56 protein-coding genes and 1 riboswitch (2 of these 57 only partly in view) are annotated in these 55,739 nt (G+C 63.2%); of the genes, 22 read left to right on the top strand and 34 right to left on the bottom strand.

Going from position 1 to position 55,739, the window contains the following annotated elements; genetic code table 11:
• Positions 1-336, bottom strand: the 5' portion of a protein-coding gene (gene rfaE2, locus O3300_RS26755; RefSeq protein WP_251351044.1) for a D-glycero-beta-D-manno-heptose 1-phosphate adenylyltransferase. It extends 147 nt beyond the left edge of the window; 336 of the gene's 483 nt are visible here — the first part of the coding sequence; its start codon is at positions 334-336; its stop codon lies off the left edge, out of view.
• Between the two features lie 44 nt (positions 337-380).
• Positions 381-620, bottom strand: a complete 240-nt coding sequence (locus tag O3300_RS26750) for a DUF3717 domain-containing protein (RefSeq protein ID WP_077399697.1) — start codon at positions 618-620, stop codon at positions 381-383.
• Between the two features lie 134 nt (positions 621-754).
• Between O3300_RS26750 and O3300_RS26745 the strand changes: the two genes are divergently transcribed.
• From O3300_RS26745 to O3300_RS26710, 8 genes are all read left to right on the top strand, one after another.
• The gene (locus O3300_RS26745; RefSeq protein WP_099665470.1) at positions 755-1,693 is read left to right on the top strand and encodes a hydrogen peroxide-inducible genes activator; all 939 of its coding nucleotides are present in this window, start codon (positions 755-757) and stop codon (positions 1,691-1,693) included.
• Positions 1,694-1,770: 77 nt separating this feature from the next.
• A complete protein-coding gene (gene ubiA / locus O3300_RS26740) occupies positions 1,771-2,625 on the top strand; it encodes a 4-hydroxybenzoate octaprenyltransferase (RefSeq protein ID WP_034784859.1) in 855 nt (284 codons plus the stop codon).
• 108 nt (positions 2,626-2,733) lie between these two features.
• Complete coding sequence (locus O3300_RS26735) at positions 2,734-3,090, top strand: DUF883 family protein (RefSeq protein WP_099665471.1); 357 nt, start codon at positions 2,734-2,736, stop codon at positions 3,088-3,090.
• 56 nt (positions 3,091-3,146) lie between these two features.
• Positions 3,147-3,533 carry a phage holin family protein gene (locus O3300_RS26730; RefSeq protein WP_046683403.1) on the top strand — a complete coding sequence of 129 codons (387 nt, stop codon included), beginning with the start codon at positions 3,147-3,149 and terminating at the stop codon, positions 3,531-3,533.
• On the top strand, positions 3,530-3,877 hold the full coding sequence (locus tag O3300_RS26725; RefSeq protein WP_077399688.1) for a hypothetical protein: 348 nt from the start codon (positions 3,530-3,532) through the stop codon (positions 3,875-3,877). Before O3300_RS26730 ends, O3300_RS26725 begins: the two co-directional genes overlap by 4 nt.
• 89 nt (positions 3,878-3,966) lie before the next feature.
• The gene (locus tag O3300_RS26720) at positions 3,967-4,524 is read left to right on the top strand and encodes a DUF3455 domain-containing protein (protein ID WP_305054594.1); all 558 of its coding nucleotides are present in this window, start codon (positions 3,967-3,969) and stop codon (positions 4,522-4,524) included.
• A gap of 216 nt (positions 4,525-4,740) precedes the next feature.
• Positions 4,741-5,298: a sigma-70 family RNA polymerase sigma factor gene (locus O3300_RS26715; protein ID WP_305054593.1), complete on the top strand. Its 558-nt coding sequence runs from the start codon at positions 4,741-4,743 to the stop codon at positions 5,296-5,298.
• A complete protein-coding gene (locus O3300_RS26710) occupies positions 5,295-6,011 on the top strand; it encodes an anti-sigma factor domain-containing protein (RefSeq protein ID WP_305054592.1) in 717 nt (238 codons plus the stop codon). Before O3300_RS26715 ends, O3300_RS26710 begins: the two co-directional genes overlap by 4 nt.
• On the opposite strand, the gene proC is transcribed toward O3300_RS26710, so the two are convergent.
• Both proC and O3300_RS26700 read right to left on the bottom strand, forming a co-directional pair.
• Complete coding sequence (gene proC, locus O3300_RS26705) at positions 6,012-6,842, bottom strand: pyrroline-5-carboxylate reductase (RefSeq protein ID WP_099665474.1); 831 nt, start codon at positions 6,840-6,842, stop codon at positions 6,012-6,014.
• Between the two features lie 22 nt (positions 6,843-6,864).
• Positions 6,865-7,566, bottom strand: coding sequence for a YggS family pyridoxal phosphate-dependent enzyme (locus tag O3300_RS26700; protein ID WP_305054591.1), 702 nt, complete (start codon positions 7,564-7,566; stop codon positions 6,865-6,867).
• A gap of 70 nt (positions 7,567-7,636) precedes the next feature.
• On the opposite strand from O3300_RS26700, the gene O3300_RS26695 reads away from it, so the two are divergent.
• From O3300_RS26695 to O3300_RS26680, 4 genes are all read left to right on the top strand, one after another.
• Positions 7,637-8,680, top strand: coding sequence for a type IV pilus twitching motility protein PilT (locus tag O3300_RS26695; RefSeq protein ID WP_099665476.1), 1,044 nt, complete (start codon positions 7,637-7,639; stop codon positions 8,678-8,680).
• Between the two features lie 3 nt (positions 8,681-8,683).
• Positions 8,684-9,823: a PilT/PilU family type 4a pilus ATPase gene (locus O3300_RS26690; protein ID WP_285817188.1), complete on the top strand. Its 1,140-nt coding sequence runs from the start codon at positions 8,684-8,686 to the stop codon at positions 9,821-9,823.
• A gap of 1 nt (position 9,824) precedes the next feature.
• On the top strand, positions 9,825-10,310 hold the full coding sequence (locus tag O3300_RS26685) for a glutathione peroxidase (protein WP_305054590.1): 486 nt from the start codon (positions 9,825-9,827) through the stop codon (positions 10,308-10,310).
• A gap of 185 nt (positions 10,311-10,495) precedes the next feature.
• Positions 10,496-12,607, top strand: coding sequence for a bifunctional diguanylate cyclase/phosphodiesterase (locus tag O3300_RS26680; RefSeq protein ID WP_305054589.1), 2,112 nt, complete (start codon positions 10,496-10,498; stop codon positions 12,605-12,607).
• Here O3300_RS26680 and glcF read toward each other — a convergent pair.
• The 3 genes from glcF to O3300_RS26665 are packed head-to-tail and all read right to left on the bottom strand — an operon-like array spanning position 12,600 to position 16,420.
• Positions 12,600-13,838 carry a glycolate oxidase subunit GlcF gene (glcF, locus tag O3300_RS26675; RefSeq protein ID WP_305054588.1) on the bottom strand — a complete coding sequence of 413 codons (1,239 nt, stop codon included), beginning with the start codon at positions 13,836-13,838 and terminating at the stop codon, positions 12,600-12,602. The genes O3300_RS26680 and glcF overlap by 8 nt on opposite strands.
• A 4-nt stretch (positions 13,839-13,842) precedes the next feature.
• The gene (glcE, locus tag O3300_RS26670) at positions 13,843-14,913 is read right to left on the bottom strand and encodes a glycolate oxidase subunit GlcE (protein ID WP_305054587.1); all 1,071 of its coding nucleotides are present in this window, start codon (positions 14,911-14,913) and stop codon (positions 13,843-13,845) included.
• A gap of 16 nt (positions 14,914-14,929) precedes the next feature.
• Positions 14,930-16,420 (bottom strand): FAD-linked oxidase C-terminal domain-containing protein, encoded by a 1,491-nt coding sequence (locus O3300_RS26665; RefSeq protein ID WP_305054586.1) that lies wholly within the window; start codon positions 16,418-16,420, stop codon positions 14,930-14,932.
• A 150-nt stretch (positions 16,421-16,570) separates the two neighbouring features.
• Between O3300_RS26665 and O3300_RS26660 the strand changes: the two genes are divergently transcribed.
• Positions 16,571-17,125 (top strand): cob(I)yrinic acid a,c-diamide adenosyltransferase, encoded by a 555-nt coding sequence (locus O3300_RS26660; RefSeq protein ID WP_289919638.1) that lies wholly within the window; start codon positions 16,571-16,573, stop codon positions 17,123-17,125.
• A 64-nt stretch (positions 17,126-17,189) separates the two neighbouring features.
• Here O3300_RS26660 and O3300_RS26655 read toward each other — a convergent pair whose 3' ends face one another.
• The 9 genes from O3300_RS26655 to O3300_RS26615 form a co-directional block, all read right to left on the bottom strand.
• The gene (locus tag O3300_RS26655) at positions 17,190-17,378 is read right to left on the bottom strand and encodes a hypothetical protein (RefSeq protein ID WP_099665483.1); all 189 of its coding nucleotides are present in this window, start codon (positions 17,376-17,378) and stop codon (positions 17,190-17,192) included.
• Between the two features lie 96 nt (positions 17,379-17,474).
• Entirely contained in the window at positions 17,475-17,666 is a 192-nt protein-coding gene (locus tag O3300_RS26650; protein ID WP_099665484.1) for a hypothetical protein, read from the bottom strand.
• A 72-nt stretch (positions 17,667-17,738) separates the two neighbouring features.
• Positions 17,739-18,119, bottom strand: a complete 381-nt coding sequence (locus O3300_RS26645) for a glutaredoxin family protein (protein ID WP_251351030.1) — start codon at positions 18,117-18,119, stop codon at positions 17,739-17,741.
• A 66-nt stretch (positions 18,120-18,185) separates the two neighbouring features.
• Complete coding sequence (locus tag O3300_RS26640; RefSeq protein WP_099665485.1) at positions 18,186-18,383, bottom strand: hypothetical protein; 198 nt, start codon at positions 18,381-18,383, stop codon at positions 18,186-18,188.
• A gap of 276 nt (positions 18,384-18,659) precedes the next feature.
• The gene (locus O3300_RS26635; RefSeq protein WP_305054584.1) at positions 18,660-19,745 is read right to left on the bottom strand and encodes a cytochrome-c peroxidase; all 1,086 of its coding nucleotides are present in this window, start codon (positions 19,743-19,745) and stop codon (positions 18,660-18,662) included.
• 140 nt (positions 19,746-19,885) lie between these two features.
• Positions 19,886-22,027, bottom strand: a complete 2,142-nt coding sequence (locus O3300_RS26630; protein WP_257218743.1) for an FUSC family protein — start codon at positions 22,025-22,027, stop codon at positions 19,886-19,888.
• Positions 22,028-22,158: 131 nt separating this feature from the next.
• Positions 22,159-24,030, bottom strand: a complete 1,872-nt coding sequence (gene dxs, locus O3300_RS26625) for a 1-deoxy-D-xylulose-5-phosphate synthase (protein WP_289900412.1) — start codon at positions 24,028-24,030, stop codon at positions 22,159-22,161.
• Positions 24,031-24,930, bottom strand: coding sequence for a polyprenyl synthetase family protein (locus tag O3300_RS26620; protein ID WP_305054583.1), 900 nt, complete (start codon positions 24,928-24,930; stop codon positions 24,031-24,033).
• A gap of 8 nt (positions 24,931-24,938) precedes the next feature.
• A complete protein-coding gene (locus O3300_RS26615) occupies positions 24,939-25,190 on the bottom strand; it encodes an exodeoxyribonuclease VII small subunit (RefSeq protein WP_251351026.1) in 252 nt (83 codons plus the stop codon).
• A 405-nt stretch (positions 25,191-25,595) separates the two neighbouring features.
• Here O3300_RS26615 and O3300_RS26610 point away from each other — a divergent pair, with 405 nt between their 5' ends.
• Genes O3300_RS26610 through O3300_RS26600 form a run of 3 tightly spaced genes read left to right on the top strand, consistent with a single transcriptional unit; the run spans position 25,596 to position 28,541 of the window.
• A complete protein-coding gene (locus O3300_RS26610; RefSeq protein ID WP_251351025.1) occupies positions 25,596-26,696 on the top strand; it encodes an aromatic ring-hydroxylating dioxygenase subunit alpha in 1,101 nt (366 codons plus the stop codon).
• Positions 26,697-26,753: 57 nt separating this feature from the next.
• On the top strand, positions 26,754-27,677 hold the full coding sequence (locus tag O3300_RS26605) for a DMT family transporter (protein ID WP_305054581.1): 924 nt from the start codon (positions 26,754-26,756) through the stop codon (positions 27,675-27,677).
• Positions 27,678-27,689: 12 nt separating this feature from the next.
• Positions 27,690-28,541, top strand: coding sequence for a sulfurtransferase (locus tag O3300_RS26600; RefSeq protein WP_305054646.1), 852 nt, complete (start codon positions 27,690-27,692; stop codon positions 28,539-28,541).
• Between the two features lie 43 nt (positions 28,542-28,584).
• Here O3300_RS26600 and O3300_RS26595 read toward each other — a convergent pair whose 3' ends face one another.
• From O3300_RS26595 to polA, 4 genes are all read right to left on the bottom strand, one after another.
• On the bottom strand, positions 28,585-30,327 hold the full coding sequence (locus tag O3300_RS26595; RefSeq protein ID WP_305054579.1) for an ABC-F family ATP-binding cassette domain-containing protein: 1,743 nt from the start codon (positions 30,325-30,327) through the stop codon (positions 28,585-28,587).
• 276 nt (positions 30,328-30,603) lie between these two features.
• Positions 30,604-31,362, bottom strand: a complete 759-nt coding sequence (locus O3300_RS26590) for a ZIP family metal transporter (RefSeq protein ID WP_099665490.1) — start codon at positions 31,360-31,362, stop codon at positions 30,604-30,606.
• Positions 31,363-31,608: 246 nt separating this feature from the next.
• Positions 31,609-32,493 (bottom strand): dienelactone hydrolase family protein, encoded by an 885-nt coding sequence (locus O3300_RS26585; protein WP_099665491.1) that lies wholly within the window; start codon positions 32,491-32,493, stop codon positions 31,609-31,611.
• Between the two features lie 163 nt (positions 32,494-32,656).
• A complete protein-coding gene (polA, locus tag O3300_RS26580) occupies positions 32,657-35,416 on the bottom strand; it encodes a DNA polymerase I (RefSeq protein ID WP_305054578.1) in 2,760 nt (919 codons plus the stop codon).
• Positions 35,417-35,720: 304 nt separating this feature from the next.
• Here polA and O3300_RS26575 point away from each other — a divergent pair, with 304 nt between their 5' ends.
• From O3300_RS26575 to O3300_RS26565, 3 genes are all read left to right on the top strand, one after another.
• Positions 35,721-36,116 carry a hypothetical protein gene (locus O3300_RS26575; protein WP_070278239.1) on the top strand — a complete coding sequence of 132 codons (396 nt, stop codon included), beginning with the start codon at positions 35,721-35,723 and terminating at the stop codon, positions 36,114-36,116.
• 83 nt (positions 36,117-36,199) lie between these two features.
• Positions 36,200-37,156 (top strand): homoserine kinase, encoded by a 957-nt coding sequence (locus O3300_RS26570; protein ID WP_305054576.1) that lies wholly within the window; start codon positions 36,200-36,202, stop codon positions 37,154-37,156.
• A 2-nt stretch (positions 37,157-37,158) separates the two neighbouring features.
• Positions 37,159-37,950 (top strand): BPSS1780 family membrane protein, encoded by a 792-nt coding sequence (locus tag O3300_RS26565; RefSeq protein WP_034784808.1) that lies wholly within the window; start codon positions 37,159-37,161, stop codon positions 37,948-37,950.
• 64 nt (positions 37,951-38,014) lie between these two features.
• Here O3300_RS26565 and O3300_RS26560 read toward each other — a convergent pair whose 3' ends face one another.
• Entirely contained in the window at positions 38,015-40,324 is a 2,310-nt protein-coding gene (locus tag O3300_RS26560; protein WP_099665494.1) for a UvrD-helicase domain-containing protein, read from the bottom strand.
• Positions 40,325-40,438: 114 nt separating this feature from the next.
• Between O3300_RS26560 and O3300_RS26555 the strand changes: the two genes are divergently transcribed.
• Together O3300_RS26555 and O3300_RS26550 are read left to right on the top strand one after the other, a co-directional pair.
• The gene (locus tag O3300_RS26555) at positions 40,439-40,711 is read left to right on the top strand and encodes a hypothetical protein (protein ID WP_305054575.1); all 273 of its coding nucleotides are present in this window, start codon (positions 40,439-40,441) and stop codon (positions 40,709-40,711) included.
• Entirely contained in the window at positions 40,708-41,232 is a 525-nt protein-coding gene (locus O3300_RS26550) for a GNAT family N-acetyltransferase (RefSeq protein ID WP_305054574.1), read from the top strand. The genes O3300_RS26555 and O3300_RS26550 overlap by 4 nt, the downstream gene beginning before the upstream one ends.
• A gap of 13 nt (positions 41,233-41,245) precedes the next feature.
• On the opposite strand, the gene O3300_RS26545 is transcribed toward O3300_RS26550, so the two are convergent.
• The 12 genes from O3300_RS26545 to O3300_RS26490 form a co-directional block, all read right to left on the bottom strand.
• A complete protein-coding gene (locus O3300_RS26545) occupies positions 41,246-42,100 on the bottom strand; it encodes a hypothetical protein (RefSeq protein ID WP_305054573.1) in 855 nt (284 codons plus the stop codon).
• A gap of 190 nt (positions 42,101-42,290) precedes the next feature.
• On the bottom strand, positions 42,291-43,397 hold the full coding sequence (locus O3300_RS26540; RefSeq protein ID WP_034749160.1) for an S-(hydroxymethyl)glutathione dehydrogenase/class III alcohol dehydrogenase: 1,107 nt from the start codon (positions 43,395-43,397) through the stop codon (positions 42,291-42,293).
• A gap of 113 nt (positions 43,398-43,510) precedes the next feature.
• Positions 43,511-44,143, bottom strand: coding sequence for an ANTAR domain-containing response regulator (locus O3300_RS26535; protein ID WP_034749164.1), 633 nt, complete (start codon positions 44,141-44,143; stop codon positions 43,511-43,513).
• Positions 44,144-44,222: 79 nt separating this feature from the next.
• Positions 44,223-44,846 carry a thiamine phosphate synthase gene (gene thiE, locus O3300_RS26530; RefSeq protein WP_305054572.1) on the bottom strand — a complete coding sequence of 208 codons (624 nt, stop codon included), beginning with the start codon at positions 44,844-44,846 and terminating at the stop codon, positions 44,223-44,225.
• Positions 44,847-44,856: 10 nt separating this feature from the next.
• Positions 44,857-45,621 carry a hydroxymethylpyrimidine/phosphomethylpyrimidine kinase gene (locus tag O3300_RS26525; protein WP_305054571.1) on the bottom strand — a complete coding sequence of 255 codons (765 nt, stop codon included), beginning with the start codon at positions 45,619-45,621 and terminating at the stop codon, positions 44,857-44,859.
• Entirely contained in the window at positions 45,621-46,415 is a 795-nt protein-coding gene (locus O3300_RS26520) for a thiazole synthase (RefSeq protein ID WP_289906799.1), read from the bottom strand. Before O3300_RS26520 ends, O3300_RS26525 begins: the two co-directional genes overlap by 1 nt.
• Before the next feature lie 25 nt (positions 46,416-46,440).
• Positions 46,441-46,644, bottom strand: a complete 204-nt coding sequence (gene thiS / locus O3300_RS26515) for a sulfur carrier protein ThiS (RefSeq protein ID WP_369812327.1) — start codon at positions 46,642-46,644, stop codon at positions 46,441-46,443.
• A gap of 20 nt (positions 46,645-46,664) precedes the next feature.
• Positions 46,665-48,578: a phosphomethylpyrimidine synthase ThiC gene (gene thiC / locus O3300_RS26510; RefSeq protein ID WP_099665500.1), complete on the bottom strand. Its 1,914-nt coding sequence runs from the start codon at positions 48,576-48,578 to the stop codon at positions 46,665-46,667.
• Between the two features lie 79 nt (positions 48,579-48,657).
• A riboswitch (TPP riboswitch) is annotated at positions 48,658-48,773 on the bottom strand.
• Positions 48,774-48,881: 108 nt separating this feature from the next.
• Positions 48,882-49,136 carry a hypothetical protein gene (locus O3300_RS26505; protein ID WP_077399591.1) on the bottom strand — a complete coding sequence of 85 codons (255 nt, stop codon included), beginning with the start codon at positions 49,134-49,136 and terminating at the stop codon, positions 48,882-48,884.
• A gap of 38 nt (positions 49,137-49,174) precedes the next feature.
• The gene (locus O3300_RS26500; protein WP_099665502.1) at positions 49,175-49,981 is read right to left on the bottom strand and encodes a response regulator; all 807 of its coding nucleotides are present in this window, start codon (positions 49,979-49,981) and stop codon (positions 49,175-49,177) included.
• 28 nt (positions 49,982-50,009) lie between these two features.
• Positions 50,010-51,914 carry an ATP-binding protein gene (locus O3300_RS26495; protein WP_305054568.1) on the bottom strand — a complete coding sequence of 635 codons (1,905 nt, stop codon included), beginning with the start codon at positions 51,912-51,914 and terminating at the stop codon, positions 50,010-50,012.
• 49 nt (positions 51,915-51,963) lie between these two features.
• Positions 51,964-52,704, bottom strand: a complete 741-nt coding sequence (locus O3300_RS26490; protein ID WP_305054567.1) for a Crp/Fnr family transcriptional regulator — start codon at positions 52,702-52,704, stop codon at positions 51,964-51,966.
• A 237-nt stretch (positions 52,705-52,941) separates the two neighbouring features.
• On the opposite strand from O3300_RS26490, the gene O3300_RS26485 reads away from it, so the two are divergent.
• Complete coding sequence (locus O3300_RS26485; protein WP_289906794.1) at positions 52,942-55,026, top strand: bifunctional diguanylate cyclase/phosphodiesterase; 2,085 nt, start codon at positions 52,942-52,944, stop codon at positions 55,024-55,026.
• Here the strand turns inward: O3300_RS26485 and O3300_RS26480 are convergent.
• A protein-coding gene (locus tag O3300_RS26480) for a porin (protein ID WP_289900425.1) crosses the window boundary here: on the bottom strand, positions 55,023-55,739 show its 3' portion. Its footprint extends 333 nt past the window's final position; 717 of the gene's 1,050 nt are visible here — the last part of the coding sequence; the start codon falls outside the window, past its right edge; its stop codon occupies positions 55,023-55,025. The two genes, O3300_RS26485 and O3300_RS26480, sit on opposite strands and share 4 nt — an antisense overlap.

Here is a 55,739-nt window from a genome sequence, read left to right as displayed (position 1 = left end):
GATTTCCGGCTCGATATCCTGCACCACTTCCAGGGCGCTGTCTTCCGAGAACGGCACGACCAGGCTCACCGCTTCCAGCGCGGCCAGCACGGCCATGCGGTCTTCGCAGCTGTTCAGGGGACGGTCATCGCCCTTGCCCAGGCGTTTCACCGAGGCATCGGTATTCACGGCAACGATCAGCGAGGCGCCCAGCGCGCGCGCCTGCGCCAGGTAGGTCACGTGGCCGCGGTGCAAAATGTCGAACACGCCGTTCGTCACTACCACCGGTTTCGGCAGGGCCGCGGCGCGGGCGCGCAATTCGTCGCGGCCGCACAGTTTGTTTTCAAAATCAGGCATGGATATCTCTGGTTGGGTTAAATGGGGTCACGCCATGGTCGCACTCAGGCGTGGCTATCGCCTTGGATGCCGCCGGCATCCCGGCGCCAGGCATCGATCAGGGCCACGACGGCCGGTTCCAGGGTCTCTTCGGCGATGCGATCTTGCCGGTAATAAATCATCAGCGCATACACGCCGGCCAGGCGGCTGACGGGCGGCGACAGCGCATATTCGTTGCCGCGCGCCGGTTGCCTGGCACGCCAGTAATTGATCGCCGCTTCCAGCGCCTGCATCCGCAGTTCCATCGCCATCTCCCTTCGACGCCCGGTACCGCATTATAGGGGGCGATCCGCTACAATACGCCATCGGCGCCACAGTTTCACGTTTGCGCCACCTTTCATTCATTGCAAGTAAGTACTTCCTGTGTTTCAATCAACCTATGACACTGACTGAACTGAAATATATCGTTGCAGTCGCGCGAGCGAAGCACTTCGGCCACGCCGCCGAAGCCTGCTTCGTTGCCCAGCCCACCCTGTCAGTGGCCATCAAGAAACTCGAAGACGAATTGGGCGTGGTCCTGTTCGAACGGGGCGGCGCGGAAATCTCCGTCACGCCCCTGGGCGCGCAGATCATTGCGCAAGCCGAGCGCGTGCTGGAACAGACGGCCGCCATCAAGGAACTCGCCAAGCAAAACAAGGACCCGCTGGCCGGCCCCCTGCGCCTGGGCGTGATCTACACGATCGGCCCCTACCTGCTGCCGCCCTTGGTCAAGGCCATGATAGACCAGGTACCGCAGATGCCCTTGATCTTGCAGGAAAACTTCACGGTTCGCCTGCTCGAACTGCTGCGCCAGGGCGAACTGGACGTGGCCATCATGGCCCTGCCCCTGCCCGAACACGGCATGGCCATGCAGGAACTGTATGACGAACCGTTCGTCGTCGCCATGCCGCGCCAGCATCCATGGACGGCGCGCGAGAAAATCGCCGCGCAAGACTTGAAATCGGAAACCATGCTGCTGCTGGGCAATGGCCACTGTTTCCGCGACCAGGTGCTGGAAGTGTGCCCCGAAATGGCGCGTTTTTCCTCGCCCGGCAATGGCATGCAGCGCACGTTTGAGGGTTCCTCGCTGGAAACCATCCGCCACATGGTGGCCAGCGGCATCGGCCTGACGGTCTTGCCGCGCGCCTCAGTCGCCAATATGCACGCCACCGACGGCATGCTCGAATACCGGCCCTTCGCCGCACCCGTGCCCTCGCGCCGCGTGGTCATGCTGTGGCGCAAGAGTTTCACGCGCAAGGCCGCCATCGACGCCCTGTGCGCGGCCATCGCCAGCTGCAACTTGCCCGGCATTACGCCGCTGTGCGAGGATGAAGACTAGCGCCCCAGGCGCAAAATAGTACATTTACATACTATTTGCGATAATCGACCTTTCTCTTCAACAAGATCGAGTCTTCCATGAACAAGCTGGCGCTGTATTTCCGCCTGATACGGCTGGACAAGCCTATCGGTACCGTATTGCTGCTGTGGCCTACCCTGTGCGCGCTGTGGCTGGCGCAGCAGGGCGTGCCGGACTGGCGGCTGCTGCTCATCTTTACCCTCGGCACTTTCCTGATGCGCTCGGCAGGCTGCGCCATCAATGACTACGCCGACCAGGATATCGACAAATTCGTCAAGCGCACGGCCGAGCGTCCCATCACCAGCGGACGCATCAGCGGCAAGGAAGCGCTGGCCGTGGCAGGCGTGCTGACCGTGCTGGCCTTTTGCCTGATCCTGCCCTTGAATGCGCTGACCAAGCAGCTATCCGTGGCGGCCGTCATCATCGCCGGCACCTACCCCTATTTCAAGCGTTTCTTTGCGATTCCGCAAGCGTATCTCGGCATCGCCTTCGGCTTCGGCATTCCCATGGGTTTTGCCGCCATCACGGATGCCGTGCCCGCCGTCGCCTGGCTGCTGCTGCTGGGCAATGTCTTCTGGGCCGTGGCCTACGATACGGAATACGCGATGGTCGACCGCGACGACGATTTAAAAATCGGCATCAAGACCTCGGCCATCACCTTTGGCCGCTACGACGTGGCCATCGTCATGGCCTGCTATGCCGTTTTCCTGCTGCTGTGGCTGGCATGCGGCTGGTATCTGGGCTTGCGTTACTGGTTCGTCGCGGGCTTGCTGGTGGCGGCAGGCTGCGCCGTTTATCACTACACCTTGATCCGCGCACGCGAGCGTATGCCGTGTTTTGCGGCATTCCGGCATAATAACTGGCTAGGAGCGGCGGTATTTGCGGGCGTGGTACTGGACTTTGCTTTCCGTTAAGCAATGACCCTTGCGCCGCGGTAGCCCTTGAGGCGGCGCAAGACAAGCCTGGCCGCAGCTGCCTACACTGGTATTTCACTGTGCAGTTTCACTTCCATGAGGTAATACATGAGCTCGATACATACCGGAAAATCCAGCAGCGACAGCATCCTCGCCGACGCCGACAAGGCCCGCGACAAACTGGTCGGCGACTTGAAGACCGTCATCGATGAAGCGGAAGGCTGGCTCGATGGCGCCAAGGATCAGACGGGCGAGAATGTCAAAGCCGTCAAGGACAAGTTCATCGCCACCCTGGAAACGGCCAAGAAAGACTTGATCAAGCTGGAAGAAGACTTGCTCGAACGTACCAAGAAGGCGGCCAAGGCCACCGACGAATACGTGCAGGACAATCCCTGGAAAGCCGTGGGCGCGGGCGCCGTCGTCGGCGTGCTGTTCGGTCTGCTGCTTTCCTCGTCGCGCCGCTAGATTGTAACGACGCGGTACCGACGGCGCAGGCCGTCTCCTGACGCGAAAGGCAGCATATGGCTATCGTGCACCATGTCGCCCAAGTCGCAGCGACCCTCGCCGCCATCGTCCAGACCCGTCTGGCCCTGGCGGCCGTGGAAATGGAAGAAGAGTCGCTGCGCTTCCTGTCCTATCTGGCGCTGGCCATGCTGGCACTGTTGTGCCTGTTTGTCGGCCTCGTCTTGATCGTGTTCCTCGTCATCGTGCTGTTCTGGGATACGCACCGCATCGCCGCCATCGCCATCACGGCCGCCGTTTTCATCGTCGCCGCCATCGCCACCCTGCTGGGCGTGCGCGCCAGTTTCCGCAGCAAGCCGAAACTGCTTTCTTTTACACTTTCCGAACTGAACAAAGACCTGGACGAGCTACAATTGCTGGCGCGCCGGGGATCGGAGCGGCCATGACCACGCACCCCACCAAATTGTCCAGCGTCCACACGGCCGCCAGCCTGGCGCAGCGGCGCGACGCGCTGCTGGCCGAATGCGCGCTGCAGCGCCTGGCCCTGGGCGTGCAGACGCGCCAGTTGCTGGAACCGCTGACGGGCGGCAATCTGCGCCACACCCTGGCCACGCGCTTTAAAATTCCCCTGATGGTGGGCGGCGCCGTGCTGGGCCTGGCGCTGGTGCGTCCGCGCCGCATCCTGCCGCTGCTGCGGGCCAGCGGCGCGCTGCTCAAGCACGCCACCACGGCCATGCCCGTCCTGCTGGCGCTGGCGCAGCGTTTCAGCAAGAAAGAAACGCCGTCATAAAATATTTTGACCCGGCTGCATCCAAATGGCAGACCCATGCGTAGTAATGGTATCAACCAGCCGGTTGAGCCAACTACCAGGAGTTCGCCATGCTTGCCTTCACCGCCCCACGCCACGCCTTTCCCGCCCTCGCTGTGCTGGGCGCCGCCCTGCTGCTGAGCGCTTGCGCCCCCATGAGCGCGCGCTATTCGCAGGAACAATTACCGAACGCCGTCAAGGTGCCCGATGGCCACCAGGTGGCCATGCAGACCGTGGGCGTGGGCAAGATCGCCTACGAATGCAAGGCCAAGAAAGACATGACGGGCCATGAATGGGTTTTCGTGGGACCGGACGCGGCCTTGAACGACCGCAGCGGCATGCAAGTGGGCACGTATGTCGGTCCACCGGCCACCTGGGCCAACCTGGACGGCTCGAAAGTGACGGCGACGCAAGTGGCCGTGGCGCCGGCCGGCGCGGGCAATATCCCATACCAGCTGGTGAAGGCCAACCCGGCCACGGGCAGCGGCGCCATGCAGGGCGTCAGCTACATCCAGCGCGTGGCCACCAGCGGCGGCGTGGCGCCAAGCAGCCCCTGCGGCATGGAATCCATCGGCGCCAAGCAATGGGTGCCCTATCAAGCCGACTATATCTTCTGGAAAGCCGCATGAACACACCTATCAAAACCTACTGCGCGTCGTGATAGGCGGCCTGCGATGCTCACCGTACTAAAGTACGGTTGCGCTTCTTAGCCACCTCTCCCTTCCGCTCGCTACGGTTTTGTTAGGCGTTGTAAAACAGGAAAACAACGGTTGGCAAGCGGGTTTCTGGCCTATACTCGGCCTTGAAAACTTGCTAACCGTTTATTCCTGACGATTGCGCCGACCTTGCCAACGCTAGCCACTCCGTTCGATTACGATGCCGCCCTGCGCGCCTGCGCCAGGGGCGAGCAGCAGGCATTGCACGGCCTGTACCAGCAGGAAAGCCGCTACCTGCTGGGCGTGGCCCTGCGCATCGTGCGCCAGCGGGCCTTGGCCGAAGACGTGCTGCACGACGCCTTCCTGAATATCTGGCGCCGCGCCGGCAGTTTCGACGCCACGCGCGGCAGCGGCAAGGGCTGGATCTATGTGGTGGTGCGGCACCAGGCGCTGGACGTGGCCCGCGCCCGCGCCCATGAAGTACCGGCCGACGAGGATACCGTGGAAACCCTGCTGCACGAACGCCACAGCCACGATGCGGACGAAGCCTATGCCGACCAGGCGAACCTGGGCAAGCTGCACGATTGCCTCGGCCACCTGGACGAATCCAAGCGCAACAGCATCCTGTACGCCTACGTCGATGGCTGTTCCCACAGCGAAATCGCGCAGCGCCTGCAAGCGCCGCTGGGAACCGTCAAGGCATGGGTCAAGCGGGGCCTGGCCGCCTTGCGGGAGTGCATGGGATGATCAAAGGCGACGAGGAATTGCACAGGCTGGCCAGCGAATACGTGCTGGGCACATTGGAACTGGCCGAACGGGCGGAAGTGGAACAGCGCTTGCCGCGCGACGCCGTCTTGCGCGATGCCGTCGAAGCCTGGGAACGGCGCCTGCTGCCCTTGACGACCCTGGCGCCGCCCGAAACGCCCTCCGCGCAACTGTGGCCGCGCATCAGCGCCAGCCTGTTCACGCCTTCGGCCGTGCGGCAGGCGGGCGGCTGGCAGGCGTGGTGGAACAGCCTCGCGTTCTGGAGAATACTGGCGGGCGGCGGCTTGGCGGCCACGGCCGCGCTGGCCGTGCTGGTCAGCGTGCAACTGCAGGCACCCAGCGGACCCGGCTACCTGGTGGTGCTGGTGGCGCCGCAAGATAAATCGCCGGGCTGGATCGTGCAGGCGGGCGGACGCGGCGGCAAGAATCGCGACCTGAGCCTGATCCCGCTGGGGCCGACCAGCGTGCCGCAGCAAAAGGCCCTGCAATTCTGGACCAAGGGCAAGGACTGGGGTGCGCCCGTCTCGCTGGGCCTGGTCAAGCCGGGACAAAGCCTCAAGTTGACATTGGACAAACTGCCGCCGCTGCAGCCGGAGCAACTGTTTGAAATCACCCTGGAACCGGCAACGGGCTCGCCCACGGGCCGGCCGACGGGACCGGTTTTATACATCGGCCGCGCCGTCAAGGTGATCTAATTACTTCGACAGCTCATCACCCATCTCGCGCCCCCGCTGCGCAGCCGCCTTGATGCCCTTGACGATGGCCGCCTTCACGCCGCTCTCTTCCATGCTGGTCAATGCTGCATAGGTCGTGCCGCCCTTCGACGTGACCCGCTCGCGCAGCAAGGACACGGGTTCGCTGGAGTTCGCCGCCAGCTGCGCCGCGCCCGTAAACGTGGCAATCGCCAGCTGCGTGCCCTGCTCCGGCGTCAAGCCCAGCTCGGCGGCTGCCTGCTGCATCGCTTCGATAAAGTAAAACACATAGGCGGGACCGCTGCCGGACACGGCCGTCACAGGGTCGATCTTCGCTTCATCATCGAGCCAGACGGTCTGACCGACGGCGCGCAGGATGGCGTCCGCCGTCTTCTTTTGCTCATCGCTGACGCCGCTGCTGGCCACCATGCCCGTGATGCCCATGCCGATCAGGGCCGGCGTGTTCGGCATGCAGCGCACGATGGCGCGGTAATCGCCCAGCCAGCGCGACAGGTCGGCCGCGCGGATGCCGGCCGCGATCGACAGGATCAATGGCGCCTTGTTTCCGTCGAGGAAGGGCAGCAACTGCGCCGCCACGTCGCGCATGCTTTGCGGCTTCACGGCCAGCACGATCACGTCCACGCCGCGCAGCGCGTCGCCGGCGGCGGAAGCCGTCGTCACGCCGAATTGCGCCTGCAATTTTTCCAGCGCCGGCGCATGCGGGTCGATCACGTGGATGTTGCCGCCCAGGGTCAATTTACCCGCCAGGCCGGCGATCAGGGCCGCCGCCATGTTGCCGCCGCCCACAAAGGCGATATTCAATTCTGTCGTCATGGTGATTCTTTCTATCAATCAGTTAAGAGTAATTGCGGGAACCGAAGATGGCGCTGCCCACGCGCACGATGGTGGCGCCTTCCAGCACGGCGGCGCGCAAGTCGGCCGACATGCCCATCGACAAGGTATCGAGCGCCAGGCCGTCCGCCTTCAATTGGTCGTACAGCATGCGCAATTGCGCAAAGGCAGCGCGCTGCAGGTCGACATCCGTTTCCGGCTCGGGAATGGCCATCAGGCCGCGCAGGCGCAAACGGGGCAGTTGCGCCACGGCATGCGCCAGCGCCGGCAAGTCAGCCGGCGTCACGCCGCTCTTGCTGGCTTCGCCGCTGATATTGACTTGCAGGCAGATATTCAGGTACGGCAAGCCGGCCGGGCGCTGCTCGGACAGGCGGGCGGCGATCTTTTCCCGTTCCACCGTATGCACCCAGTCAAAATGTTCGGCGATGGGGCGCGTCTTGTTGCTCTGGATGGGGCCGATGAAATGCCAGACGGGTGCGCCTTGCGGCAGCGCAAGCTTGATGGCGTTAATCTTGTCGAGCGCTTCCTGCAGGTAATTTTCGCCAAACGCCGCCTGGCCCGCGCGCATGGCTGCCAGCACGGCGTCCGCGCCGAAGGTTTTCGACACGGCCAGCAGGGTCACGTCACCGGGGGCGCGCCGCGCGTCTGCGGCGGCCTGCGCAATACTGTCGCGCACGGCTTGCAAGTTCTGTTCGATTGTGGACATAATCATTTTCTAGTGTATAGGGGCGGCGGCACGGTGCGCCAGCCCATCAATGCAGGCACAGGGATTATAAATGGACATCTCCGAACTACTCGCTTTCTCCGTCAGCAACAAGGCTTCCGACCTGCACCTGTCTTCCGGCCTGCCGCCGATGATACGGGTCAATGGCGACGTGCGCCGCCTGAACGTGGCGCCGCTCGAGCACAAGGAAGTGCACAGCATGATCTACGACATCATGAACGACAGCCAGCGCAAGGCGTATGAAGAAGCGCTGGAATGCGATTTTTCGTTCGAGATCCCCGGCCTGGCCCGCTTCCGCGTCAATGCCTACAACCAGGAACGGGGTGCCTCGGCCGTGCTGCGCACGATTCCGTCAAAGGTGCTGACGCTGGAAGAGCTGAACGCCCCCCGCATCTTCGGCGAGCTGGCCATGCGTCCGCGGGGACTCGTGCTGGTGACGGGCCCGACGGGTTCCGGCAAGTCGACCACCCTGGCGGCCATGGTGAACCACGTCAACGAGCGCCTGAACCACCATATATTGACCATCGAAGACCCGATCGAATTCGTGCATGAACCGAAGAAATGCCTGATCAACCAGCGCGAAGTCGGTTCGCACACGCATTCGTTCAGCAATGCGCTGCGCTCGGCCCTGCGCGAAGACCCGGACGTGATTTTGGTGGGCGAATTGCGCGACCTGGAAACCATCCGCCTGGCGCTGACGGCGGCCGAGACGGGCCACCTGGTGTTCGGCACCCTGCACACCTCGTCGGCGGCGAAGTCGATCGACCGCATCATCGACGTCTTCCCTGCCGAGGAAAAGGAAATGGTGCGCGCCATGCTGTCCGAATCCTTGCAAGCCGTCATTTCGCAAAACTTGCTGAAAACCAAGGACGGCGCGGGCCGCGTGGCCGCGCATGAAATCATGCTGGCCACGCCGGCCGTGCGCAACCTGATCCGCGAAGCGAAAGTGGCGCAAATGTACTCGGCCATCCAGACGGGCAGCAACGTGGGCATGCAAACCCTGGACCAGTGCCTCACCGACCTGGTGCGGCGCGGCACGATCTCGGCGGAAACGGCCCGCTCGGCCGCCAAGTCCCCTGAAAACTTCCCCGGATAAGCCATGCAGACGACGCACGAACACTATGGCGCCATGCATGCGCTGCTGGCGCAGATGCGCGCCCGGGGCGGCTCCGACCTGTTCATCACGGCCGGCTTTCCCGCCGCCATCAAGCTCGACGGCAAGCTGACGCCGCTGGCTGGCGGCGCGCTTGACGCGGCACAGGCGGCCGGCTACGTGCGCGCCGTCATGAACGCGCGCCAGGCGGCCGAGTTCGAGTCCAGCCGCGAAGCCAATTTCGCCATCAGCCCGGAGGGGCTCGGACGCTTCCGCGTATCCGCCTTCGTGCAGATGGGCCAGGCAGGCATGGTCTTGCGATTGATCAATACCGCCATCCCCAGCCTCGCTGGGCTGGGTTTGCCCGCCATCCTGCAAGACATCGTGATGAGCAAGCGGGGCCTCGTCATCATGGTGGGCGCCACGGGCTGCGGCAAGTCGACCACCCTGGCGGCCATGGTGGGCCACCGCAACGCCCACAGCCACGGCCACATCATCACCATCGAAGACCCCGTGGAATTCATCCATCCGCACGGCAACTGTATCGTCACCCAGCGCGAAGTGGGCGTCGATACGGACGACTGGGCCACGGCCCTGAAAAACACCCTGCGCCAGGCGCCCGACGTGATACAGATCGGCGAAATCCGCGACCGCGACACCATGGACCACGCCATCGCGTTTGCCGAGACGGGCCATCTGTGCCTGGCGACCTTGCACGCGAACAACGCCAACCAGGCGCTGGACCGCATCATCAATTTCTTCCCCGAAGAGCGGCGCCAGCAGTTGCTGATGGACCTGTCGCTGAATTTGAAGGGCATGATTTCGCAGCGGCTGATCCCCAACAAGGATGGCGGCGGGCGCCAGGCGGCGCTGGAAATCCTGCTCAATTCGCCGCTGATGAGCGACCTGATCTTCAAGGGCCAGGTGCACGAGATCAAGGAATTGATGAAAAAATCGCGCGAGCATGGCATGCAGACTTTCGACCAGGCCCTGTTCGACCTGCACGAGACGGGCGCCATCAGCTATGAAGACGCGCTGCGCAATGCGGACTCCGTCAACGACCTGCGCCTGACGATCAAGCTCAAGGGCGCAACGGCGCCGGAACCGGCCCCGCAGGCGGGCGCCACCAAACTGGGACTCCTCTGACATGACCAGCATCCACGATTTCCAGGCCGAGGCACTGGACGGCACGCCGATCGACCTGGCGCGCTACAAGGGCAAGGTATTGCTGATCGTCAATACGGCCAGCGCCTGCGGCTTCACGCCGCAATACCAGGGGCTCGAAGCCCTGTACCGGGAATTCCACGACCAGGGCCTGGTCGTGCTGGGTTTTCCCTGCAATCAATTCCGCCAGCAGGAACCGGGCTCGAACGCGGAAATTGGCGCCTTTTGCGAAAAAAACTTCGGCGTCACCTTTCCCCTGTTTGCCAAGGTCGACGTGAATGGCCCGCATACCCATCCCGTCTTTGCGCAATTAAAACAGGCGGCGCCCGGCATATTGGGCACGCAATCGATCAAATGGAATTTCACCAAGTTTCTGGTGCGCAAGAATGGCAGCGTATTTCGCCGCTATGCGACGGCCAGCAAGCCGGCCAGCCTGGCGGCCGACATACGGCAATTGCTACAAGAGTAGAAGCGCAATACTTTGACTTAAGACAACAATCATGTGAAATCAATAAAACTGTATTTATTTCATGCTTGATATCAATATTGTGTTTCAAATAGCAAATATCGGTGATAATGTTTACATAATTATTCGCAGATATCGATCATAAAACGATGCCAGTCTTTGGGAAAATATTATCTTCATGGATGCGGATGGGCAGTTATTCCCGCCTCTTCATCCCTATTACCTTCCTGATACTCGCCGTTTCCGCCTTTCGCTATCACGCCCTGCTCGGGACGGAAACGGCGCTGGCCAATGCCCGCTACCAGAGCGAAGCCCGGCAACTCGACCTGTTCCTGGCCAATAGCGTGCTGCCGCTGGCCGTGCATACGGACCGGCATGCGATGCACGACAGCGTGCGGCAAGTGCTGCGCAGCGCCCTGCCGCTGAACCGCAGCCTCGCCGCCATGCGCTGGGATACGGCTGGCGCGCATATCGAAGTGCTGGCCGACAACAAGCTGACCGACACGCCGGCCGACGGCGTGCCGGCGTGGTTTGCACGCCTGGCGGGCATGGCGGCCATCCGCAGCCGCCTGACGGTGGCGCTGCCGGATGGCGGCGACGGCATCCTCGACGTGCATTACACGCCCGGCCTGCCCCTGGCGCAGGTATGGCAACGGGTGCGCGGGCAGGCCGTCCTCAGCACCATCAACATCGTCCTCGTCTTCCTCCTGCTGGGCTTGATCCTGGCGTCGCACCGCAAGCTGCTGGCGCGGCTCGTGCAGGCGACGGACCGCTTCCGCGATGGCAACTTCGCCGTGCGCCTGGCGGCCGGCGCCACGCCCGAAGCGCAAGCCGTGTCGCAGTCGTTCAACGGCATGGCCGGCGATATCGAAGAATTGCTGACCTCGCTGAAGACCAGCCAGCGCCAGCTGGGCGAGCAGTTGAACGAAACCGTGCACATGCAGCAGGCGCTGCAAAAGCTGTCATGGCAAAACTACAATGACGTGCTGACGGGCTTGCCCAACCGCGCCGCGCTGGCCGCCCGCTTCGAACAGGAGCTGTTCCTGGCGCGCGAACGCCAGCGCCTGCTGGCCGTCTGCCTGTTCGACCTCGACCACTTCCAGGCCATCAACGACCGCTACGGCGCCGAAGCGGGCGATGAAATCCTCAAGCAGGTGGCCGGCCGCCTGCATGGCTTTACGGGCCAGATCCACTACGCGGCGCGCCTGGGCGGCGATGAATTCGTCCTGCTGCTGTGCGGCCAGGCCAGCATCGCCAGCATCGAACAGAACATCACGCAATTGCTGCAGGAACTGAGCCGCCCCTACCAGGGCGACCAGCAGGCGCTGCACGTGACGGCCAGCGTCGGCATCGCCGTCTACGCGGGCAAGGACTTGAATACGGAAAGCCTGCTGCGCCACGCCGACCACGCCGTCTACCAGGCGAAACTGACGGGGCGCAACCAGTACCACTTCTTCGACACCAACCTCGATGAAGAAGTGCGCACCCACCACAACCAGCGCACGGAAGTGCGCCAGGCCCTGATCAATGGCGAACTGCGGCTGTACTACCAGCCCAAGGTGAACATGCGCGCCGGCACGGTGGTAGGCATGGAAGCGCTGCTGCGCTGGCAGCACCCGCGCCGCGGCGTGCTGGCGCCCGCGCAATTCCTGCCGCTGGTGGAACAGACGGATCTGATCATCGACATCGGTGAATGGGTGCTGCGCCAGGCCCTGTGGCAGATGCAGCGCTGGGTCGCTTGCGGCAAGCACTGGGTCGTCAGCGTGAATATCGCGGCGCGCCACTTCCAGCAACCGGACTTCGTTTCGCGCCTGGAAACCATCCTCGGCGAATTTCCCGGCGTGCGCGCCAGCATGCTGGAACTGGAAATCCTCGAATCGTCGGCCCTGCACGACATCGAAGACGTGCGCCGCATCATCCGCGCCTGCCAGGCGCTGGGCATCACCTTCGCGCTCGACGATTTCGGCACCGGCTACTCGTCGATGTCATACCTGAAACGCCTGCCGGCGAATATCGTCAAGATCGACCAGAGCTTCGTGCGCAACATGCTCAACGACCGCGACGACCTGCACCTGGTGCGCGCCGTCATCGGCCTGGCCCGCTCCTTCAACTTGACGGTGATCGCCGAAGGCGTGGAAAGCGTCGAGCATGGCGCGCGATTGATCCAGCTGGGCTGCGACCTGGCGCAAGGCTACGGCATCGCCCGCCCCATGCCGGCCGACGCCGTGCTGGAATGGGCCAACAATTTCATCCCGGCGCCGCAATGGCGCATCGCCCAATACAACGAAGTGCCTATTTGACCAGGGTCAAGGCGGAGTCGATCAATTCGATCCAGTGCCGCACGGGCGTCTCCGTGCCCGACTGCAGGTGGCTCAGGCAGCCGATATTCGCCGACACGATCATCTCCGGCTCGCACGCTTCCAGGTTCGCCACCTTGTTGTCGCGCAACTGTTGCGACAGTGCCGGCTGCAGGATCGAATACGTGCCCGCCGAACCGCAGCACAGATGGCTGTCGGCGCACAGGCGCACGTCGACGCCGACGGCGCGCAGCACCTGCTCCACCTTGCCGCGCACCTGCTGGCCGTGCTGCAGGGTGCACGGCGGGTGGTACGCCACTCGCTTGCCGATGCGCCCTTGCAGCAGCGCCACCAGTTCCGCCTCGAACGCGGGCATGATCTCGGACAAGTCGCGCGTCAATTCTGCGATGCGCCGCGCCTTGTCCGCATAGCGGGCGTCGTGCGCCAGCAGATGGCCATATTCCTTCACCGTGGCGCCGCAGCCGGAGGCCGTCATGACGATGGCTTCCGCGCTGTCCACGCAATCGACGTAGGGCCACCAGGCGTCGATATTGCGGCGCATGTCGTCCAGCGCCGCTTCCTGGTCGTTCAAGTGATGGCGCAGCGCGCCGCAGCAGCCCGCCTTAGTCGCGACGATCAATTGCACGCCCAGGGCATCGAGCACGCGCGCCGTGGCTGCGTTGATGTTCGGCGACATGGCCGGCTGCACGCAGCCGTCGAGCAGCAGCATGGTGCGCGCATGCCGGCGCGCGGGCCATGCGCCGGCCTTTTCTCCCGGACGCAGCTTGTCCTGCAAGCCTTTCGACAGCAAGGGCCGCAGCGCCTGCCCCGCCTTGTACACGGGCGTAAACAGCCAGCGGCGCGGCAAGGCTTCCTTCAGGGCGAAGCGCAGCGCCCGTTCGCGCAAGGGGCGCTGCACGCGCTGTTCGACGACGTTGCGGCCGATGTCGACCAGGCGCCCGTACTGCACCCCGGACGGACAGGTCGAGTCGCAGTTGCGGCAGGTCAGACAGCGGTCCAGGTGCGTCTGCGTCTTGGCCGTGACGGGCGCGCCTTCGAGCACTTGCTTGATCAGGTAGATGCGTCCACGGGGGCCATCGAGTTCATCGCCCAGCAACTGGTAGGTGGGACAGGTGGCCGTGCAAAAGCCGCAATGCACGCAGGCGCGCAGGATGGCTTCGGCTTCGTCGCCTGCCGGCGTATTCTTGATGAAATCGGCGAGATTGGTTTGCATGCGCTCAAGTCATTCTGTGCGGGTTGAAGATGCCGGCCGGGTCGAAAGCGTGCCGCAGGCGCTGGTGGATTTTTTCAATGGCCGGCGCCAGCGGGTGGAACACGCCCACGGCCTTGTCGCCGCCGCGGAACAGGGTGGCGTGGCCCCCAAGCGCGGCCACGGCTTGGCGGATGTGCTGGCTGCCTGCCGCATCGGCGTCGCCGTCGAGCTTGAGCCAGCGCTGCGCCCCGCCCCATTCGATCAGCTGGCGCCCCATTAAAATCACGGCGCTGGCGTGCGGCGGCAGCGACAGGCGCCACAGGCTGCCCGCACCCGCGAAGAAAGCGTGCGTCTGTTCGCGCACGGACAGCCAGAAGGCGGCCGCGTCTTCGGCTGCCAGCAGCTCGCCTTTCAAGGATGTCAGGGCCGCCGACACGGCCGCCTCGGCGCCGGACAGGCGCACGCTCAAGACGCCGTCATGCCAGCAACTGGCGGAAATGGGCAGCGGCTTGCCCGCCCATTCATTGAGCATGCGCAAGGCGGCGATTTCAGCGCATTCCAGGCGCAAGGTCGCTTCGCGCAGCGGCAAGGGCAGCACTTTCAGCGACACTTCCAGGATCAGGCCCAGGGTACCCAGCGAGCCCGCCAGCAGGCGCGAGACATCGTAGCCGGCCACGTTCTTCATCACCTGCCCGCCGAAGGCCAGGCGCTGGCCATGGCCATCCATCAGCACGGAGCCCAGCACAAAGTCGCGCAAGGCTCCCGCGCTGGCGCGGCGCGGGCCAGACAGGGCGCTGGCGACGACGCCGCCCACCGTGGCGCCCGGCCCGAAATGGGGCGGCTCGAAGGCCAGCATCTGGTTGCGCGCGGCCAGCGCCGCCTCGATCTCGGCAAGCGGCGTGCCGCAGCGGGCCGTGATCACCAGCTCCGTCGGCTCATAGTCGATGATGCCCGCATACGCGCGCGTATCGAGCACCTCGCCTGCCAGCTGCTGGCCATACCAGTCTTTCGTGCCGCCGCCGCGCAGGCGCAAGGGGCGGCCTGCCGCGCTGGCCGCCAGGATCTGCTGCCTGAATTGTTCCGCTATCGCTTGCAAATGAGTCTCCGGAAAATTAAAAACGGGGCAGGTTGGCGAACGGCAGGCGTCCCGCCGTCACATGCATCTTGCCGAATTCGGCGCAGCGGTTCAAGGTGGGAATCGCCTTGTCCGGGTTCAGCAAGGCGTGGGGATCGAAGGCGCGCTTGACGGCAAAGAAGGCATCGAGTTCGGCGCGCGTAAATTGCACGCACATGGAATTGATCTTTTCCATGCCCACGCCATGTTCGCCCGTGATGGTGCCGCCCACGGCCACGCACAGGGCCAGGATGTCCGCGCCAAACGCTTCGGCGCGCTCGAATTCGCCGGGCATGTTGGCGTCGAACAGGATCAGCGGATGCAGATTGCCGTCGCCCGCGTGGAACACGTTGGCGCAGCGCAAGCCATGCGTCGTTTCCATGCCGGCGATGCCCGTCAGGACTTCGGCCAGGCGCTTGCGCGGGATGGTGCCGTCCATGCAGTAGTAGTCGGGCGAGATGCGCCCCGCCGCGGGAAAGGCATTCTTGCGGCCGGACCAGAATTTCATGCGCTCCGCTTCCGACTGCGACACGGCGATGGCGCTGGCGCCCGCCCCTTCCAGCACGGCCGTCATGCGGGCGATTTCCTCTTCCACTTCCTCGTGCGTGCCATCCGCTTCGCACAGCAAGATGGCGGCCGCGTCGATGTCGTAGCCGGCCTTGACGAACGGTTCGACCATGCGCGACGACGTCCGGTCCATCATTTCCAGGCCGGCCGGGATGATGCCGGCCGCGATCACGTTGGCCACGGCATTGCCGCCCGTGACGACGTCGTCAAAGGATGCCATGATGACCCTCGCCGTGGCCGGCTTCGGGATCAGCTTGACCGTCACTTCCGTGACGATGCCCAGCATGCCTTCGGAGCCGATGAAGACGGCCAGCAAGTCGAGGCCGGGCGAGTCCAGGCATTCGCCGCCCAGTTCCAGCACGTCACCGTCAATGGTAACAACCCGCACGCGCAGCACATTGTGCACGGTCAAGCCGTATTTGAGACAATGCACGCCGCCCGAGTTTTCCGCCACGTTGCCGCCGATGCTGCAGGCGATTTGCGAGGAAGGGTCGGGCGCGTAGTACAGCGCGTAGGGCGCCGCCGCTTCGGAAATGGCCAGGTTGCGCACGCCCGGCTGCACCACGGCCGTGCGCGCATACGCGTCTAGGCGCACGATGCGGTTCAAACGCGCCGTCGACAGCACCACGCCGTCGGCGATGGGCAAGGCGCCGCCCGACAGGCCCGTGCCCGCGCCGCGCGGCACGATCGGCACCTTCAACGCGCGGCAGACGCCGAGGATGGCGATGACCTGTTCTTCCGTATCCGGCAACGTCACCACCATCGGCAGCTGGCGGTAGGCGGCCAGGCCATCGCATTCGTACGGGCGCGTATCTTCGGCGTCGGACAGCACGCAGCGGGCCGGCAGCACGGTCAGCAGGGCCGCGACGACGGCTTGCTGGCGCGCGGCGGTCAATCCGGATTCAGGGGCGGCATTGAGCATAGGATGTGAGCAAAAGTGCATGGGCGTGCAACGATTGTAAGCACAAAAGCGGCGCACAGCGCATTTTTTGTCCTATTTGCGGGCAAATCCGGGGCCAGGCGGTGCGCGGTGTCGTATGCTGCCCCCATTCTTCTTTACAGGATCGACATCATGGGCAACCGACTTTCGAAAATCGCCACGCGCACGGGCGACAATGGCAGCACCGGCCTGGGCGACGGCAGCCGCACCAGCAAGGACAGTGTCCGCATCCATGCCATGGGCGACGTGGACGAACTCAATTCGAATCTGGGATTGCTGCTGTGCGAAGCCATGCCCGACGCCTTGCGCGGCGAACTGGTGGCCATCCAGCACGATCTGTTCGACCTGGGCGGAGAAATCTGCATCCCCGGCTACCAGCTGATCAAGGAAGAGCACGTGCTGCGCCTCGACGACCTGCTGGCGAAATACAATGCGGACTTGCCGGCCTTGAGCGAATTCATCCTGCCGGCCGGTTCGCGCGCCGCCTCGCTGGCGCATGTGTGCCGCACCGTGTGCCGCCGCGCCGAGCGCAGCATCGTCGCGCTGGCCAATGCGGAACCGCTGCACGAACATCCGCGCCAGTACGTGAACCGCCTGTCGGACCTGCTGTTCGTACTGTCGCGCGTGCTGAACCGCTTTGCCGGCGGCAGCGACGTGCTGTGGCGGCATGACCGCACGCGGGGATGAAATAAAAAACGGCGATGCCTGTCAAACCGCATCGCCATGCTTTATCCGGCTGACCGGGTGTTACTCAGCCGCAGGCCTGAAGACACGCTTTATTGGCGCGGACGCATGAGGGAACACTGAACTCCATGACGCAGGCATCGAGCGCCATATAGCACTCGGATTGGCATTCCGATATATCGGCGGTACTGCTGGCCATGGCATACGAGGCGCTGACGCCCGTGGCGAACAGAAAGAAACCCAGCTTTTTGAACATAAGCACTCCTTTGCGGCAATAAGGGACGGCAGGATGGATAAAGTGATGCAGCCGGCCTGGCCAGCGTACTGGCCTGCCGGCAAACTTTATTGAATGCTACTCTTGCGCGCAGCTGTTGTAGCACATCTGATGAATCTTGGTGCAGGCGCCTGGCGACCTTGGATGGTCGGTCATGCACTGGTCCAGCCCTTCATCGCATTGCGAATAGCATTCCGGCTCGCCGCCGGCGATCGCATACGAGGCGCTGAGGCCCATGGCAAACAAAAAGAAACCCAGTTTTTTGAACATAAGCACTCCTGTTGAATTGACAGACGATGACGTACATCCATGGCGCGCCGTCTCTTACGCGCCATCCGGCAATCAGATTTTCTTCAGCGCCGCTTCCAGCGCGCCCGTATTGAAACCCTGGATCTTGCGGTTGCCGATCAACACCACGGGCACGCCGCCGCCGCCGAGTTCTTCATGGGCTTTTTTCGCTTCCGGCGATTTTTCGATATCGAGATCGACAAAGTCGATCTTGTTTTCCTTGAAGTACGCGCGCGTCTTGGCGCAATAGCCGCACCAGTCCGTGCCGTACAACACCACCTTCGCCTGGGCATTCGGGAAATACGCGGCGTAATTGCCTTCCGTGTAAGTCGATTTGAATAAACCAGGCAATAAAGACAGGCCATAACCGCTGCCCAGGCCGGCGGCCAGAATCACGCAATACATGGCAATGGTTTTAATTTTCTTTTGCATCATGAAGCCACCTTGACGTCGTTACTTCCAAGCCGGAGCAATGCTTGCGCCCCGGCACACCTGGTTTTCTTAATTCAAGGCGCAATCGGCCTTGCATGCATTTAACAAATCCTTGCACGTGTTGCTGGAATGGCCAGAGTCGAGGCAATCGGTAAAGCTGCCATAGCACTCGCGCTGGCAGTCGCTCAAACCATTGCCGGCTGCTCCCACCGAATAGGACGCGCTGACACCGACGGCGAACAGGAAAAGTGCGATCTTCTTAAACATTTTCTACCTTTCGATTGACGTGGAAAAACAATGCCACTTGCGCTTAACTGCTTATTACCTTATAGAATTTATATCGTACAAAATCGAATATAGACCGCACTTATTTTAGAGTCAACGTTTCCTTCCGATAAATTTCCAATTTGGAAAATATATCGGGAAAGCCCCATGAATGTGGAATTTGGAGAGATTGGGAGGCGCCAAACGTCTATACAATATCGGCGCCGCAAGCAAGTAAAGGCCGGCTGCGGGCGCAGCCGGCCGAGCGGCCATAGCAGGCTATAGCACTTCGAGAAAACTCTTCAACGCGATGATTTCATCGGACGTCAGCTGCAAGCGCTGCAGCAGGGGCGACGTGACGGGAAACTTCGGATCGGCCGCCTGCTGTGCGTTCTGCGGCACGGGGCGCGACATGCCCGCGTTATACATGTTCAACATGCCCACCATCTGCGCGAACGCGCCATTGTGCATCCACGGCCCCGATTGCGCCACGCCGCGCAAGCCCGGCGTGCGGAACTTGCCCACGTCCTCATTCTTGCCCGTCACCAGATAGCGCCCCAGGTCTTCATACTTGCGGCTGCCGTAATTGCTCAGCCCGAGGTTGTGGAATTGCTGGTCCGTCAGCAAGGCGCCGCTGTGGCAAGTCATGCAGCGCGCCTTGGTGCGGAACAGGTGCAGGCCCAGCAGCTCGCGGTCGTTCAAGGCCGTGCGTTCGCCCTCCAGGAAGGTATCGAAACGCGTGACGGGCGGCAGCAGGGTGCGCTGGTAGTCGGCCAGCGCCGTCAGGATGCGCGGCAAGGTCACGCCGGCGCCCCGGCCGAAGGCCGCGTCGAACTGCGCCGGGTAGTCGCCCTGTGCGGCCAGCTTGGCGGGCAATTGCGCAGCCACGGCCGCCATTTCATCCGGATGCTGCAAGGGGCCCAGCGCCTGCTCTTCCAGGGTGCTGGCGCGGCCATCCCAGAACAGCATCCTGACCTGCGCCACGCCCAGCAAGCCCGGCGTATTGCGCTGTCCCAGCCGCCCCTCGTGTCCCACGGAAACGCGCTTGCTGTCGGCGAAGCTGTGCGCGGGACTGTGGCAGCTGATGCAGGCCACCGCGTTCGAGCGCGACAAACGGGGATCGTTGAACAGACGCTGCCCCAGCGCCGCGACGGCCGGTGCCACGGGCGGCACAGGTATGGCCGATACGGGCGCCATTTCCGCGGCGGCCACGCCGACGGGCAGGTGCGGACGGGGCCAGTCGGCAATGGGACGGACATACGCCTGGCGCAGACAGGCTGCATTCCAGCCCGCCGGCGTGGCGCAAACGGTGGTAGTGGCTTCGCGCGCCGCCGCATCCCCTCCTGCAGGCAATCCCACTGTCATGGCCAGCAGCGCTGCGGCCCCCCATCCGGTCTTTCCTGCTGTAAATCTATACACGTCGCTCATTCCTCTTTTGTACGCTGGCTTCAAGCAATGATAACCAGCAACATGGCAGCAGCACAGCGAAAGGGGACAGGGCTTGTCTATTCGGCGATCTGCGTCAATTTTCCCGGCGTTTCCTCCGCCTGCGCCTGCACATGTTCGCGCAGCAAGCCGCGCAGCAACTGCACCTGCGCCACGGCATCGGCCTGCAGGGGCGTCAGGCTGTCGGCAACGCAGGGACCAGGCGCGCTGGCGTCGGCGGCGCCGCGCAGCAAGGCATCGATTTCCCCGCTGACCCCGGCGATCCACTGCTGCAGTGCGGGCGGCGCCGGCTCGGCCTGGGGACTCAGGCTGATGCGCGCCGTGCTGCCCGCCACGCGGCGCAACAGCGGCAAGGTGCGCAGCGCCGCCAGGCCCACGCCGCTGCTGCGGTCCAGGCGGCGCTCGATGCGCAAGCGCTGCAAAACCTGTTCCGCGTTATTGCTGGCCAGCCCCGCCTCGCGGCGCAGGCGCGCGATGGCGCTGTCCCATTTGCCGCCCGCCGCCAGCACGGCCAGCAAGTATTTCAGGTTGGCCGACACGGCCTTCGCCAGGCGCTGGTCCAGGTCGTCCGCCTCGCGGTCGGGCCACAGGAAAAACGTGGCCAGCAAGGCCAGCACGCAGCCCAGCACATTGTTGCCCAGACGGCTCATCGCATACACCATCTCGCTAGCCGGCGCCGCATAGTCGGCCACCAGCACGAAGGCGGGCGTCATGAACAGCACATGCAGGCTGTAGCTGACGCGGCGCAAGGCCATGGTGGCGACGATCAGGGGAAACACCACCAGCGAGATGCCCAGCGGCGTGTAAATGACCAGGCCGATCAGCACGGCCAGCACGGCGCCCAGCACGCTGCCCGCCACCCGCTCGATGCCGCGCGGCCAGGTGGTCGACACGGACGGCTGCAGTATCAGCAAGGTCGCCATGGTGGCCCAGTAGCCGAACGGAATATGCAAGGCCTCGACCAGCAGGAAGCCGGCCGTCGTCGCCAGCGACACGCGCGCCGCATGGCGCCAGCTCAGCGACTGCGGCGTGGCGTTGACTTTCGCCGTCTGCCACGCCTGCCCCAGCGCCAGGAAGGCCGCTTCGCGCCACGGCAGCTGCGCCGCGCGCGGCAAGCCCAGCTCCATGAAGTCCACGTTCAGGCGCAGCGGCAGCAAGGCGCCCAGCGCCGCTTCCAGGCGCCGTCCGCAGCCAGCCAGGCGGCGCTGCAATTCCAGCGGCGGCGTTTCCGGCTGGCGCTGCACGGCTTGCCCCAGGCGGCGCAGCAGCACGGCCATCACTTCCAGGCTGCGCCGCGCGCGCGGGTCCTGGCGCAGGCGCTGCTGCTCGCGCTCGCACGTATGCGTGACGGCGATCAGATAGGCGAAGATGCGCTCGGCGTCGCTGAGCGCCAGCAGCAGGTTGTCGTACAGGGCGCTGCGGCCCGCGCGCGCGGGCGGTACGGCGGCCAGCGCCACGCGCGCCGCTTCCAGCGCGGCGCGCGCCTGCGAACGGTAGCTGGCGCCATGCGCGGCAACGTCCGCCTGCGCCGCATCATGTGCGAGGAAGCGCGCATTGTCGCGCGCGATGCCGGCCAGGCGCGAATACGCGGCGCGGATGGCGCGCCGGCTCGGGCCGAACGGGTGGATGCGCCAGACGGTAAAACTGAGCACGGTGGCGAACAGGCAGCCGAACATGTACAGGCCCAGGAAAGGCGCCGTCTGCGTCATCGATGCCAGCGGATGCGTGACCATCACCACGCACGCCGTGGCGGCCAGGATGGCCACCTGCGCCGTGGCCGCGCCCCAGATGCGCGCCAGCGCGCCGGCCCAGGAAAACAGCAGCACGGCGATGGCGGCCGTCGCCACGCCATGGCCGGCCGCCAGCGCCGTCAGGCCGCCGGCCACGGTCGACAGCAAGCCGAAGCCCACCATCGAGACGAAGCGCATGCGCCGCGTGCCGGCCGCGTCGGCCAGGCAGGTCCAGAAGGCGCCGATGGCGGCCCAAGAAAAATCGGGATGGTCGAACAGCAGGCCCAGCAGCAACATGGCGCTCGAGGCGCACGCGGCCCGCAAGCCTTCGGACAGATTCGTTTCATCGATGGCCAGGCTGACCATCCACAGGGGACGGCGCTGCGCCAGGGTGTCGGTATAGGCGTGCACGCCCGTCAGCCAGCGGCCGGCCAGTGCGCGCGAACGGCGGTGAAGTTTCCTGAGATACAAGTTGGACTTTGAAAGGGTATCAAAGCGTCATCGTAGCATTCCCGGGCGAAAAATGTTGCAGTGCAACGTAAAATCCCCGAGGGCGAAAAAAAAGCGACACCGCGGTGTCGCTTTTCCGTATGCAAGCCAGCTTAGCTGACAGCTGCCAGGCGCGGCGGCTGCGTGCCGCCAAAGCGCTGTTCGATCGAGGCGGCGATGCCGCTGGCGTCCAGGCCGACGCTTTTCAGCAGCTGCACGGGGTCGCCATGGTCGATGAAGGTGTCGGGCAAGCCCAGCATCAGGATAGGCTTGACGATGCCCTCCGCCGCCAGCGCTTCGGCCACGGCCGAACCGGCGCCGCCCATGATGCAGCCCTCTTCCACCGTCACCAGGTAATCGTGCTCGGCAGCCAGCTGTTTCACCAGCGCCACGTCGAGCGGCTTGACGAAGCGCATGTTGGCCACCGTCGCGTCGAGCTTCTCGCCCGCCGCCACGCTAGTCGCCACCATCGAACCGAAGGCCAGGATGGCGATGCGCTGGCCCTGGCGCTTGATCTCGCCCTTGCCGATCTCGATGCTGGTCAGTTCCGGCACGATGGCCACGCCCGCGCCGGCGCCGCGCGGATAGCGGATGGCGGCCGGGCCAGGGTAGTGGTAGCCCGTGGTCAGCATTTGCCGGCATTCGTTTTCATCCGACGCGGCCATGATGACCATGTTCGGGATGCAGCGCAGGAACGCCATGTCGTAGTTGCCCGCGTGCGTGGCGCCGTCGGCGCCCACCAGGCCGGCGCGGTCCAGCGCGAACGTCACGTCCAGGTTTTGCAGGGCCACGTCGTGGATCAGCTGGTCGTAGGCGCGCTGCAGGAAGGTGGAATAGATGGCGACGACGGGTTTCAAGCCTTCGCAAGCCAGGCCCGCGCCGAACGTCACGGAATGCTGCTCGGCAATGCCGACGTCGAAGTAGCGGGTCGGGAATTTCTGTTCGAACTTGACCATGCCCGAGCCTTCGCGCATGGCCGGCGTGATGCCCACCAGGCGCTTGTCGTGCGCGGCCATGTCGCACAGCCAGTTGCCGAACACTTCCGTGTACGTCATCTTGGCGGGCGCCGTGGCCGGCTTGATGCCTTCGGCCGGGTTGAACTTGCCCGTGCCGTGGTACAAAATCGGTTCCGCTTCGGCCAGCTTGTAGCCCTGCCCCTTCTTGGTCACCACGTGCAGGAATTGCGGACCCTTCAATTGCTTGATATTTTGCAAGGTCGGGATCAGCGAATCGAGGTCATGGCCGTCGATGGGGCCGATGTAATTGAAACCGAATTCTTCGAACATGGTGGCGGGTACGACCATGCCCTTGGCGTGTTCTTCAAAGCGCTTCGCCAGTTCCAGCACGGGGCCGGGCAAGACGGACTTGCCGACATTTTTCGCGGCCGCATAGAACTGGCCCGACATCAATCGCGCCAGGTGGCGGTTCAGCGCGCCCACGGGCGGCGAGATCGACATGTCGTTGTCGTTCAAAATCACCAGCAGGTTGACGTCTTCCTGCACGCCCGCATTGTTCATCGCCTCGAAAGCCATGCCGGCCGTCATCGAACCGTCGCCGATCACGGCGATCGCGTGCAGCGGGTCGCCCTTGATCTTGGCCGCTTGCGCCATGCCCAGCGCGGCGGAAATCGACGTCGACGAGTGCGCCGTGCCGAAGGTGTCGTATTCGCTCTCGTCGCGCTTCGGGAAGCCGGAAATGCCGTCTTTCTGGCGCAGTGTGTGCATGCGCTCGCGGCGGCCCGTGAGGATCTTGTGCGAATAGGTCTGGTGGCCCACGTCCCAGACGATGCGGTCGTGCGGCGTGTTGAAGACGTAATGCAGCGCGACGGTCAGCTCGACCGTGCCCAGGTTGGACGACAGGTGGCCGCCCGTCTTGGAAACGGAATCGAGCAGGAAGCTGCGCAATTCCTGGGCCAGCGGCACCAGTTGCGAGCGGGCCAGCTTGCGCACTTGCGCTGGTTCATTGATGGTTTCTAACAGTTTCATTTATGCCTTCCGCTGCACGACCAGGTCCGCCAGCTCGCGCAAACGGCGTGCCTTGTCCCCGAATGGCGCCAGCGCCGCATGGGCGTCGCACCGCAATTGTTCTGCCAGGGCTTTCGATGGTTCCAGCCCCAGTATCGATACATAGGTGGGCTTGTTGGCGGCCGCATCCTTGCCTGCCGTCTTGCCCAGGGTGGCCGAATCGGCCGTCGCGTCGAGCACGTCGTCGACCACCTGGAACGCCAGGCCCACGGCGCGCGCATACGCGTTCAGCGCCGTCATCTCGTCCGCCGTCAAGTCCTTGCCGGCCAGCGCGCCGAGAATCACGGCCGCGCGCAGCAAGGCGCCCGTTTTGAGTTGATGCATCTGTTCCAGCTGCGGCAAGGTCAAGGCCAGGCCGACACTGTCGAGGTCGATCGCCTGGCCGCCGCACATGCCGGCAGAACCGGAAGCGTGCGCCAGCAGCTTGATCATGGCCATTTGCCGCGCGGGAGGAATCGCCGCGCCGTCGGCCAGCAGCATGAACGCCTGCGATTGCAGCGCGTCACCCACCAGCAGGGCCGTCGCCTCGTCGTAGGCGATGTGCACGGTGGGCTTGCCACGGCGCAAGGCATCGTCATCCATGCAGGGCATGTCGTCATGCACGAGCGAATACACGTGAATCATTTCCAGCGCGCAAGCAGCGCGCGCGAGGGTATCTTGATCGGCATCAAACAGTTCGCCAGCCGCCATCACCAGCAGCGGGCGCACGCGCTTGCCGCCGCCCAGCAGCGCATAGCGCATGGCAGAGTGCAGCTTGTGCGGCACGGCGTCCGCCGCCGGCAGAAACTGGTCGAGCCGGCCTTCCACGCCGGACTGGGTGCTTTGCATCCAGTCGCCGAAGGTCACGCTGTCTTGTTGCATGCTAGCCATCATTGGGCGGCCTCGCCGGCATCCGTGAACGGTTTCAACATGTCGCCTTCGAGTACTTTCACCTGCGCTTCGACACTGTCGAGCTGGGTCGCGCAATACTTGACCAGTTCCGAGCCGCGCTGATACGCCGCGACCGATGCTTCCAGCGGCAACTGGCCCGCTTCCATTTGCGTTACCAGCTGCGCCAGTTCCGCCATTGCCTCTTCAAACGAGGCCGGCACTGCGGCAGCGGCAGTTAATTTCTTCGACATAGACTCAGATCTCTTCGTGGCACGAGGGGCTTGTAGGGAGACGCCGGGGATTCCCGGCCAGCATAGAAGCGTTATTTTAGAACAAACCACACTATTAAGTGAAAACTAAAGCGCAATCGACGCGCTCAAAGTCAATAGCGTTGCCAGCTTGTCAGTAGATTTTAGCCGAATCGCCCCTCTGCGCCGGAAATTGCGCGCCAAATGACAATGTTTCTCATTAAAAGCCTATTTGCCGGGGGGTTTTGATAATGCCGAGGCCGATCCGCGCTATAATCGCCGGTTCTGTCCGAAATACCGTTTCAACAAATTTGAATTCAGGTCTTTGCGGATTCTTTCTCTCTGTAGCGGTTGCCCAGGGAATGGCCTGGGGCACTGCTGACCGTTGTACATTTATGGGGGGTTGGGATGTCCGATCTGGCTACTCACGCCAAGCTGGCGCGCTCAAACGCGCAACTTCCGGTCCACGTCTATTTTGACGAAACGCTGTTGCAGCGTGAAATGCAGCAATTGTTCCAAGCCGGCCCGCGCTATGTCGGGCATGAGCTGATGGTGCCGGAAACCGGCGATTTTGCGACCCTGGCGTCTGAGAACGAAGGGCGCATGCTCGTGCGCAACGCCAATGGCATCGAAGTGCTGTCCAACGTGTGCCGCCACCGGCAGGCGCTGATGTTCAATGGCCGCGGCAATGCGAACCATATCGTCTGCCCGCTGCACCGCTGGACCTACGACCTCAAGGGTGAACTGATCGGCGCGCCGCATTTCCCCGAGACGCCGTGCCTGAACCTGTCGAAAACGCCGCTGCAAAGCTGGAATGGCTTGCTGTTCGAGCAAAATGGCTACAACGTGATGGAAAAATTGAAAGATTTGTCCGTCTCGAAAGACCTCGACTTTTCCGGCTACATGTTCGACCACGTGGAAATCCACGAGTGCGACTACAACTGGAAGACTTTCATCGAAGTCTATCTGGAAGACTATCACGTCGAACCGTTCCACCCGGGCCTGGGCAGCTTCGTCAGCTGCGACGACCTGCGCTGGGAATTCGGTAAGGATTACAGCGTGCAGACGGTGGGCGTGCACCGCGGCTTGCAGCAAGCCGGCTCGCCTGCCTACAAGAAATGGCAAGAGCAGGTGCTGCAATTCCGTGGCGGCGAAGTGCCGCCGTACGGCGCCATCTGGCTGACCCTGTATCCGAACATCATGGTCGAATGGTATCCGCACGTGCTGGTCGTCTCGACCCTGTGGCCCGACGGCCCGCAAAAGACGCGCAACGTGGTGGAGTTCTATTACCCAGAAGAAATTGTGTTGTTCGAGCGCGACTTCGTCGAAGCGGAACGGGCTGCCTACATGGAAACCTGCGTCGAGGACGATGAAATCGCCCAACGCATGGATGCGGGCCGCAAGGCCCTGATGGCGCGCGGCGTGAGCGAAGTGGGTCCTTACCAGTCGCCGATGGAAGATGGCATGCAGCATTTCCACGAGTGGTACCGCAACAATATCGAACTGTAATCCCTCAAGGGCCGCCTCGTGCGGCCTTTTTTTATCCCCGCGTTTTTCAGGAATCAGATGCAATCTCTTTGGATGCTGTTTGCAAGTTTCATGTTTGCCATCATGGGCGTGTGCGTCAAATTGGCGTCGGACATGTATTCGACGTCTGAAATCGTCATGTACCGCGGCATCATCGGCATGACCGTCATGAGCTGCACGATTTTGTACCAGGGCGGCAGCTTTAAAACCACGATGCCGGGCCAGCATCTGTGGCGCGGCGTGGTGGGCGTGATCGCCCTGTGGCTGTGGTTTTATGCCATCGCCATCCTGCCGCTGGCCACGGCCATGACGCTCAATTACATGGCACCCATCTGGATCGCCGTGATTTTGCTGGCCGGCGGCTGGTGGAAGGCGACGCAGCAAGTCGAGTGGCCGCTGGTGGCGGCGATCGCCATGAGCTTTGTCGGCGTGACCCTGCTGCTGCAACCCGTGTTCGAAACGGATCAGGCGGCTGGCGCCATCACGGCCTTGATTTCCGGCATGTTGTCAGCCCTCGCCTACCTGCAAGTGCGCAAGCTGGGCTTGCTGGGCGAACCCGAATACCGGGTCGTATTCTATTTCTCGGTCGTCAATTTCCTCGCCGGCGTGATCGGCCACGTGGCCAGCGCCGGCGGCGGCCCCGTCGTCTGGCACGCGCACACGAGCGGCTACGGCATCGGCTTGCTGGCCGCCATCGGCCTGTGCGCCACCATGGCGCAGATGGCCATGACGCGCGCCTATCGCCTGGGCAAGACCCTCGTGGTTGCGAATCTGCAATACACGGGCATCGTCTTTTCCAGCTTCTGGGGCGTGGTGATCTTTGGCGACCTGTTCGACTGGCATGGCTGGGCCGGCATCGGCATCATTCTCGCTTCCGGCATCGCGGCAACCTATTACAATACCCGCAACACGGTCCGTGGCGCGGCGATCGCGCGCACGGATCCCATCGCCAGCGAAGTGTAAGGAGTCATGACCTTGTATACGACCTTGATCAACAGCAATGATTTGTCCAGCCACGTGAATGACAGCAACTGGGTCATCCTCGATTGCCGCCACGACTTGCTCAACCCGACGGCCGGCAGCGACGCGTTTGCCGCCGGCCACATCCAGAACGCCCAGTTCGCCGATATCGACACGGCCCTGTCCGGCCCCAAGACGGCGCACGGCGCGGCCTTCACGGGCCGGCATCCCTTGCCCGACCGCAACGCCCTGCTGGCCACCCTGCGCGGCTGGGGCATCGATGACGACACGCAAGTGGTCGCCTATGACGGGCAAGGCGGCATGTTCGCCGCCCGTTTGTGGTGGCTGCTGCGCTGGGTCGGCCATCCAGCCGTGGCCGTCCTCGACGGCGGCCTGGCCGCCTGGCAAGCACAAGGCTTGCCTCTGGTCACGCCCGTGGCACCGCGCCCTGCCGGCAACATCGCGGAAAAAGCCAGCCTGACGCGCACGGTCACCGTGCAAGACGTCATCGCCAACCTGGAAACCCGGGCCTTGACGGTGATCGACGCGCGCGCCCCCGACCGCTACCGGGGCGAAAACGAAACCATCGACCCCGTCGGCGGCCATATTCCCGGCGCAAAAAACCGTTTCTTCAAGGATAATTTACAAGCGGATGGCCGTTTCAAAGGCGCCGAGGAATTACGGCGCGATTTCAGCGCATTGTTTGATGCACCGCAAGCGGCCATCCTGCAATGCGGCTCCGGCGTGACGGCTTGCCACAACTTGCTGGCCCTGGAAGTGGCCGGCTTGCCTGGCGCGGCCCTGTACCCGGGCTCGTGGAGCGAATGGTGCGCGGATCCGGCGCGGCCCGTGGCGACGGGTAACTAAAAAAAAGCGGACCTCGGTCCGCTTTTTTATGCGCTGTGGGTAACTACGACGTTATCCCCAGCGCTTGATTCAAGCGTTCCAGTTCCGCCTGCCACGCCTGCTGGCTGGCCGGCTTCTGGTGGCGCGGTTTTCTCGCCAGGTCTTGCGCCAGCAATTGCTCCAGTTCACACAAGCGTTCCAGCTGCACGTCGACGTCGGTTTGCGCTGGCGCAAGCGCCGCCGTTTCCACGCGCGGCGCGGACGCCGGCGCTTGCCCATCCTCAAGACTCAGCCGTGCATACGCGCTGGATGCATCGGGCCACTCTTCCAGCCCGCCGTCGGCCACCACCCAGTAGCGGTTGCACGCCGTCTCGATCAAGTCGCGGTCGTGCGACACCAGCAGACAGCCGCCCGCAAAGCCGCGCAGCGCTTGCCCCAGCTCCGCCTTGCCCTGCATGTCCAGGTGGTTGCTGGGCTCGTCCAGCAGCAATAAATGATAGCTGGCCAAGGAGAGGCCCAGGAACAGCAGCCGCGCCCGCTCGCCGCCACTCAGGGTGGCCACCGTCTGGCCATGGCGCGCATACGGGAAACCGGCCGCTATCAGCGCCTGCTTACGCGCCACCTGGCTGCGCGCAGCCTCGTTTTGCACGGCGAACGGGTACAGGGCGTCGGACAGGTCGGCCGTATCGGCCAGCTGCTTGAGCGACTGGTCGTAATAGCCGATGTTGGCCGCCTTGTGGTAGCGCAAGTCCGCACGTTCCTCCTGCGCCTGGATCGCTTGCCAGCACAGGCGCAGCAGCGACGACTTGCCGCTGCCGTTGGCACCCAGCAAGGCGATGCGGTCGCCCGGTTTCAGCCACAGCTGGCCGACCTGGAACAGCACGGGAGACGTAGGCACGGCGCGCACGTCCAGGCCATCGAGCGCCAGCAGCTGGTCGGCCGCCAGCGCCTTGCCGCGCAGACTCAAGCGCCACGGCGCGCCATCGCTGACGAACGATTGCTCATCCTTCAACTTGTCGATGCGCCGCTGCATGGTCTTGGCCTTGCGCGCCAGGTCTTCATTGTCATAGGTGCGGCCCCACAGGGCCAGGCGGGCGCTGCTGGCAGACAGGCGGTCGATTTCCTTCTGTTCGGCCGCATGCCGGGCGGCGGCGGCCACGTCCGCCTCGGCCAGCGCCGCCAGCGCGGGGCCGCACGGCAAGTCGAAATCGTAGAGACGGCTATCGCGCAAGATCCAGCTGCGCGTGGCCACGTTGTCGAGCAATCGCTGGTCGTGCGAGACGAGGATGAAGGCGCCGCGCCAGGCCAGCAGGAATTGCTCCAGCCACAACAAGGATGGCAAGTCCAGGTGATTGCTCGGCTCGTCGAGCAGCAGCACGTTCGGCTCCTGCAGCAGGGCACGCCCCAGCAGCAATCGCGTGTGCTGGCCGCCGGACAGGGAATGCACGGGCACTTGCGCCGTATCAACATCAAAGCCCAGTTCGGCCAGCAGGCTGTCGACCCGCCAATGCAGTTCCGGCTGCTCCAGCACGGGTGCCAGCAAGGCGTCGTACAGGCTCAGGCTGGCAAGTTCCGGCGGCAAGTGCTGCTCCACGTGCTGCAAGCGGCAGGCACGGGAATAATGGATGGTGCCGGACGTGGCTGCACGCGTGCCGCTGAGCAAGCCCAGCAAGGTGGATTTGCCGCAGCCATTGTGGCCGATCAGGCCGATGCGGTCGCCCTGGCGCAAGGTAAAGGCGAGTTCATTGAAGAGGAAACCGTCGTGGGTATCCAGTTGTAAAGCTTGTGTCGAGATCAGGGTAGTCATGGCTCTTGTCTTTGTTCGGGATGCAAGCATCCGCGTTAACAGGAGCGCTAACGACAACGGAGTACCAGGAAAGGACTCGTATAGGAGGGTGACTTTGCTCTGGCCAGGTTATCGCAGCGCGATAGAACGTGGGCAAGAGCTGGCAAATGCGCTTAAAGAGCGTGCGCGCCATACGGCGAGCAACAAGTTTTCTTCCATGATATTTTCCTCCTTTCTGTGCAAGTTAGTCAGAAAGGCAATATAGCATAGGTAGCACTGCGCCGGCAGTGGCGGACATCAACCGCCGTGGCGCTTATGCGTCAGGAACAGCACGATGCACACGCCCAGCGCGATCAGCAGCACTTGCGGGATGGTTTCGCGCAAGGTGGCGCGGCGCTGCATCTGCGGCATCAGGTCGCTCAAGGCGATGTAGATGAAGCCGGACGAGGCAAACACGAGCACGTAAGGAATCAGGTTGCTGGCGCGGTCCAGGGTGAAATAGCCGAGCAAGCCGCCCGCCACCGCCATCAGGCTGCACAGCAGATTGAAGATGTAGGCGCGCAGGCGCGAGAAACCCGCGTTGAGCAGCACGATGAAGTCGCCGATTTCCTGCGGAATTTCATGCGCGATGATGGCCAGGCCCGTCACCAGGCCCAGCTTCGGGTCGGCCAGGAAGGCGGCGGCGATCAAGATGCCGTCCGTAAAGTTGTGCATGCCGTCGCCCACTAGAATCATCCAGCCGGACTTGCCCGCTTCGTGCTTGTCGTGGCCGTGCGCATGGTGGTGGCCGTCGCCTTCGTGGTGGTGCGAATGGCGCAAAATCGCGAATTTTTCCAGCATGAAAAAGGCCAGCAAGCCCGCCAGCAGGGTGGCGAACAGGCTGCGCGGATCCGCCTGCGATTCGAACGCTTCGGGCAAGGCGTGCAGCAGGGACGTCGACAACATGATGCCGACGGACAAGCTGACCATGCGCTCGACCACTTTGGAAAGGAATGCAAACGAAAAGATCGCCGCCGCGGTAATGCTGAACACGCCCGCGATCGTGGTCGCGAGCAAAATGGATATAAGGACGGGATCGATGATTTTCTTACCTCAAAATGGCGCCGGGTCACTGGCGCCCGCGATGCTGGCGTCTGGCCTGATGAATGCGTTGTTATCTATTGTTTAATTTTTTGCGCGTCTGGCGGCAGCGTCGCGCGATGAAGATGCAATTGTACTGCATTGGCGCGCACCGGGCATTTTACAGCCCGGTGCGGCTTGCGCGTCAATTTCTGGGAAATGCGGTATTTTTCTGTTGCGGCATTACGCCACGCCATGCTTTTTGAACCAGGCCAGGCAACGCGCATAACCGTCTTTCGCATCGGCCGCCACATAGCTGGGGCGGTAATCGGCGTTGAAGGCGTGGCCCGCATCGGGATACACGACAAACTCGGATTGGTTGCCGCCCTTGGCCAGCGCATCCTTCATCTTGCCGATCGATTCCTGGCTGATGCCCGTATCCTTGCCGCCATACAAGCCCAGCACGGGGACTTTCAGGCTGGCGGCGATATCGATGGGGTTGCTCGGCTGCAAGGCAGTCGGTTCGCCGACGAGGCGGCCATACCAGGCCACGCCCGCCTTGACGGCCGGATTGTGCGCCGCGTACAGCCACGTGATGCGCCCGCCCCAGCAAAAACCCGTGATGCCCAAACGGCTCGTGTCGCCGCCATTCTGTTTCGCCCATGCCACCACCGCATCGAGGTCCGCCATCACTTGCGCGTCCGGCGTCTTGGCGATGATGCCTTTCATTAAATCGGCAATGCTGGCCACCTTGGTGGCATCGCCCTGGCGCACGAACAGGTCGGGCGCCAGCGCCAGATAGCCCTGCTTGGCGAAGCGGCGCGCCATGTCGGCGATATGTTCATGCACGCCAAAGATTTCCGAAATGACCAATACCACGGGCAAACCCGTCTTGCCTTCCGGCTGGGCCGCATACACGGGCACGGCCTGGCCATCGACCATCACCGACATGCTGCCCGTGACGAGTCCGGCGGAATCCGTCTTGACGACGTTTTGCGCCGCCACGGGCAGCACGGCCACGGCAAAACCCGTGCCCAGCGCCACCTTCAGGAAACCACGCCGGCCATCCGGCCCGGACAAGCTGCTCTGGCCCAGCAAACTTTCACAATCGGTGATCATGTCGCTCATGCGTTTCTCCTGAAAATGTTGCATTAAGTGAAGTCAAATCTCTGGACCCAGACAAAATCGTAGCGAGCGGCCCCAAGTTCTGGCCGAGAAGCGCAACTGTGCCAAGGCACAGTGAGCATCGCAGGCCGGAAATCGCGCCGCGCAGTAGATTTGGTCTGGTGTCCTAGTGCGCTTCGTCCCAATTGCGTCCTACGCCCACCTCGGCCGTCAGCGGTACTTTCAGCGCAGCCACGCCGGCCATCAGTTCCGGCAGCTTGCGCTTGACCAATTCCAGCTCGGCGTCCGGCACTTCCAGCACCAGTTCATCGTGCACCTGCATGATCATCTTCGTCTGCAAGCCGTCCGCTTCCAGCCAGCCTTGCACGGCGATCATGGCCAGCTTGATCAGGTCGGCGGCCGTGCCTTGCATGGGCGCGTTGATCGCCGCCCGTTCCGCGCCCTGACGGCGGGGGCCGTTCGGCGAATTGATTTCCGGCAACCACAAACGGCGGCCGAACACGGTTTCCACGTAGCCGCGCGCCTTCGCTTGCTGGCGCGTGTCTTCCATGTACTGTTTCACGCCGGAAAAACGGGCAAAGTAGCGGTCGATATAGCTTTGCGCGGCCGTGCGGTCCACACCCAGGTTACCGGCCAGGCCGAATGCGCTCATGCCGTAGATCAAACCAAAGTTGATGACCTTGGCGTAGCGGCGCTGTTCGCTCTGCACTTCCGCGGCCGGCACGCCAAAGATTTCGGCGGCCGTGGCGCGGTGAATGTCGATGCCGTCGGCAAACGCGCGCAGCATGGCTTCATCGCCCGAGATGTGCGCCATGATGCGCAATTCGATCTGCGAATAGTCGGCCGAAACGATATGGCTGCCCGGCGGCGCAATGAAGGCTTCGCGGATGCGGCGGCCTTCCGCGCTGCGGATGGGAATATTCTGCAAGTTCGGGTCGTTCGACGCCAACCGTCCCGTGACGGCCACGGCTTGCGCATAGTTCGTGTGCACGCGGCCCGTGGTGACGTTGATCATCTTCGGCAATTTATCCGTGTAGGTCGACTTCAGCTTGGCCATGCCCCGGTATTCGAGCAGCACTTTGGGCAGCGGATAATCCTCGGCCAGCTTTTGCAGCACTTCCTCATCCGTCGACGGCGCGCCCGTTGGCGTCTTCTTGACCACCGGCAGTTTCAGCTTATCAAAGAAGATTTCGCCGATCTGCTTGGGCGAGCCTAGATTAAACGGCTGCTCGGCCAGTTCATACGCCTTCTTTTCCAGTTCGAGAATCTTGACGGCCAGCTCGGCCGACTGGATGTTGAGCAATTCGTCATCGATCAGCACGCCGTTGCGCTCGATCTTTTGCAAGACCACGGCCGTCGGCATCTCGATCTTTTCATAGATGAAGGTCAGCTTCTCATCATTCGCCACATTGCCCCACATGGCATTGTGCAAACGCAAGGTGACGTCCGCATCCTCGGCCGCGTATTTCGCCGCCTGCTCCACTTCCACCTGGTTGAACGTGATCTGCTTGGCGCCCTTGCCGCACACGTCCTCGAACGGGATGGTCGTGTAATTCAGGTGGCGCAGGGCCAGGCTGTCCATGTCGTGCTTCTTGTGCGATTCGAACACATACGATTCCAGCAAGGTATCGTGGGCGATGCCGCGCAACGTCACGCCGTGGTTGGCGAAGATGTGGCTGTCATACTTGAGGTTCTGGCCCAGCTTGGGCTTGTTCGCATCTTCCAGCCATGGGCGCAGCTTCGCCAGCACGTGTTCGCGCGTCAACTGTTCCGGCGCGCCCGCGTAATCGTGGGCCAGCGGGATATAGCAGGCGGCGTGCTCTGCCACGGAGAGGGAAATGCCGACCATTTGCGCCGTCATCGGTTCCAGCGAGGTGGTTTCCGTATCGACGGCCGTCAAGGCCGCCGCATCGATCAGCGCGATCCATTTGTCCAGCTGCTCGTCCGTCAGCACGGTTTCATACACGGCTTCCACTGCTGGCGCGGCATCGGCAAACATGTCGCCCGTCGTGTTGGCGGCAGCGCCGCCAGTTGCCGGTGCGCCAACGGGGGACATCGGCGGCGGCGTGGCGCCCAGTTCGCGCAGCAGGGCCTTGAAGCCGTAGCGCTGGAAGAAGGCCAGCAGCGCTTCCTTGTCTTCGTGTTTCGCCACCAGCGAGTCGGCGATGGTCGTCATATGTTCGGACAAGTCGCAATCGGTCTTGACGGTGATCAAGGCGCGCGCCTGCGGCAGCCATGGCAGGGCCGTGCGCAGGTTTTCGCCCACGGCGCCGCCCACCTTGGCCGCGTTTTCCATCACGCCTTCCAGGCTGTCGTACAAGGTCAGCCATTTAACGGCCGTCTTCGGGCCGCATTTCGATACGCCCGGCACGTTGTCGACCGTATCGCCGATCAGCGACAGATAATCGATGATGCGGTTCGGCGGCACGCCGAACTTGACCAGCACGGCCGCTTCATCGAGCTTTTCATTGCTCATGGTATTGATCAGGGTCACCTGGCTGTTGACCAGCTGCGCCAGGTCCTTGTCGCCCGTCGACACCACCACGTCCATGCCGGCGGCGGCCGCCTGCACGGCCAGGGTGCCGATCACGTCATCCGCTTCCACGCCGTCGACCATCAATATCGGCCAGCCCATGGCGCGCACGGCTTCGTGGATCGGTTCGATCTGCAGGCGCAGGTCGTCCGGCATCGAGGCGCGCGTGGCCTTGTATTCCGGATACATGTCATCGCGGAAAGTTTTGCCTTTGGCATCGAAAACGCAGGCGATATAGGCGGCCGGGTAATCGGCGCGCAGGCGGCGCAGCATGTTGACCATGCCGTGCATGGCGCCCGTGGGATAACCGTCCGGGCTGCGCAGATCGGGCAGCGCATGGAAGGCACGATAGAGGTAACTGGAACCGTCGACTAACAGCAGGGTGTTTTGCATAATGCCAATAAAATAAGGTGAGCCGCGCCAGCCGGGAGGAAACAGCGGCTGGCGGGCGGAATATCGCCCAATTATCGCAGAGTTTAGGGCCGCGCCACCGGCCGCAACGCCTGCCATTTCCGGCGTTTTTGCCGCCCTGGCGGCCCCGTGCGGGCGCGTGGGCCGCCGCCGCCGGCCATTTCGGCACATTAATCAGCCGTATTAAACAGCATTGCCTACCAGTTTGTTACAATGCCTTATAGATAAATTGACGGCATTACACTACTGCACGCGCTGCAGTCCCTCACATGGAAGCGAACCCATCATGATGCGTACATCGACACTCTGGACATTCCTCGCCCTGCCCCTGCTGGCATGTTCGGCCATCGCCAGCGCCCAGACGCCGGCCAAACCGAGCGACGCGCCGCCACAACTGGAACGCATCGAGGAAATGGGCGAAGCGCCCATCACCGTGGCGCCGGCCGCGGCCAAGCAGCAGATTACCGAAAAACGCGAAGCGGGCGTGACGTCCGAAGTGAAAGTGACGAGCGGCGGCAGCACCTATTACATGAAGCCGGCCGCCGGCGGCGACCAGGCCCACAGCGGCGCCCTGCGCGGCCCGCAATGGAAAGTACTGGAATTTGATCTGGGCAAGAAGAAACAGAAACAACGCGACGAAGAGGCCGCGGACGCGCCAGCGCCGCCCGCACCAGCGAAGTAAGCAGCCACTCTCTTCTGCCCTGCCCCGGCCACCTGCGGGGCAGCAGGCTTTTTTTGACCTTTTAGACCATTCCTCTCTTTCCCATGGCAGTTTTTACCGCGCTACACCTGGACGATATCGGCCAGTGGATCACGCAATTTCCACTCGGCAAACCTCTGGCGCTCAAGGGCATCGCGTCCGGCATCGAGAACAGCAATTTCTTCCTGAGCACGGAGCGCGGCGAGTATGTGCTGACGATCTTTGAAAACCTCAGCTTCGAGCAATTGCCGTTTTATCTGCAACTGATGCGCCATTTGGCGGACCGGGGCGTACTGGTGCCGGCGCCGATCGCCAATGCGGACGACGAACTGGTGACGGCCTTGCAAGGCAAGCCGGCCGCCATCGTCAGCAAACTCGACGGCAGCTCGCAGATGGCGCCACAAGCCGTGCATTGCGCGGCCGTGGGCGCCATGCTGGCGAAGATGCACCTGGCGGCGCAGGATTTCCCCCTGCAACAGCCGAATCTGCGAGGCCTGGACTGGTGGAACACCACCACGCCCCTCGTCCTGCACCACCTCGACGATGCCAAAGCCCATTTGCTGCGCGCGGAAATCCACTTCCAGGACGCCTTTGCTGCCTGCGATACGTATAAAGCCATCCCGCGCGGTCCCGTGCATGCCGACTTGTTCCGCAACAATGTCATGTTTGACGGCGAACAACTGACGGGCTTTTTCGACTTTTACTTTGCCGGCTGCGACACCTGGCTGTTCGACGTGGCCGTCACCGTCAACGACTGGTGCGTGGACCTGGCCACGGGCGTGCTCGACACGGCAAGAGTGCGGGCCCTGCTCGACGCCTACCGGGCCGTGCGTCCGTTTACGCATGAAGAACAGACGGCATGGCAACCGATGCTGCGCGCCGCCGCGCTGCGCTTCTGGCTGTCGCGCCTGTACGATTATTACCAGCCGCGCGAAGCGGAAATGCTGACCCCGCACGATCCCACGCATTTCGAACGCATTCTGCGCGAACGTATCGCCACACCTGCTCCGGAACTGTTTTAAACATGGAAAAATTACCTGCAAGTACAGGTTGGCAATGGGTGAAACAAGGCTTCGCCCTGTTTCGCAAGCAACCTGGCGGCATGTCGATGCTGTTTCTCGGCTATATGTTCTGCATGCTGGCCGTCAGCATCGTGCCCGTGCTCGGCCAGATGCTGCCCGTCATCCTCGTCCCCGTGTTTTCCGTCGCCTTCGTGCAAGGCTGCCTGAACATCGACCAGGGCAAGCGCGTCTTGCCCAGCCTGTTGATCTCGGGCTTCCGCAAACCGGCCTTTCCTTCCCTGTTCGGCCTGGGCGTGCTGTACATCCTGATGGCCATCGTGGCCATCGGCGCCTCGACTTTGGTGGACGACGGCTTGCTGTGGCAACTGGTCACGGGGCAATTGACGGAAGAAGCGGCGCGTACCGCCATCCCCGAATCGCGCCTGGGCCTCGGCATCTTGCTGGCCATCGTGCTGTACGTGCCGGCCGCCATGGCCTTCTGCTTTGCCGCACCGCTGATCTACTGGAAACAAACCGGGCTGGGCAAGGCGCTGTTCTTCAGCTTTTTCGCCGTCTGGCGTTCGCTGTCGGCCTTCATCGTCTTCGCCGCCACCTGGTTCGCCATCAGCGTCGTCACCAGCCAGTTGCTGGCCGTCATCTTTGGCCGCACGCCGCTGATGATGCAACTGATGATGCCGCTGTCGATGATTCTCACCATCATCATGCATTGCTCGTTCTACGCCGCCTACCGCCAGATCTTCGGCCTGCCCGTCGATGAGAGCAAGACGGTGTCGCTGGACAAGCCCAACGACTGATTTTCACGCCGCATGAAAAAAGGGCAGCCTGCGCAGGCTGCCCTTTTTTATGGCCGCTCGTGTCTCAACGCCCCAATCGCTCCAGCTTGGCGATGCCCAGGTCGAGCACCTTCATGCCGTGCTGGCCGAAATTGATTTGCGCGCGCGCATTGCCGCCGCCGCCTTCGATATTGACGATCACGCCTTCGCCGAACTTGGCGTGCGCCACGGATTCGCCGATGCGCCAGCCGCCACCCGTGGCTTTTTGCGCGATCTTTTGCGCAATCGCATTGTCCGAACCCAGGCTGGCCAGCTTCGGCGCCTCGTCCCAGGCCGACTTGCGGTTGCCGAACCAGTTCGCCTGCACCTTCGGCGACAGCCATTTCAGCGATTCTTCCGGCAATTCGTCGAAGAAGCGCGACTTCATGTTGTAGCGCGTCTGGCCGTGCAGCATGCGCGTCTGCGAAAAGCTCATATATAAGCGCTTGCGCGCGCGCGTGATGGCCACGTACATCAGCCGGCGTTCCTCTTCCACGCCATTGTCTTCCTTCGAGCTGCTTTCGTGCGGGAACAGGCCCTCTTCCAGGCCGGTAATGAAGACGTTGTCGAATTCCAGGCCCTTGGCCGAGTGCACCGTCATCATCTGCAGCGCATCCTGGCCCGCCTGCGCCTGGTTGTCGCCCGCTTCCAGCGACGCGTGCGACAGGAAGGCGGAAAGCGGCGACATCACGGCCGGCAGCGGCGCGTCCGCATCCAGGATTTCGATGCCATCCTGGTTGACGACGGGCGCGCCCGACTGTGCCTGGGCGGCTGGCCCCAAATGCGCGGGTGCGCCCTGGCCAAAACCTTCTTCGGAAATGAACTGGCTGGCCGCGCTGACCATCTGCTCCAGGTTCTCGATGCGGTCGGCACCTTCCTTTTCATTCTGATAATGTTGCAGCAAGGTACTCGCTTCCAGCACCACTCTGACCATTTCCGGCAAGGACAATTGCTGCGTTTCGAAACGCACGCCTTCGATCAGCTTGACGAAGCCGGCCAGCACGCTGCCCGCCTTGCCCGCCACATACGGCACGGCCGCATACAGCGAAATGCCGTACTGTTCCGACGCGGCCTGCAATTGCTCGATCGAGCGCATGCCGATGCCCCGCGTGGGGAAATTGACCACGCGCAAGAAAGCCGAATCGTTGTGCGGATTGTCCATCAATTGCAAATAGGCAATTGCGTGCTTGACCTCGGCGCGCTGGAAGTAGCGCTGGCCGCCATACACGTGGTAGGGAATGGCGGCCGAGAACAGCGCGTGTTCGATCACGCGCGACTGCGCATTCGAGCGGTACAAGATGGCGATTTCACTGCGCGACGCGCCATCGGCGATCAGGCTTTTCGCCTCTTCGATGATCCATTGCGCTTCCTGCAAGTCGGAACTGGCTTCATACACGCGCACCTGCTCGCCATGGCCCGCGTCCGTGCGCAGATTCTTGCCCAGGCGCTTGCTATTGTTCGCGATCAATACGTTGGCGCTGTCGAGGATGTGGCCGTGCGAGCGGTAGTTCTGCTCCAGCTTGATCAAGTTCTTCACCTGGAACTCATGCTCGAAGGCACTCATGTTGCCCACGTTGGCGCCGCGGAAGGCATAGATGCTCTGGTCATCGTCGCCGACGGCAAACAGGGCGCCGCCATCGCGGCTGCCGTGGCCGGCCAGCAATTTGAGCCAGTTGTATTGCAGGTTATTCGTATCCTGGAACTCGTCCACCAAAATATGGCGGAAGCGCGCCTGGTAGTGTTCGCGCAAGGGCTGGTTGCGGCTGAGCAATTCATACGTGCGCAGCAGCAATTCGGCAAAATCGACGACGCCTTCGCGCTGGCACTGGTCGTCGTACAGCTGGTACAGCTCGACCATCTTGCGCTCGTGCGCGTCGTACGCTTCCACATCCGTGGCGCGCAAGCCCTGGTCCTTGGCATTGTTGATGAAATACATCACCGTCTTCGGCGGGAATTTTTCATCATCGATATTGTTTGCCTTCAACAAACGCTTGATCACGGACAATTGATCCTGGGAATCGAGGATCTGGAAGGTCTGCGGCAAGGCTGCGTCGCGGTAATGCGTGCGCAGCAAGCGGTTGCACAGGCCGTGGAAGGTGCCGATCCACATGCCGCGCGTGTTAATCGGCAGCATGGCCGACAGGCGCGTGAGCATTTCCTTGGCGGCTTTGTTGGTAAACGTCACGGCCAGGATGCCGGGCGGCGATACCTGCTGGGTCTGGATCAGCCACGCGATGCGGGTGGTCAGCACGCGGGTCTTGCCCGAACCGGCGCCCGCCAGGATCAGCGCATGCTGCGCCGGCAAGGTGACGGCAGCCAATTGTTCGGGATTGAGGTTGTGAAGAAGATTTTGCATGCCGTGATTATACCGGCATGGCCAAAAATACTGTGCATTTGTCCAGCGGTCGTGCCGGATTCGCCGCGTGCGCGCTACAATCGGCATCACTGCACAGCTGATGAAAACATGCCCATGACACCTCCCAGCCACCTCGACGGCGCCCGCGTACTGGCCTGGGCCTGGTCCGACCTGCCTTTCGGCCATGTCGCTGCTGAAGATGGCGCCGCCCCCATCGCCATCCACGGCCTGGCCGTGTGCCGCTACGGGGACGAGGCGCAAGTCTACCGTTTCAGCTGCGACGCGCGCTGGGACACGGTGCAGGATGACGCATATGCCAGCGAGGACGACGCCAGGCAGTTGCCGGCGCAATACCGCACCGTGACCGCCGCGTGGCATACGCCGTGAAGTACGCCATCCGCACAGCCGGCAGCGCCGACCTGCCCCTGCTGGCCCAGGTCGAGCGCAGCGCCGCGGCCCTGTTTGCGCAGGCCGGCCCCGGACTGGCGTGGCTGGCGCAGGGAGAACCCTTACCATTGAGCACCTTACAGGCGCTGCAGCGCGAGGGCGGCGTATGGGTGGCCGCCGATGGGCACGCTGAGCCGGCAGGCTTCCTGGCCGCCGAACCGCTCGACGGGCAACTGTTCATCGTGGAATTGTCCGTTGCCCTGCCGCATCAACGGCAGGGCGTGGGCGCGCGCTTGCTCGACGCGGCAGCGGCCCATGCCCGGGCGCAGGGCTGCGCCGGCCTGACGCTCAGCACGTATCGCCACCTGCCATGGAACGCACCCTACTATGCGCGCCATGGTTTCAGCGAAATCGGGGCCGCGGCGCTGGGCGCAGGCCACGCGCTCAAGCTGGCGCGCGAAGCGCAGGACGGACACGATCCGGCGCTGCGCTGCCTGATGCGCAAGCCACTGGCCTGCTAATTGAGCACATCCTTCAGCGCACCAGCTTGGCCTTGCCTTCGCTGAGCGCCTGGGCGATCACCTGGCGCGTGGTCTTGTCCGCGATCTTGACGACTTTTTCCTGCTGGCGGCCCAGGTCGCCCATTTGCTTGCCCAGCGCTTCCATCGGCTTGCCGCGCTGCTCCATCTGGCGCGACATCTGCTCCATTTTCTCGGCCTCGCGCTCGTGTACGTCGGCGATGCGGTCGTTGATCTCTTCCATTTTGTCCTGCGCATCTTCCATCTGCTGCTGCAGGCCTTCCACGTCGCGCTCGGCCGCGCGGCGCGCCGTGTCGCTCGTCGCCAGCGCCTGGCGGCGCGAGGCGTCGCCGAGCTTGCGGCCCAGCTCCTGCTGCTGGCGGCCCAGCACGCGCAACTGTTCCGATTCGCGCGCGCTGCCTTTTTCTAGGCTGCGGGCGCCCATCTTGCGGCCCATTTCACCCATGGCCTTGCCATGCGCGCCCATTTGATCGCCAAGCGCGCTCATCTCCTTGCCCAGCTGTCTCGAGGGTTCCCATGCCGTGCGCACCTTGCCCAGCAAGGCCGCATCCTGCAGCACATAGGCCTGCCCCTGATCGCGGAACCACAGGAACGGCCCCTTGATCGAGCGCTTGAGTTTTTCCACCTGCTCCGAGTGAATATCGCTGTCGACGACGATGACGCCCTCGCTATCCCTGGTGCCATCGACCAGCGCATAGCTTTCGCCCTTGTCGAGCGAACGGCTGACCTGCACGCTGGGCGCGGCAGGCGGGGCCGGTGGCGCGGGCGGTTGCGGCGGCTGCACGGCCAGCGCGCTGCCGCCAAGCAGGATACCGGCCAGGCTGAGGATCAAACGATGGGAAGTGGTCATGGCTGCCTCGTCGCAAAAGTAGTGGAGCGTTGACTGTAGCGGCAAGCGGACCTGGCCTCCAGCGCCGTGCGACAGGCTGCAAAAAGACCTGCCTGGATGGCAAACACGGGCGATGGATGGCATGCCGGGCAAAAAAAAACGGAGGCCGCAGCCTCCGCAAAAACGCCGTGGTACGGCGTATTTCAATTCATTAATACAGCACGACGGAGCGGATCGATTCACCGCTCTTCATCAAGTCAAAACCTTGATTGATATCATCGAGCTTCAGCCTGTGTGTGATCAAATCATCGATATTGAGCTTGCCTTCCATGTACCAGTCGACGATCTTCGGCACGTCCGTGCGGCCGCGCGCGCCGCCGAAGGCGGAACCTTTCCACACGCGCCCCGTCACCAGCTGGAACGGACGCGTGGAAATTTCCTGGCCGGCCGCCGCCACGCCGATGATGATGGACTGGCCCCAGCCCTTGTGGCAGCACTCGAGCGACTGGCGCATCGTGGTGGTGTTGCCGATGCATTCGAACGAATAGTCGGCGCCGCCGTCCGTCAGCTGCACGATGGTATCGACAACGTTTTCCACCTCGTTGGCGTTGACGAAATGCGTCATGCCGAACTTGCGCGCGATGGCCTGGCGCGCCGGGTTGATGTCCACGCCGATGATTTTGTCGGCGCCCACCATCTTCGCCGCCTGGATCACGTTCAAGCCGATGCCGCCCAGGCCGAACACGACCACGTTGGCGCCCGCCTCGACCTTGGCCGTAAACAGCACGGCGCCCACGCCCGTCGTCACGCCGCAACCGATGTAGCAGACCTTGTCGAAGGGCGCATCTTCGCGGATCTTCGCCAGGGCGATTTCCGGCACGACGATGTAGTTCGAGAAGGTGGAGGTGCCCATGTAGTGGAAGATGGGCTTGCCGTCGATGGAAAAGCGCGACGTCGCGTCCGGCATCAGGCCGCGGCCCTGGGTCGAGCGGATCGACTGGCACAGGTTGGTCTTTTGCGACAGGCAGAATTTGCACTGGCGGCATTCCGGCGTGTACAGGGGGATGACGTGGTCATCCTTCTTCAGGCTTTTCACGCCAGGCCCCACGTCGACGACGATGCCGGCGCCTTCATGGCCGAGGATGGATGGGAAGATGCCTTCCGGATCGGCGCCCGACAGGGTGTAGTAATCGGTGTGGCAAATGCCGGTGGCCTTGATCTCGACCAGTACCTCGCCCTCGCGCGGGCCGGCCAGGTCGACTTCCTCGATGGTCAAAGGCGCGCCCGCCTTCCATGCAATCGCTGCTTTGGTTTTCATGTGTGTCCTGTGTATGGTTGAACCAGGCGCGCCAGCGCGCCGTATCGTCACATCATAACAAGGCAGGCGCCGACATGCCACGCCGGCGCCGGTGCAACGCTTACTTGAAACTCTTACTTGGTTTTCGCGCGATTCAAAAAGGCGCCGTGCAAGCCGTTCAGGGTTTCCTCGGCCAGCAGCAGCTGGCTGGCGATTTCATTGATCTTGCGGCGGCTGGAGCGGGCGTGGTCGCGCAGCACTTCGAACGCCGTGTTGCGGTCCGTCTGGAACTTGCCCATCAGCAAACCGACGGCCAGGCTCGTTTCCCGGCCGGCGGCCAGGGCCGCGTTCAGGTTCAGCTCGGTGCGGCGCAGCTGGCGGATTTCATCGGCGCGCGCCAGGCCCGCTTCGAACGCCGGCATCAAGCGGCCTTCGTCGACGGGTTTGACGACATAGCCGACGGCGCCGTAGGCGGCCGCCTGCTTGCCCGATTCGCTGTCGCCGCTGCCGGACAGGAACATGAATGGCACGGCCGTTTCGCCGTGCAGGCGCTTGGCCAGTTCCAGGCCGGACATGCCCGGCATGTGGATGTCGAGCAAGGCCAGGTCAGGCTCGCGCTGGGCGATCAGCTGCAGCGCCACTTCGGCCGAATGGGCCAGGGCCGTCTCGTAGCCGGCATGGCGCAGGACTTCGCCAAGGAATTCCAACAGGAGCTGGTCATCGTCAACGATCAGGATAAGGCGTTTCGCGGCGGCTGGCTGACTCATGGGTAAAGGGACCTCGGTAATGAATGATGCCCTTATTATATGCCGATTATTCCCTCAAACCAGCCTTGGATTCCCATGCTCATGCCGCAAACAGCAGATTGAATTGCTGCACTGCAATATCCACATCGTCCGCCTGATGTCCCTTGCCAAATACGCTGCTGATCGCCGCCACCATATCGGCCCCGCGCGCCACCAGCGGCGCCGCGTTCTCCGGCGTCATGCCGCCGATCACCACGCAGGGCAAGGCGATTTCGCGTTTCGCCTGCAGCACGATATCCAGGGGCGTCGTCACCGGATACTTTTTCACCAGCGATGGATAAAAGCCGCCGAAGGCCACGTAGCTGGCGCCGCCCTCTGCTGCCGTGCGCGCCAGGGCCATGTCGCCATAGCAGGAAGCGCCGACGATCTTGCCGCTACCCAGGCGCGCGCGTACCTGCGCCACGGACGCGTCCGTGCCGCCCACGTGCACGCCGTCCGCGTCCAGCTCTTCGCACAGCTCGAGAAAATCGTTGACGATGAAAGGCACGCCATACTTGCGGGCCAGGGCCAGCAAGGCGCCCGCCTGTTCGCGCCGCTGCTCCGCGTCGGCGCTCTTGTGGCGGTATTGCAGCAGCGCCACGCCGCCATGCAAAGCCTGCTCCGTGATATCGAGCAGGCGGTCGGTGTCATCCCAGTTCGGGGTGACCAGATACAGTCCACGCATGATGTTTTCCTTATTCAATGAATCGTTGCGGCATGAGTTGACCTGGCGCAATCGCATACGCGCCGGCCAAGGCCGCATGGCAATAGCTTTGCGCGCCATCAAGCGCTTCGGGCAATGCCTGGCCCAGCGCCAGGCGGGCCGCGATGGCGGACGCCAACGTGCAGCCGCTGCCGTGGAATTCGCCGGGCAGACGCGGCCAGCGCCACTCGCGCGCGCGCCCGTCACCGTCCAGCCAGCGGTTGACGATCTCCTCGCCGTCGCCGTGGCCGCCCGTCACCAGCACGTGTCCACAGCCTTGCGCGCGCAAGTTGTCTGCGCCACCGAGGGCCAGCGCTTCCGGCCCGTTCGGTACGATGACGGTAGTCACGGGCAGCAAGGGCGCCAGCGCCAGCACGGCGTCGTCCCGGCTGAGCACGTCGCCATGGCCGCTGGCCAGCACGGGATCGAGCACGACGGGCAAGCTTGGGCGGACCAGCCGCAATTGGGCGATCAGTTGCGCAATGACGGCCGCATTCGCCGCGCTGCCGGGAATGCCGACCTTCACGACATCGATGGCGATCTTGTCGATCAGCGCCTGCGCCTGTCGGCGCAGCAATTCCGGCGCCACAGGCTCGACAGCAAACACGCGGTCGTTGTCCTGCACCGTCAGCGCCGTGATGACGGGCAAGGCATGCGCGCCCTGCGCCGCAATCGCTAGAATATCGGCGGCGATGCCGGCGCCGCCCGATGGGTCGGCGCCGGCAAACACGAGCACGGTGGGACGCCGTCGCTCCATCACGCCAGCCGGCCCGCCATCGGCGACGAAGGCGAGGCGGCGAACTTGCGCGGCATGCGGCCCGCCAGAAAAGCTTCGCGCCCGGCCCGCACAGCCAGCTTCATCGCATGCGCCATGCGCACGGGGTCACGCGCGCCGGCAATCGCTGTATTCATCAGCACGCCATCGCAACCCAGTTCCATGGCGATGGCCGCGTCCGACGCCGTACCCACGCCCGCATCGACGAGCACGGGCACTTTCGCCTGGTCGATGATCAAGGACAAATTCCACGGATTCAGGATGCCCATGCCCGAACCGATCAGTGACGCGAGCGGCATGACGGCCACGCAGCCGATGTCTTCCAGAATCTTCGCCTGGATGGGATCGTCGCTGCAGTAGACCATCACGTCGAAGCCATCCTTGACCAGCGCTTCGGCCGCGACCAGGGTTTCCGGCATGTGCGGAAACAGCGTCTTTTCATCGCCCAGCACTTCCAGTTTCACCAGATTGCGCCCGCCCAGGAGTTCGCGCGCCAGTTGCAGGGTGTACACGGCATCCTTGGCGTTGTAGCAGCCGGCCGTGTTCGGCAAAATCGTGTACTGGTCGGGCGGCACGAAATCGAGCAGGCTGGGCGCGTTCGGATCTTGCCCGATATTCACCCTGCGGATCGCCACCGTGATGATCTGCGCTTCCGCCGCGTCCGTCGCTTCGCGCGTCTGCGGCAAATCCTTGTACTTGCCACTGCCCACCAGCAGGCGCGACTGGTACTGTTTTCCCGCGATGGTCAGCAGGTCGTTGTTTGTTGCGGTATTCATGTGCGTTTCCTTGTCTATTCTCAACTTAACCGCCGCCAATCGCGCGTACGATTTCCACCTGGTCCTGCGTTTCCAGGACCCGGTCGTGCCACGCCTTGCGCGGCACGACGCTGCGGTTGACGGCCAGCGCCAGCGCCTGGTTTTCCAGCGACAGCGCGGCGATCAATTGGTCCAGGGTTTGCCCCGGCGGCACCTGGTGCGGCGCGCCGTTGAGCGTGATGTCGATCAATGCAGTCATCACGCCCTCCTTCAGACCTTGCGGTACAGCTCGGCGCCGTTCTTGATGAATTCGATGGCTTTCACCTCCATCCCCTGCTGCAGCGCCTTGTCTTCCGCGATGCCCATGCCGGCCGCGTATTCGCGCACTTCCTGCGTGATCTTCATCGAGCAGAAATGCGGGCCGCACATGGAGCAGAAATGCGCCACCTTGGCCGAATCCTTGGGCAAGGTTTCATCGTGGAATTCGCGCGCCTTGTCCGGGTCCAGGCCGATGTTGAACTGGTCGTCCCAGCGGAATTCGAAGCGGGCTTTCGACAGCGCGTTGTCGCGGATTTGCGCGCCCGGATGGCCTTTCGCCAGGTCGGCCGCGTGCGCCGCGATCTTGTACGTGATGATGCCGTCCTTGACGTCCGCCTTGTTGGGCAGGCCCAGGTGTTCCTTCGGCGTCACGTAGCACAGCATGGCCGTGCCATACCAGCCGATCATGGCCGCGCCGATGCCCGAGGTGATGTGGTCGTAGCCGGGCGCGATATCCGTCGTCAGCGGCCCCAAGGTGTAGAACGGCGCCTCGCCGCACTGTTCCAGCTGCAAGTCCATGTTTTCCTTGATCAATTGCATGGGCACGTGGCCCGGACCTTCGATCATCACTTGCACGTCGTGCTTCCAGGCAACTTGCGTCAGCTCGCCCAGGGTTTTCAATTCGCCCAGCTGCGCCTCGTCGTTGGCGTCGTAGATGGAACCGGGGCGCAAGCCGTCGCCCAGCGAGAACGACACGTCATACGCCTTCATGATTTCGCAAATCTCTTCGAAATGCGTGTAGAGGAACGATTCCTGGTGGTGCGCCAGACACCATTTCGCCATGATGGAGCCGCCGCGCGAAACGATGCCCGTCAGGCGCTTGGCTGTCATCGGCACATAGCGCAGCAGCACGCCCGCGTGGATGGTGAAATAATCGACGCCCTGCTCGGCCTGCTCGATCAGGGTGTCGCGGAAGATTTCCCAAGTCAGATCTTCCGCCTTGCCGTTGACCTTTTCCAGCGCCTGGTAGATGGGCACGGTGCCGATGGGCACGGGACTGTTGCGCACGATCCATTCGCGCGTCTCGTGGATATGTTTACCTGTGGACAGGTCCATCACATTGTCGCCGCCCCAGCGGATGGCCCAGGTCATCTTTTCCACTTCCTCGCCGATGGAAGACGTCACGGCGGAATTGCCGATATTCGCATTGATTTTCACCAGGAAATTGCGGCCGATAATCATCGGTTCCACTTCCGGGTGGTTGATGTTGGCGGGAATGATGGCGCGGCCGCGGGCGATTTCCTCGCGCACGAATTCCGGCGTGATTTCGACCGGGATGCTGGCGCCGAAGGACTGGCCCGGATGCTGGCGGCCCATCAGGTCGGCCAGGCGCTCGCCCATGGGGCCGGAAGCCTTGAGTTCGCGCAAATACTCCTGGCGGCGCATGTTTTCGCGGATGGCAACGAATTCCATTTCCGGCGTGATGATGCCTTGGCGCGCGTAATGCATCTGCGTCACGTTCTTGCCGGCGATGGCGCGGCGCGGCTTGCGGTGCAAATTGAAACGCAGCTCGGCGAGCTTCGGGTCCGCCAGGCGGGCGATGCCGTAGTCGGAGGTGGGGCCAGGCAATTCTTCCGTGTCGGCACGCTCCATGATCCATGGCAGGCGCGGCGTATCGAGGCCGGAGCGGATGTCAATGTTCACGTCCGGGTCCGTGTACGGGCCGGACGTGTCGTAGACGTAGATCGGCGGATTCTTTTCGCCGCCGAACGACGCTTCCGTGTCGGACTGGCTGATCTCGCGCATGGGCACGCGGATGTCGGGGCGGCTGCCTTGCACGTAAATCTTGCGCGAATTGGGCAGCGGCGCGATGGCGGCTTCGTCGACCGTGGCGGTGGCGGAGAGGAATTTCGGGTTGGCGTTCATTTTGGCTCCTTGGCTAGACTATTTTTAAGCCTGGAGCCAGCTAAGGAGGTTCGGAATTGCGCACGCGGAAAAGCGGGGTGCAGTCATCCTAAAGCTTCCCTTCGCTGGCATTATCCAGATCAGGTTCGGAGGGTATTTCTCACCCGCGCTTGCACCGTGTTTCCACAGCGAAAGGCAGGACCCCTAGCGTTTGCCGCCTTGCGGCAGCGAGCCAATTATACGCGGTTCACGCCGCGTGACCAGATGATTTCTTGCAGGTGTCGTCTTTGCGCATCTGCTGCATTGCAACAGACGGCAGCGCGCTTATTTCTTCTTGCCCCAGCGCCAGCTGGTCGGTTCGCCCTTCAGCTGGCAGATGAAAATGAGCACGGCAACGATGGCCACTTCATAGACGATGTAGCCGACCAGCATGGTTTGCGGGGGGAACAGGAAGGCGCCGCAGGCGAACAGCGCCAGCGCGGCCAGGAACACCAGCCAGCCCTGCCAGGTGATGGGCAGGCCCCAGCCCCAGCCATAGGTCTTGGCGGGGAACCAGTAGGAGGGAGATTTGTCGGTCATGATTTTTCCTGGTCTGTATCGATGGCGCCCAGTATAAATCAGGCACTGCGATGGCGCTCCGTGACATCGAGGCCGATGCCGCGGTAGCCGATGAAGCGGCTGCCCGTGTCGAACATCGGTTCGCCGCTGACCTGCAGGTATTGCGTGCTGCCGTCGAGGTTGGCGCGGCTGTAGATAAAGTCGAGAAACGGTTCCCGTGCGGCAATCTTGGCGTCGAGCAAGGCACGCTCGGCCGCGTTCCAGCGCTGCGGCTCTTCCTCGCTGCCGATGCCCAGCATTTCAGCCACGGGGCCGGAAAAGCGCGTCAGGTTGCCCTGCGCATCCTGTTCCCAGTACCAGTCGGACGACAGTTCCGTGAAACGCTGGAAGCGCGCTTCGCTTTCGCGCAACTCCGCCGTGCGCACTTCCACCATCTGTTCCAGCGACTTGTTGTATTCGGCCAGCTTCTGGTACAGCAATCGCACTTCCAGCATGTTGTGGATGCGCGTCTTGACTTCCACCAGGTCGAAGGGCTTGCTGACGAAATCCTTGGCGCCCGCCTGCAGCGCGCGCAGCTTGTGGCCCGGCTGGGCCGTGATGACCAGCACGGGCAGATAGCTGCCCGCCTCGAGGTCGCGCAAGCCTTCCATGACCTCGAAACCATCCATTTCCGGCATCTGCAAGTCGAGCAGGATCAGGTCGTAGCGGTGCTGCTGGTGCAGCGCGCGCACGGCTTGCGGGTCCATGGTGGAGGTGATGCGCGTATAGCCGGCATTGCGCAGCACCTGTTCCAGCAGCATGACGTTGGCCTCCTGGTCATCGACGATGAGGATGCTGGCGTTCAGGATCTCGGTGGCTTGAAGCATGGCGGTATTCCTAAAAATAAATGCTGAATTAGCGTACTGCATGAGTGTCGTCGGCCAGGCCGTGCGCGGCCGCATAATGCAGGGCCACGTCGAGCGCATCCATGAATTCGACGACCTTGATCGGCTTGGTCAGGTAGCGGAAGAAGCCCGCTTCCAGGCCCTTTTCGATGTCGCGCGGCACAGCGTTGGCCGACAGGGCCATCACGGGAATATGTTTCGTGAGCGGATCGTCGTGCAGGATATGCAGGGCGCCATAGCCGCTGATGCCGGGCAGGTTGATATCCATCAAGATCACGTCCGGCTGATACGTGCGCGCCAGGTCGATGCCCAGGTGCGCATCGATGGCCGTCAGCAGCTTCAAGTCGCTGCGGCGGGCGATCAATTGCTCGACCAGCGCCAGGTTCGCGGGATTGTCTTCCACGTACAGCAAGGTGCGCTGGCTTTCCTGCGCTTCCTGCGCCTGCGGCAGCGCATCGCCGTCGCCCAGCATCAGTGCCGGCGCGCTGCTGGCGGCCAGCTCGAACCAGAAGGTGGTGCCCACGCCCACCGTGCTGTCGACGCCGATGGCGCCGCCCATCAGCTCGACCAGCTGCTTGGTGACGACGAGGCCGATGCCCGTGCCCTCTTCCGTGCTGTTTTCCTGTCCCAGGCGGTTGAAAGGCTGGAACAGCTGCGCCACCTGCCCCGCATCGAGGCCGGCGCCGCTGTCGCGCACGCTGACGCGCACCTTGGCGCCGCGCTGGCTGCAGTCGACGGTGACGGAACCGCCGCCCTGGTTGTATTTGATGGCGTTCGACAACAGGTTAATCATCACCTGTTTCACGCGCGTGCGGTCCGCATGCACGAAGTAGGCTTCGCCGCAGCGGGGGAAATGCAGGCTGATGCCGCGCTTTTCCGCCTGCGGCGCGATCATCGCCTGGCAATCCTGCAGCACGTCGAGCAGCGACATCGCTTCCTGCGACAACGTCACCTTGCCCGATTCGATCATGGCCAGGTCGAGGATTTCATTGATCAAGCGCAAGAGATACCAGCCTCCCTTGAGGATCTGTTCGATCGAGCGCTGCTGCGGCACGGTGGGCGGCGGCACGTCGGACGCCATCAGCTGCGCAAAGCCCAGCACGGCATTCAGGGGCGTGCGCAATTCGTGGCTCATGCTCGACAGGAATTCGGACTTGGCGCGGTTGGCCTTTTCCGCCACCAGGCGCGCCTTCTTCAGCTCGGCATTGTTGGTTTCGACGAGCGAGCGCGTGTACGCCTGCTGTTCGCGCAGGCGCTGGTCCAGCAGCGCCTGTTCCGCCTCGACCTGCTTGCGTGCCGTATTGTCGGTGCCGATCAGCAAGTAGCCGATGACCTTGCTCTGCGCATCGCGCAAGGCCGTCACGGAAACGATGGCGGGGAAGCGGCTGCCATCGTTGCGGATGTAGGTCAGTTCATAGATGTCTTCGATGCCGCGCGTGGCCTTGAAGACGAGCGCTTCCACGCCGGGCGTGATGACGGTGTCGAGTTCGGCGCTGAGGGCGGCCGCGCGCGCGACGATTTCTTGCGCATCGGAAATGCCAGCCGGCGTCAGCTTGTCCACCACGTCGCTCGCCGCATAACCGAGCATGCGTTCGGCGCCCACATTGAAAATCTGGATCACGCCCTGCGCATCGGTGGCGATGCACGAGAAATTGGCGCTGTTGAAGATCGCATCCTGCAAGGCGCCCGCCTTGAGCAGTTGGCGCGGCAGGCTGGCCGCCACCGTGCGCCGGTACAGCGCCACGAGCAGCATCAGCAGCAAGAAGACCAGCGCGTCGATGACGCAAGCCGTCTCGAACGGCGCGCGCCAGGCCAGCACGCCGACGGCCAGCAGCGCGACGGCGCTGAAGGAAAACGCCAGCGCCATGGGCCAGCGCGACGGTGCGCGCGGGGGAATGTTTTCGACAGATTGCATGAGGTAGCCCGGGCTATGACAACGATAAGAATACGAGGCAGTGCGGTCTTCAGGAAGACTGGCGCTGGCGCACGTCCGACAGCAGGCGCGCAAATTCCTTTTTGACCACGCCATAGCATTCGCACACATGGCCTTCGAGGCCGGCGCGGTCCAGCACGGAAATATGGCCGCGCCGGTAGCTGATGAAGCCGTGCTGCTGCAGGCGCCCGGCCGCTTCCGTCACGCCTTCGCGGCGCACGCCCAGCATGTTGGCGATCAACTCCTGCGTCATGGTCAGCTCGCGGTTCGGCAAGCGGTCCATGGTCAGCAGCAGCCAGCGGCACAGCTGCTGCTCCACCGTATGGTGGCGGTTGCACACGGCCGTCTGCGACATTTGCGTGATCAGCGCCTGCGTATAGCGCAGCAGCAAGCGCATGACGGGCCCCGCGCGGTCGAACTCTTCCATCAGCAAATGGGCCTTCAGCCGGTAGCCGACGCCGCCCGTCTGCACGACGGCGCGGCTCGGTGTCGAGTTGCCGCCCATAAACAGCGACACGCCCACGACGCCTTCATTGCCGACACCGGCAATTTCCGACGAACCGCCATTTTCCAGCAGGTAATGAATGGAAACGATGGCCGTGGTGGGGAAATACACATGCTGCAGCTTGTCGCCCGAATCGTAGATCACGTCGCCGAGCAGCATCGACACTTGCTCCAGGTACGGGGCCAGGCGCGCGAAATCGGCGTCGAGCATGGCGGCAAGCAAATGGTTTTGATTCGGGTTGTGCAGCTGGGCATGCGGACTCGACATGGGCAGGTTTCCTGGTTTCCAGTCGTCAGCTAGGGGATCGATGAAAGGCGTCCGAACGAGGGCCGCCATGTGGTGCAGCGTAACACAGCGCTGGCACGGTGCCCCGACTATATTTCTTGCCGGCATGGCCGTCCGTTCGGTAGCGAACGGACGGTATTTCGCCGCCCGCCCTACAGTCAGTCACTGCCCGGCCTGCCTGATCATGGATCGGCACCGGCGCTGCCACGGGACGTCACCATGCAATCATTCTTCAAGCGCATCTCCATTTCCGTTTCCACTTCGGCCCTGCTCACCCTGGCGTTCGGACTGTGTCTGACGGCCCTGTGCTACGCCTCGGCGCGCCAGATCGAGTCGGAAAGCACCCGGCTGCTGCTGCAGTACCACGCCAGCGCACACACCTTGGGCGCCGCCCTGCTGCCGGCCAAAGGCATGGGCCTGGACGCCAACCACCGCGGCTCGCTGTATGTGCTGCTGGGCGGTTTGCTGTCGAGCCTGCTGGCGGCCGCGTATGTGTATCAGCTGGTGTCGCGCAATTCCGTGATTGCCCGCATCACGGGCGAACGCACGGCGGCGCTGCAGTTTGCCAATTTGCGCCTGTCCGAAGACATCGCCGCGCGCATGCACAATGAAAAGTCGCTGCGGCTGCGCGAACGCATCATCGAAGTGTCGGCCAATGCCATCATCCTGTGCAGCGCCGACGCGCCCGGCTACCTGATCGAATACGTCAACCCCGCCTTCGAACGCATCACCGGCTATGCGGCCGGCGAAGTCATCGGCCAGCGCCTGGAAGACTTGCAAGGTCCGGAGCAAGGGCGGCAAGACATGCACGCCATTACGGCGGCCCTGCGCGAACAGCGCGAAGGCAAGGCCATCGTGCGCAATTTCCGCAAGGATGGCAGCTGCTACTGGAGCGAGCTGTTCGTCGCTCCCGTGCGCGACGATGGCGATGGCCCCGTCAGCCACTTTGTCGTAGCGCAATACGACATCAGCACCGTCATGCGTTTCGAACAGGAACTGGAATTCCAGGCCAGGCACGATATCCTGACGGGCCTGGCCAACCGGGCCCTGCTGCGCGAACGGCTGGAGCAGGCGATGGCCGTGACGCGGCGCAGCGGCCTGCCCCTGTGGGTGGTTTTCATCGACCTCGACCGTTTTAAATTCGTCAACGATACCCTGGGCCACGATGCGGGCGACCTGGTGCTGAAAAGCGTGGCCGAGCGCCTGCGCGACGCGACGCGCGAAGTCGACACGGTGGCGCGCCTGGGCGGCGACGAATTCGTGCTGCTGCTGCCCCAGCATGGCAATGGCGAACCGGGCGTGGCCATCCTGCAGCGCATCCAGGACGCCGTGACGCAACCGCTGCAACTGGGTGAATATGAATTTTTCCTCAGCTGCTGCATGGGCGTGGCCGTGTATCCCGACGATGGCGACGATGCCGACACGCTGATCAAGCACGCCGACATCGCCATGTACCGCGCGAAGGAACAGGGACGGGGCCACTGGCAATTCTATGCCGCGAGCATGAATACGGGCACCCTGGAACGGCTGGGATTGGAGAGCGAGTTGCGCCACGCCCTGGAGCGGGGGCAATTCCACCTCGAATACCAGCCCCAGCTGGACCTGGCCAGCGGCACGGTGGTGGGCATGGAAGCGTTGCTGCGCTGGACCCACCCGCAGCTGGGACGGATTCCGCCGGCCAGCTTCATCGGCCTGGCCGAGGAAATGGGCTTGATCACGCCCATCGGCGACTGGGTGCTGCGCACGGCATGCGCCCAGGCGCGCGCCTGGCAGCTGGCCGGCCATGGCCCGCTGCGCCTGGCCGTCAACCTGTCGGCGAGGCAATTCAAGCAAAAGAACCTGCTGCACGCGGTGGCGCAGGCGCTGGCGGACACGGGACTCGCCGCGGCCCATCTGGAACTGGAATTGACGGAAAGCATGGTCATGCATGACGTGGATCAAGCCACGGTCATCATGGCCAAGCTGAAGGGACTGGGCGTGCAACTGTCTATCGATGACTTCGGCACCGGCTACTCCAGCCTGGCCTACCTGCGCCACTTCCCCATCGACGTATTGAAAATCGACAAAACCTTCGTCAGCGACATCACGCACAGTGACGATGACGCGGCCATCGTGCGCGCCATCATTTCACTGGCGCACAGCCTGCGCCTGAAAGTGATCGCCGAAGGCGTGGAAACGGCGCAGCAGCTGGACTTCCTGCGCCAGCACGGCTGCGACCAGATGCAGGGCTATTTGTTCAGCCGCCCCCTGGCCGCCGCCGCTTTCGAGACATTGCTGCTCGAAGGCAACATGCTGCCCGCTTAAAACGCGTGGCGCAGGCCGATGTTGAAGGCGCGGTTGCCGCTGCCCACTTCCGTTGCATTGCCCACCATGTAGGCGGCGTCGTTGCGGTTGCGGATATGCGCGTAGGCAACATACACCTTGCTGCGCTTGGACAAGGCATACGTGGCGCCGATGGCCAGCTGCTGCGCGTCGCGGTTGGCCGCATCGCGGTCATCCTTGCGCACATACGAGGCCAGCAGGGTCGTCGCACCGAGCGGCACGGAGACGCCGACGATGGCGTCGCGGCTGTCGGTGGACTGGGCCGGCGCCTGCGCCGCGCCGTACGGATTTTCCGCAAAGAACATGCTGCTGCCATCGCCCGTGTTGCGGCCATAGCCGGCAAACGCCGTGGCCACGCCAAAGTTGTAATTGCCGGCCAGAATGGTGTTATTCACGTCGGCCTTGCCCGGTTCGCCGGCACGGCTCTGGCGCGCCAGGCGCAAGGTCAGGGGACCGTTGACATAACCCAATGCCAGGCCCAGCGAACGTTGATCTGCCGCAATCCCCGTGTGCTCGCCGGCACCATACATGACGGTGCCCGTCACGCCGCGCCATTCCGGCGAGGTGTAGCGCACGGTATTGTCGATGCGCGTGGCCGAATAGCCGGCCAGGTTGGTCGCCGCGCCGGCCAGGCCGCCCTCGAACGGATCGGCCACGTCGGTCAGCGCCTGGCTTTGCAGGTTGTACTGGCGGCC

It is taken from the genome of Janthinobacterium sp. SUN206, from assembly GCF_030587305.1.
Classification (GTDB): Bacteria; Pseudomonadota; Gammaproteobacteria; order Burkholderiales; family Burkholderiaceae_D; genus Janthinobacterium; species Janthinobacterium kumbetense.
Note: the sequence above shows the minus strand (reverse complement) of the source record. Positions and strands in the feature narration are given on the sequence as shown.

Bases quoted from the DNA above. Each gene is read 5' to 3' on its own strand.
- O3300_RS26645 (WP_251351030.1), bottom strand. From the start codon at position 18,119: ATGATGCAAAAGAAAATTAAAACCATTGCCATGTATTGCGTGATTCTG.
- O3300_RS26695 (WP_099665476.1), top strand. From the start codon at position 7,637: ATGGACATCTCCGAACTACTCGCTTTCTCCGTCAGCAACAAGGCTTCC.
- O3300_RS26595 (WP_305054579.1), bottom strand. From the start codon at position 30,327: ATGACTACCCTGATCTCGACACAAGCTTTACAACTGGATACCCACGAC.
- polA (WP_305054578.1), bottom strand. From the start codon at position 35,416: ATGCAAAACACCCTGCTGTTAGTCGACGGTTCCAGTTACCTCTATCGT.
- O3300_RS26495 (WP_305054568.1), bottom strand. From the start codon at position 51,914: ATGCAATCTGTCGAAAACATTCCCCCGCGCGCACCGTCGCGCTGGCCC.
- O3300_RS26500 (WP_099665502.1), bottom strand. From the start codon at position 49,981: ATGCTTCAAGCCACCGAGATCCTGAACGCCAGCATCCTCATCGTCGAT.
- O3300_RS26730 (WP_046683403.1), top strand. From the start codon at position 3,147: ATGGCTATCGTGCACCATGTCGCCCAAGTCGCAGCGACCCTCGCCGCC.
- O3300_RS26750 (WP_077399697.1), bottom strand. From the start codon at position 620: ATGGAACTGCGGATGCAGGCGCTGGAAGCGGCGATCAATTACTGGCGT.
- thiE (WP_305054572.1), bottom strand. From the start codon at position 44,846: ATGCGTGGACTGTATCTGGTCACCCCGAACTGGGATGACACCGACCGC.
- proC (WP_099665474.1), bottom strand. From the start codon at position 6,842: ATGACGACAGAATTGAATATCGCCTTTGTGGGCGGCGGCAACATGGCG.
- O3300_RS26525 (WP_305054571.1), bottom strand. From the start codon at position 45,621: ATGGAGCGACGGCGTCCCACCGTGCTCGTGTTTGCCGGCGCCGACCCA.
- O3300_RS26545 (WP_305054573.1), bottom strand. From the start codon at position 42,100: ATGACCACTTCCCATCGTTTGATCCTCAGCCTGGCCGGTATCCTGCTT.
- O3300_RS26535 (WP_034749164.1), bottom strand. From the start codon at position 44,143: ATGAGTCAGCCAGCCGCCGCGAAACGCCTTATCCTGATCGTTGACGAT.
- O3300_RS26665 (WP_305054586.1), bottom strand. From the start codon at position 16,420: ATGCTCAATGCCGCCCCTGAATCCGGATTGACCGCCGCGCGCCAGCAA.
- O3300_RS26505 (WP_077399591.1), bottom strand. From the start codon at position 49,136: ATGACCGACAAATCTCCCTCCTACTGGTTCCCCGCCAAGACCTATGGC.
- O3300_RS26650 (WP_099665484.1), bottom strand. From the start codon at position 17,666: ATGTTCAAAAAACTGGGTTTCTTTTTGTTTGCCATGGGCCTCAGCGCC.
- O3300_RS26660 (WP_289919638.1), top strand. From the start codon at position 16,571: ATGGGCAACCGACTTTCGAAAATCGCCACGCGCACGGGCGACAATGGC.
- O3300_RS26720 (WP_305054594.1), top strand. From the start codon at position 3,967: ATGCTTGCCTTCACCGCCCCACGCCACGCCTTTCCCGCCCTCGCTGTG.
- O3300_RS26745 (WP_099665470.1), top strand. From the start codon at position 755: ATGACACTGACTGAACTGAAATATATCGTTGCAGTCGCGCGAGCGAAG.
- O3300_RS26685 (WP_305054590.1), top strand. From the start codon at position 9,825: ATGACCAGCATCCACGATTTCCAGGCCGAGGCACTGGACGGCACGCCG.
- O3300_RS26700 (WP_305054591.1), bottom strand. From the start codon at position 7,566: ATGTCCACAATCGAACAGAACTTGCAAGCCGTGCGCGACAGTATTGCG.
- O3300_RS26615 (WP_251351026.1), bottom strand. From the start codon at position 25,190: ATGTCGAAGAAATTAACTGCCGCTGCCGCAGTGCCGGCCTCGTTTGAA.
- O3300_RS26540 (WP_034749160.1), bottom strand. From the start codon at position 43,397: ATGAAAACCAAAGCAGCGATTGCATGGAAGGCGGGCGCGCCTTTGACC.
- glcF (WP_305054588.1), bottom strand. From the start codon at position 13,838: ATGCAAACCAATCTCGCCGATTTCATCAAGAATACGCCGGCAGGCGAC.
- O3300_RS26575 (WP_070278239.1), top strand. From the start codon at position 35,721: ATGATGCGTACATCGACACTCTGGACATTCCTCGCCCTGCCCCTGCTG.
- ubiA (WP_034784859.1), top strand. From the start codon at position 1,771: ATGAACAAGCTGGCGCTGTATTTCCGCCTGATACGGCTGGACAAGCCT.
- O3300_RS26735 (WP_099665471.1), top strand. From the start codon at position 2,734: ATGAGCTCGATACATACCGGAAAATCCAGCAGCGACAGCATCCTCGCC.
- O3300_RS26655 (WP_099665483.1), bottom strand. From the start codon at position 17,378: ATGTTCAAAAAGCTGGGTTTCTTTCTGTTCGCCACGGGCGTCAGCGCC.
- O3300_RS26725 (WP_077399688.1), top strand. From the start codon at position 3,530: ATGACCACGCACCCCACCAAATTGTCCAGCGTCCACACGGCCGCCAGC.
- O3300_RS26620 (WP_305054583.1), bottom strand. From the start codon at position 24,930: ATGCAACAAGACAGCGTGACCTTCGGCGACTGGATGCAAAGCACCCAG.
- O3300_RS26610 (WP_251351025.1), top strand. From the start codon at position 25,596: ATGTCCGATCTGGCTACTCACGCCAAGCTGGCGCGCTCAAACGCGCAA.
- dxs (WP_289900412.1), bottom strand. From the start codon at position 24,030: ATGAAACTGTTAGAAACCATCAATGAACCAGCGCAAGTGCGCAAGCTG.
- thiC (WP_099665500.1), bottom strand. From the start codon at position 48,578: ATGAACGCCAACCCGAAATTCCTCTCCGCCACCGCCACGGTCGACGAA.
- O3300_RS26570 (WP_305054576.1), top strand. From the start codon at position 36,200: ATGGCAGTTTTTACCGCGCTACACCTGGACGATATCGGCCAGTGGATC.
- O3300_RS26605 (WP_305054581.1), top strand. From the start codon at position 26,754: ATGCAATCTCTTTGGATGCTGTTTGCAAGTTTCATGTTTGCCATCATG.
- O3300_RS26560 (WP_099665494.1), bottom strand. From the start codon at position 40,324: ATGCAAAATCTTCTTCACAACCTCAATCCCGAACAATTGGCTGCCGTC.
- O3300_RS26680 (WP_305054589.1), top strand. From the start codon at position 10,496: ATGGGCAGTTATTCCCGCCTCTTCATCCCTATTACCTTCCTGATACTC.
- O3300_RS26640 (WP_099665485.1), bottom strand. From the start codon at position 18,383: ATGTTTAAGAAGATCGCACTTTTCCTGTTCGCCGTCGGTGTCAGCGCG.
- O3300_RS26635 (WP_305054584.1), bottom strand. From the start codon at position 19,745: ATGACAGTGGGATTGCCTGCAGGAGGGGATGCGGCGGCGCGCGAAGCC.
- O3300_RS26710 (WP_305054592.1), top strand. From the start codon at position 5,295: ATGATCAAAGGCGACGAGGAATTGCACAGGCTGGCCAGCGAATACGTG.
- O3300_RS26520 (WP_289906799.1), bottom strand. From the start codon at position 46,415: ATGAATACCGCAACAAACAACGACCTGCTGACCATCGCGGGAAAACAG.
- O3300_RS26565 (WP_034784808.1), top strand. From the start codon at position 37,159: ATGGAAAAATTACCTGCAAGTACAGGTTGGCAATGGGTGAAACAAGGC.
- O3300_RS26485 (WP_289906794.1), top strand. From the start codon at position 52,942: ATGCAATCATTCTTCAAGCGCATCTCCATTTCCGTTTCCACTTCGGCC.
- O3300_RS26585 (WP_099665491.1), bottom strand. From the start codon at position 32,493: ATGAGCGACATGATCACCGATTGTGAAAGTTTGCTGGGCCAGAGCAGC.
- O3300_RS26555 (WP_305054575.1), top strand. From the start codon at position 40,439: ATGACACCTCCCAGCCACCTCGACGGCGCCCGCGTACTGGCCTGGGCC.
- O3300_RS26690 (WP_285817188.1), top strand. From the start codon at position 8,684: ATGCAGACGACGCACGAACACTATGGCGCCATGCATGCGCTGCTGGCG.
- O3300_RS26490 (WP_305054567.1), bottom strand. From the start codon at position 52,704: ATGTCGAGTCCGCATGCCCAGCTGCACAACCCGAATCAAAACCATTTG.